Consider the following 57,671-nt stretch of genomic DNA (forward strand, 5'->3'; position numbering starts at 1 on the left):
TTCGTCCGCCAAACGGATGTGAAGGTCCTCGCCGGTTCGCCCGCGAAACTGCGCTCGCTGGTTCCCGAGGTGCAAGCCATTCCGTTCATGGATACGCTGCGCTGGATGCTCGCGGCCTGAAGCGCCTGCAGCTCATGGACGGGCGCTCGCCCGTCCTGCAAATGCCGCCGGCGGCGCAATGACGCGGTCCGCGGCATGTCCCTTCGATGCTTTTCGATTCCTTTCTCGCAACGCCGCGATTTGCCTTTCGGCCCGAGCATCTGACCGCGCGTTAATCTTTTGCATACGCCCCGCCGACCCGGCAAGCATCAACGCCCCTATGCGACTTCGCAAACTGCACCGGAAACCAGACTTGTCAAGCTGTTTCAAGTTGTTAGGGTTCTAGTTTTTGCTCCGCGCGGCTTTATAATCTGGGCTTCATAAGATTGGCGTCCAAGCGCCTGCGTGCCGTGCAAGGCCGCGGGCGCCGCAATAATCGAACACCACAACGCGTGGCGAGCGGCCGGCTCATCAATGCCGGGCCGTCGCTGATATCTGGAAGGGAATTTCATGATCCTGGTTACGGGCGGTGCCGGCTTTATCGGCGCCAATTTCGTGCTCGACTGGCTGAATACGTCGGACGAAGCGGTGCTGAACGTCGATAAGCTGACCTATGCCGGCAATCTCGGCACGCTCAAGTCGCAACAAGGCAATCCGAAGCACGTCTTCGTGCGCGCGGACATTTGCGACCGCGCCGCCATGGACGCGCTCTTCGCCGAACACAAGCCGCGCGCGGTGCTGCACTTTGCCGCGGAAAGCCATGTTGACCGCTCGATCCACGGCCCGGCCGATTTCGTGCAAACCAACGTTGTCGGTACGTTCACGCTGCTCGAAGCCGCGCGAAGCTACTGGAACACGCTAAACGAAGCCGCGAAGGCAGCCTTCCGCTTCCTGCACGTCTCGACCGACGAAGTCTTCGGCTCGCTGTCCGCGACCGATCCGCAGTTCTCCGAAACCACGCCGTACGCGCCCAATAGCCCGTATTCGGCGACCAAGGCGGGCTCGGACCATCTGGTGCGCGCGTACCATCACACGTACGGCCTGCCGGTGCTGACCACGAACTGCTCGAACAACTACGGCCCGTACCAGTTCCCCGAAAAGCTGATCCCGCTGATGATCGCCAACGCGCTCGGCGGCAAGCCGCTGCCGGTATACGGCGACGGTCAGAACGTGCGCGACTGGCTGTATGTCGGCGACCATTGCAGCGCGATTCGCGAAGTGCTCGCGCGCGGCGTGCCGGGCGAAACATACAACGTCGGCGGCTGGAACGAGAAGAAGAACCTCGAGGTCGTGCACACGCTGTGCGATCTGCTCGACACGCTTCGTCCGAAAACGGCCGGTTCGTACCGCGACCAGATCACTTACGTGAAGGATCGTCCGGGCCACGATCGCCGTTACGCAATCGACGCCCGCAAGCTCGAGCGCGAACTCGGCTGGAAGCCCGCGGAGACATTCGAAACGGGTCTGGCAAAAACTGTTCAGTGGTATCTCGACAATCAGGCATGGTCTGACGAAGTCGCTTCGGGCGAGTACCGCAAGTGGGTTGAGACCAACTACGCGCAACGCGCGTAAAGGCACGGTCATGGCGCGCAAAGGCATTATTCTCGCGGGCGGATCCGGCACCCGGCTCTATCCGATCACCCATGTCGTTTCAAAGCAGCTGCTGCCGGTCTACGACAAGCCGATGATCTACTACCCGCTCTCCACGCTGATGGTGGCGGGCATTCGCGACGTGCTGATCATCTCCACGCCGCAGGACACGCCGCGCTTCGAAGCCATGCTCGGCGACGGCAGCCAGTGGGGCATGAACATTCAGTATGCGGTTCAGCCTTCGCCGGACGGCCTCGCGCAAGCGTTCATCATCGGGCGCGAGTTCGTCGGCAACGATCCGTCGGCGCTGATTCTCGGCGACAACATTTTCTACGGTCATGATCTCGCGAAGCAGCTCGAGCGTGCGAACGATCAGGTCGACGGCGCGACCGTGTTCGCCTACCACGTGCACGATCCGGAGCGCTATGGCGTAGTCGAGTTCGACAAGCAGTTCCGCGCATTGTCCATCGAGGAAAAGCCCGCGAAGCCGCGCTCGAATTACGCGGTCACGGGTCTGTATTTCTACGACAAGCAGGTCTGCGACATCGCGGCGGACATCAAGCCGTCGCCGCGCGGCGAACTTGAAATCACCGACGTCAACTCGCGTTACCTCGCCAACGCCGCGCTCAATGTCGAGATCATGGGCCGCGGCTACGCGTGGCTCGACACGGGCACGCATGATTCGCTGATCGAAGCAGCCACGTTCATTGCGACGTTGCAGAAGCGCCAGGGCCTCGTGGTCGCATGTCCCGAGGAAATCGCGTATCGCCAGCAGTGGATCGGCGCCGAGCAGTTGCTCGCGCTCGCCGCGCCGCTCGCGAAGAACGCCTACGGGCAGTATCTGCAAAACATTCTTACGGACCAAGTTGCATGGCCATCCAAGTAACCGCTACGGCGCTGCCCGAAGTCAAGATCATCGAGCCGAAGGTGTTCGGCGATGCGCGCGGCTATTTCTACGAGAGCTTTAATGCCGTGGAATTCGCGGAGCATGTCGAGGCTGGCGTGACGTTCGTGCAGGACAATCATTCGCGTTCCGCGAAAGGCGTGCTGCGCGGCTTGCACTATCAGATTCAACATGCGCAGGGCAAGCTCGTGCGTGTCGTGGAAGGCGAAGTGTTCGACGTCGCCGTGGATATTCGCAAGAGTTCGCCGAACTTCGGCAAGTGGGTTGGCGTGACGTTGTCGATGGAGAACCATCGGCAACTGTGGGTGCCGCCTGGCTTCGCGCATGGTTTCCTTGTGCTGTCGGAGTCCGCGCAGTTCCTCTACAAGACGACCGACTACTGGTTCCCCGAGCATGAGCGCAGCATTCTCTGGAACGATCCCGCCATCGGTATCGAATGGCCTGTTGATTTCGAGCCGCTGCTCGCGGCGAAAGATGCGGCGGCCAAGCGCCTCGCCGACGCTGAGCATTTCTCCTGAGGTCGTATGAGCGCGGGTGATCAACCAACGATCCTTCTGACCGGCGTCAATGGCCAGGTCGGTTTTGAACTGGCGCGCACGCTACAAGGTTTGGGCAAGGTCGTCGCGCTAGAGCGTAGCGCGCTAGATCTCGCCGACCTGGAGCAGGTGCGGCGCGTCGTGCGCGAAGTGAAGCCGGGACTCATCGTAAATCCCGCTGCACACACGGCGGTCGACAAAGCCGAAACCGATATCGACGCAGTCATGCGTCTGAACGCGGAAGCGCCCGGCGTGCTCGCGGAAGAAGCGAAGCGGCTCGGCGCGGCGCTCGTTCACTATTCGACGGACTACGTATTCGACGGCACCAAGGCCGGCGCGTATGTCGAGACCGACGCGGTCAATCCACAAAACGTGTACGGCAAGAGTAAGCTCGCGGGCGAACAGGCGATCGCGCAGTCCGGCTGCGCGCATCTGATTTTCCGCACGAGCTGGGTATATGGGACGCGGGGCAAAAACTTCCTGCTCACCATGCTGCGTCTCGGCGCAGAGCGCGATGAGCTCAGCGTGGTTGCCGACCAGTATGGAGCGCCGACGTGGTCCAACACGATTGCGGCCCTGAGCGCAAACGTACTCGCGCAAGCCGTTGCGCCGAATCAGTCCGACTGGTGGGAAAAGCATTCAGGCGTTTATCACCTGACCGCCTCGGGCAGTACGTCGTGGCACGGTTTCGCTGAAGCTATTTTCGAGTATTCGCAACTCGAGAGGAAGCCCACGGTGAAGCCCATACCTGCTGCGTCGTATCCGACGCCGGCCACACGCCCGAGCAACTCACGGATGTCGAACGACAAGCTCGCTGCCAGCTTTGGCGTACGCGCGCCCGACTGGCGGGACGCTCTGCGCCTATGCATGTCAACGAAGTGAATGGCGAGCCGCCGAAGCCGCGGTCGGGCGCAGTCGTGGTTTTCTACCATCCCGACGCGGCCTGCGTGCAGCGCGCCAACCGCCTCGCGTCCTTCATGCGATGCGTTGTCATCGACAACACGCCGTCAGTCTCTACCGCCCGCGACCTGGGCTTGTCGGATTCGATCGAATACTTGCCGAACGGCGAGAATCTCGGCATTGCCACCGCGATCAATCAGGGTATCGACATACTCATTCGTGAGGATTTCGAAGTCGCGATCCTCTTCGACCAGGACAGCGAACCGCCCGGATCGCTGTTTGTCGAGTTGCCGGCGATCATCGCGCGCGCCAACGCGTCGCAACAACGCGTTGCGCTGGTCGGGCCCGCCTACGACGACCCTCGCTTGCGCGGCGTCGCATCGTTCGTTCGCTTCAAGTGGTGGGCGCTGGAACGCGTATCGCCCACCGGCGATCAGCCGATCGATGTCGACTTTCTGATTACCTCGGGCTCATGTATCAACCTGCGCTGGTGGGCAAGCATTGGTCCGATGGACGACGCGCTGTTTATCGATTTCGTCGATCTCGAATGGTGTGTGCGCGCAAAGCGGAAAGGCTTCCAGGTTCTCGGTGTCCCTTGGGTGCGCATGAGTCACGAGCTCGGCGGTGAGCCGGTCCGCGTGCTCGGGCGCAACTATCCCATGCACAGCCCGTTGCGGCACTACTACCAGTTCCGCAACGTCGTTGCGTTGATCAAGCGCCCGTCGATGCCGATGGCATGGAAAAGCACTGAGCTCATCAAACTCCCGATACGCGTGCTGATTTACTGCTTCTTTCCGCAGCAGCGAAGAGATCACCTTGCGATGGCGTGGCGCGGGGTTCGCGACGGTTGGCACGGGCGGCTTGGTGCGTACCGTCGGCAGTGAATACGCCGCAACGGCCGGCAACGGCCGCTGGTGTGAGCCGCGCCTTCCGGTGTCAATCCAGTATGTGGGTGCGCGGCGGGTCGGCTAGCGTGAACAGCGGCAGTTGCGGGTTCAGCGTCAGGTTCGGGTTGTATGCCGGATCATATTCCAGCTTGCTCGCCCAACGGTTCTGCATCCATCGAACCTCGCTGACGAACCTGTCGCGCTTGTCCGGGTCCATATCCGAACCGCGCGTGGCCGATTCATGGTGGTACAGCTCCGCGTGCGGTGTCCACACATTCCGGTAGCCCGCTTCGCCTACGCGTAAGCAGAAGTCAACGTCGTTGAAGGCGACAGCCAGCTCTTCGTTCAGACCGCCCACTTCGTGGTAGATCGACTTGCGGATCACGAGGCAGGCCGCCGTGACCGCGGACAGGTTCTGCCGCACGACCGCCCGACCGAAATAACCGAACAGCCCGCGTTTCATCTTGTGATGAATATGGCCCGCGACACCGCCAAGGCCGATCATCACGCCGCCGTGCTGCAACGTGTTGTCCGGATACCAGAGCGCCGCGCCGACCGCGCCGTGGCCGGGCTGACAGGCAACGCCGACCATCTCGTTGAGCCAGTCAGGCGAAATCACTTCAATGTCGTTGTTCAGCAGACAAAGATAGTCGCCAGTGGCCATAGCCACCGCGCGATTGTTAAGCGCTGAGTAGTTAAACGGCGAATCGTCGCGGACAACACGAACGTTGCTCTTCTCCGAAATCTGCGCGAAGTAGCTCAGCGTTTCTTCTTTGACGCTGCCATTGTCCACCACGATGATTTCGTAGTTCGGGTAAATGGTTCGCAATAGAACGCTTTCGATGCACTGGCGGAGCAGGTCAACGCCGTCGCGTGTCGGGATGATCAATGACACCTTGGGTGCAGGCTGAGGCACCGCATAGCGGACGTGCAGGATGGCCGGCTCGTCGAAGACCTGTTCGACGGTCGCTTCCGCGCCGATGCGTTTCAGGTGTTCCTGCAGCGCGCGAATGGCGGCCAGCAGCGCATACGGCTTCTCGCTGCCGCTGCCGGCGGTACTGCCGGGCGCGATGCGCCAGTGATAGAGCACGTGAGGAATGTGGACGACTTTGTCATGCCCTGCGATTTCCACGCAGCGCAATGTGAGGTCGTAGTCCTGACTTCCTTCGAAGCCTTTACGAAAGCCGCCTGCTTCGCGAATCAATGCGGTCTCGAATACGCCCAGGTGAGAGAACATGTTCTGCGTCAGGAACAGTTCCGGGTTCCAGTCGCATTTGAAGTACGGCATCGCGCGCTTGCCGTCAGCGGTGAGTTTGTCCTCGTCGCTGTAGAACATTCGAGCGTCGGGGTGCTTGTTGATATAGCGCACCACCGAGAACAACGCGTGAGCCGGCAGGACATCGTCGTGATCGAGCAGCGCGACGTATTCGCCGGTAGCAATCGACAGCGCGCTATTGCTCGCCTCCGAGATATGACCGTTCACCTCCCGGAACACAACCTTGATCCGCTCATCGAGCGCCGCGTATCGGCGCAGAATCTGCGCCGGCTCGGGCCTCGTCGAGGCGTCGTCTGCGATGCACAGTTCCCAGTTCTGATAGACCTGATCCCGCACCGACTGGATCATGGCTTCGAGGAACACCGGGTCGCTGTTATAGGTCGGCACGACGACGGATATCAGCGGCTGACGCGCGAACGTCGCCATGATCGTGTTCGCCTTGTCACGCTCCGCTTCGCCGAACGTGTCGAAGCGATCGATCCACGCGCTGTAGACGGCTTCCGAAGGCGGTCTGTCTGCGAAGCCCGCGCCACTTTGCAAGCGGCGCAGGCGATCGCGTGCGCCGGCTATGCCGCCGCGGCGCAGCGCTTTGGCGTAGTAGCCGAGCGCGCCAGCGTAGCCGCCCTGCGCTTCGGCCTGTCGCTCGATGGTCCCCCAGACAAGACGGAGCGCACGGGCCATCGCCGACACGCGACGCAACGGCGCGGTGATACGCCATGACGGCGAGGTAAGAACGCGTTGCAGTTCGACTTCGAGTCGTACCCGCTCGTTTTCTACTGACGCGTAGTGGGTCAGCTTCTCGAGCGCGAACGCCAGTTTTTCCTCGAGCACTTCGGCGCGTTGGGTTGCTGCGGCGAGTTCCGACTCGTGTGATGCAGCAGGCGCGTTACGTGGAAGCGGAGCGGGCCTGGGGTCGCCGACATTGTGGCCAGACGTCATTTTTTGAAGCGCGAACGAATCGCGTTATTCCATTGGTTCAGGTCATTCAGGCGCGAAGCGAATGTCACGCCTGTTCTACTTCATCTCGAACGAAGAGCGCTATGTTGCTCATCGGCGCGCCGACCAGACCGGTCGTCACGCTCGTTGACTCCGATTTGACGATCAGCGCGTCGTGCACACAATCTTGTACGGCGATTGTGCCGGCAACATGGGCAGCCTCGGTAAGCACCAGCGCTGTAAACGCGTAATCGCCGGGCGGCAGAATCGGCATGTCGAACACGAACTCCGCCTCGAGCGCGGGCGCTTCGCGCAACGCTGCGTTGTCGCCGGTGCTCGTGAGCGAGGTGTCGTCACCGAACAGCGGCTGACCCAGCCGGTCTTTCACGAAGAAGGCGAACACCGGCAACGAGCCGGACTCCGGTCTCTTCCCACGGATGCGCAGCAGCACGCGCTCGCCACCGACCACCCAGCTCACCGGCGATCCCTGTTCGCTGATCAGTTCCACCGACTCGATGAGCGGCGTATCTCTCTGCGTGGGCAGGCTATGTGGGTCGACATCGAGCGCGGTGAGCGTCACGCCCGGCCCGGCCGCGTTCTCAATGAAGCGTTGCCGCTGATCCGCGGTTTGCGCTTGCGCCGGTTGTCGTGTCAGCCCCGCCGGCGCCTTGATGTCCGACCCGCTTTCGCCAAGGTCCTCGGCGCTTGCCCATGACGTGGCTTCGCCTTGCTGCTGGCGGTAGAAAGCTTCGAAGTAACTGGTGCAGACGTGTCTGGCTTCCCCGGTCTCGCGAATCACGCCACGGTCGAGCCAGATCACGCGCGAGCACAGGCTGCGAACCGCAGACGAGTCATGGCTCACGAACAGCACCGTGCCCGTTTGCTGGAACCGGCGCAGGAACCGCATGCATTTTTGCGTGAAGAACGCATCGCCCACGGCGAGCGCTTCGTCGATCACCAGTATGTCGGCGTCGACGTGGGCGATCACCGCGAAGGCAAGCCGCACGAACATGCCGCTGGAATAGGTTTTTACGGGCTGGTCGATAAAGTGGCCGATATCGGCGAACTCGATGATCTGCTCGAGACGCGCGTCGATCTGGTCGCGGCTCAGCCCGTGCAACTGGCCGTTCATGTAGATGTTTTCGCGGCCGGTGTATTCGACGTCGAAGCCGGAGCCGAGCTCCAGCAACGCCGCAATCCTGCCGCGTGTTTCCACCTCGCCGCCGGTGGGCGCCAGTGTTCCGCAGACAATCTGCAGCAAGGTGCTTTTGCCGGAGCCGTTCCGGCCGATAATACCGACCGTTTCTCCGCGGGCGATCTCGAAGTCGACGCCCTTCAGGGCCCAGAAGGTGCGAACGCAGTCCTGGGCGCGTTTGAACAACGCTCGCCGTAGCGGCGGCAACGGCGCCAGGGTGCCGAGCAGGCCGAGGACACTGCGCTTGAGGCGGTCCGAAGGCTGCTCGTACGACTCGAAGCCTTTGGTCAGCGACGCGGCGCGGATGGCAATGTCAGATGACATCCGCAAATCCCCGTCGCGTTTTCTGGAACCATCCGAACCCGAGCCACGCGACGAGAACGGCGATGGCGGTATAGATGCCCCAGCGGCTCCAGTCGATGGAGTGGCCCCACACGAGCACATCGCGGCTTTGCTCGATGGGATACGTCATCGGGTTCAGATAGACAAACGTGCGAAAGCGTTCCGGCAGCGACGAGACCGGAAAAAAGACGGGCGACAGGAACATGAGGGCCGTGATCAGAATGCCTATCGTTTGTCCGATGTCGCGCAGATAGACACCGGTCGCCGCGAGCGTCCAACTGATGCCGAGTATGAACACACACAAAGGCGCGAGCACGACTGGAAGCAGAAACGCTGTCGGCGGCACTGAACCGACGATCAACCATTCCGCCACGAGCAGGATGAACACGCTGACGCAAAGATGGAACATGGCGGAAAGCAGCGTCACGCAAGGGAGAATCTCAAGCGGGAAGACGATTTTCTTGACGAAGTTCGCATGCGACAGGATGAGGGTCGGCGCGCGGCTCACGCACTCGGAGAACAGATTGAACATGATCATCCCGGCGAACAGGACGACGGCGAACTCCCCTTTGGACGCTGTTTCGGTGCCCGCGGCACCGCCGCCCCAACGCGATTTGAAGACCGTACTGAACACGAACGTGTAGATGGTCAACATCAGAAGCGGAGTAAGCAGCGACCACAATATGCCGAGTAACGAACCTTTGTATCGCCCCACTGCATCGCGGCGTGCGAGGTCCAACATGAGGCGCCGATTCTTCACCAGCGATGCAGCGAGGTATCGTGGCGAAACGCTAAAACTGTGCATAAGTCGGTCGTCGATGCTCTACAAAGATGGAGTGAGATACGGCGTCATCCGACAGGCACACGCCCTCGGTTGATGCCTGCTGACGAGAGGCATCCGGCTTGTCGGGCGACGCGGTCGGATCAACCGGCAACGAGTGGCTTGCCGGAGATGAGCTGTATATGGGTGGGTACGCATTATCGCATAGCGGCTGCGCTCGAAACCCCGTGAAGCCGGCCCTCATGTCTCGAAGTGTAAATGCTGTAAATGAATATCGGCGGCGCATTGCCGCAAACCCGCTCGCGCAGGCAGCGACCCTCCGCAGAAGCGCGCGGCCGGCTGTTCGCATGATCACGGAATCATCGGCGACTGTGGTTTTATCATATTGTGAAATGAATGAAACGCGGTAAAATCGTCGGTTACTCAGCACCACTCTGATCAGGCCGTTAAGTCCGCGTCTGCGGCCAGGATGCGTTCGCGCGCCGGAGAGCGATACGAGAGCGGTTAAGGAACAAACCATATGTCGGGAAACTTGGCAGTCGAAGCTTCGGGCATTCGTAAGGGCTTTGCTTCTTACGAGCGCCCAGCCGACCGGCTGAAGAAAAGCATGTTAGGCGTCGCGGCGCGGTTCTCGCCGGGCGCGCTTGCAAAGCGCGCCGCATTGCGCCGTGTCGACGCACTATCCAGTGTGTTCTGGGCGCTGCACGACGTCAGCTTTTCGGTCGCAGCCGGGGAAACCGTGGGGATCATCGGCCGCAACGGTTCAGGCAAAAGTACGTTGCTGCAAATCGTCTGCGGAACGCTTGCGCCGACGGCGGGCGACATCGCTGTGCGCGGTAAAGTCGCCGCGCTGCTCGAACTCGGCTCGGGGTTCGACGTGGAGTACACGGGGCGCGAGAACGTCTACCTGAACGCGCAGCTTTACGGTCTGACTCGCCAGCAAATCGACGAACGGTACGACGATATCGTCGCTTTTGCGGACATTGGCGAGTTCGTCGACCAGCCGGTCAAAACTTATTCGAGCGGCATGTTCGTGCGACTTGCGTTCGCGGTCATTGCGCATGTCGACGCGGACATTCTCGTTATCGACGAGGCGCTTGCTGTCGGCGACGCTTTCTTCAATCAGAAGTGTTTTCGTTTTCTCGACGAATTCAAGAAGCGCGGCACGATCCTTTTCGTGAGCCACGACACTTCGACAATCAAGAAGCTGTGTTCCAAGGTTATCTGGATCGACCGCGGCCATGTGATGGCCCAGGGCGATCCCGAGGAAGTGTGCGCCGCGTATCTCGAAGCCCGATACACCGGTTCTGCGCCCTCGATCACGAGCGGGCGGGTTCCGGTAAAAGCTCGTAGCGTCGCGTCGTGCGACGAGCGGCGCGGGCTCATCAACGCGTCTTCGTTGCGCAACGACATTCAGGTCATGGCCTTCAATCGCCAGTCGCAATCGTTCGGAGCAGGCGGCGCGCATATCGTCGACGTCGCGCTCGTCGACGAAGCGAAACGCCGCCTCGAGTGGGTCGTCGGCGGCGAACCCGTGACCTTGCAGGTATCGGTTCATGTGGGCGAATCGCTTTTTTCCCCGATCGTTGGATTCTTTCTGAAGAACGATCGTGGCCAGGATCTGTTCGGCGAAAACACGTTCGGTACTTTCGCAGACCGCCCTGTGCACTGTGAGGCTAACTCCGTTCTTTGCGCGGAGTTTTCGTTCGTCATGCCGGTCCTGCCCAAGGGCCATTTTTCGATCAATGTTGCAGTGGCGGAAGGCACTCAGTACAACCACGTTCAGCTTCACTGGGTTCATGATGCATTGCCGCTCCAGTCGCACGCCTCACGAGTTCATCACGCGCTTCTCGGCATCCCGATGCTTCATGTCGACGTGAGCGCCGTGCCCTGACGCCGCGACCGTATCAGCAGCGGCGCTTCACGCACGCTTCGCAAGATCGGGCCTTAAAAAAACAACCGACAGTTTCACCAGGCTAAGTCAGCCAGTAGCCCAGGATTTCAAATATGACAACACGAGTTAGAACATTCCGGTTCAAAGGCGCGGAGAGCGGCCATGAATTTACCGGGGAACGCTATCTTCCCGGCGTGGCGGGTCCTATTCAGTACGAACACTACCATCGGTATCTGTTCTCCGCGCCGTTGTGCGAAGGCAAGGAAGTGCTCGATATCGCGTCCGGCGAAGGGTACGGTTCTGCAGTGCTGGCACAGTCGGCGAAATCCGTAGTGGGCGTGGATATCGACGCCCAGGCCGTCGAAAACGCCCGCAAGCGCTATGGCGAGCAACCGAATCTGCGCTACGAGCATGGCAGCGCAACGGCTATTCCGTTGCCCGACGCTTCGGTCGATATCCTGAACTCGTTCGAAACACTCGAGCACTTCCATGAGCACGAGGCGTTCATGCAGGAAGCCCGGCGTGTTCTGCGCCCGAACGGCCTGATGATCATATCGACGCCCAATCGGCCGATTTACTCGCCGCCTGGCGCACCGCCGAATGAATATCATGTGCGCGAGCTCGATCGCGAGGAGTTCGTTCAGTGGCTCAAGACCGGCTTCAAGAACTTCGTGCTTTACGAACAGAAGCCAACGGCAGGTTCAATGCTGTTCCGCGAGGGGCGCAAAGGCGCGCGCGAAGTCACGTACTGGTCCGAGACGGACATAGGCGAATACACGGCGACGGAGAGCATGGTCGACCCGGTTTATTTCGTCGCGATCGCTTCCGATGGTCCGTTGCCCGAGCCGAATGACGACGTTCTCGAAGGGAGCTTTTCGTTCGCGCGCTATGACCACTCGCGCAACGGGCACATCGGCAATCAGGCGGTCGAGATCGCACGCCTGACGACCGAGACGATTGCCCGTGGCGACGAGATCGGACATTTGACCGGCGAGACCGTACGCCTGACCGAGGCAGTGCTCGCGCGAGACGCCGAAATCGGCCGTCTTACGCAGGAAGCAGTGCGGCTGAACGAAGAAATCATTATCCGCAACAACGAAATCGAGCGCCTGAATCAGTTGTTGGCGAGCGCAAATGCGACTGCCAATGCCGCTGCCAATGTGCCGCAGGTTGAGCCGTCCCAGATCTATGAGCAACTGGCCGAATTGACGCGGCAGGTCAAGAACTCGAATGCGGCGTTGCGGGCGCTGCAGACCCAGCAGGCTATCCCGAGCGGCCCATCCGACGAAGCGCTGAGGCTTGAAAACGATAGATTGCGCGCGCAGATCGATGCGCTTGTCCATTCCGCGTCATGGCGTCTTACCGAGCCACTGCGCGGCGTCGTCACGCGTTTGAGGCCCGCGAGGCGCAAACTCGCCCGCGCGCTTGGCCGTGGCAACGCGTTGCCTGCTCATGAAGGCAATTCGCGCGTCGCGTTGCCGGCTGGCCGGCTGCCCGCGATTCCCAAATCGCCGGCCCGCTTTACCCAGGCGGCGCAACCGCGCGCAACCATCTTTGTCCTTGAATCGGGCAACGACGGATCGTTGGCGAAATGTCTGGCCGCACTAAGCGCCCATACCTCTGACGTGCCTTACGCAGTCTCCGTTGTGGGTACAGCCAATACGGAGCTCGCCGGGCAATACGGTGTCGGCTTTCTGGGCGACAGCAACACGTCCCGGTCGCTCGCGGCATTGCGTGACAGCATCGGCCAACTGAGCGGCGAATTCGTCGTGCTGGTTTCGGATCGGCTGGTCGCTCACCCCGGCTGGCTTGCCGCACTCGACGAAGCGTTTGCGCGCTTCCCCGATGCGGCAGCGCTCGGCGCACTGATTCTCAAGGATGCCGATACCGTGGAGACGGCCGGCGCCGCCATTGAAGCCGATGCGCGGCTGCGACCGAACTGCGCGGGGCTGACACCGGACGACCCGGCGGTCAACGCCGTCATGCGCGTGACGTGCGCGGGGCCCGGTTTGATAGCGATGCGCGCGGATGCCTGGCGCGCGATAGCCGGGCACTTCGGCAACGACGACCCGTTTCAGGCAGGGTTGGTCTCCATCGGCTTGTTGTTGTCCACGCTCGGCAAGAACACGTACCTGCAGCCTTTTGCGCGCTTCACCCGGCTGCCGGTCTCGAAGGTCGACCGCGCGGCTTCCAGCGACGCAAACAGCAAATGGGAGGACGCGCACCAGCGGTGGTCGGTTCGTCAGCGATTCGAGAAAGTTTTCGCTGCCGCCGGGGCCGATGGGACCGTGCTGAAGCTTGCAGCAAGGCCGAAGATCGTGATGATCGACGCGTTTGTGCCGAAGCCCGACCAGGACTCCGGGTCCGCCGATCTTTTCTGGTACATGCGGATTTTTCATGCGTTCGGCTATCAGGTCAGCTTCATCGCAGCGTTCGAAGAACAACCGCTCGAAAGTTACGCCGACGCACTGCGCCGTTGGGGCGTGCGGGTTCAATACGCGACCGATCTCGATCATCTGAATCATCTGGTACTCGAAGAGTCGCGAGACGCGCAAGTCGTGCTGGTGCAGCGCGTCGTCGTGGCCCGTCACGTGATCTGCGCGCTTCGCGAACGGCAACTGAGCGCCAAGATCGTATTCGGCACGGTCGATCTGCATTATCTGCGCGAGGAGCGCATTGCCATTCATGAACGCTCGCCCGAAGCGCTCGACTATGCGTTGACGCTGCGCCGCGAGGAACTCCGTGCGATGTCCTTGTCCGACGCGACCATCGTGGTGAGTCGGCTGGAACACGACATCGTCAAGGCCGCGTTGCCGGAAGTGAATGTCCACCGCATTCCGATTCCGCGGATGCCTGTGCGCTCGGCCAGTACATTTGCCGATCGCTCGGGCGTGGTGTTCGTCGGGGGCTTCGCGCATCGGCCGAATATCGATGCGGTCATGTTCCTCGTCAACGAAATCTGGCCGATCGTGCGCCGGAATTTGCCGAGTGCCGAACTGCGCGTTGTCGGCAGCAATGTGACGCCGGAAATCAGTGCGCTCGACAATCCTGCTGCCGGTGTCAAGATCGTCGGTTTCGTTCAGGACCTGGACGAGGTCATGAGCACGGCCCGGCTCTCCGTCGCTCCTTTGCGCTTCGGGGCGGGCATCAAGGGCAAGGTTGTGTCGAGCCTGCTGCATGGCCTGCCTTGCGTACTGAGCAAGATGGCGAGCGAAGGCATGGGCCTCGTCGACGGCGAGCACGTCCTGGAGGGCGAGACTGCCGAAGAGATTGCGGCGGCCATCGTGCGGTTACACGAAGACGCGCAGTTGTGGCAGCGCATTGCCGACGCAGGCTTTCTCGTAGCCGCCGAGGAATATTCCGTGGAGAGCGTCGCTGACAAGTTCTCGGCGTTGCTCGACTCGGTTGGTCTGATCGACAACTCGCGCGTTATCGAGCCTAGCGCGTTCCACATCCACTAACCGATCGTATCGAACGAACTGCCCCGGGCACTTTATGTTGCAATCTATTTTTTCGTTGTTCAGGAAGCGTCCGCCGCGTCGCACGGACGGCAAGCTAGGTGTGCTGATCGAACTCGCATCGTTCGACAAAGGCGGTCTGGAAAAGGTCGTGCTCGACTCGGCGATAGCTTTCGACCGTCAACGCTTCGATGTGACCATCGTGACGCCCGGCAAGGTTGGGCATCTGGGTGCCGTCGCGCGCGATGCGGGCCTGCGAGTGATCGGCTTGCCGGCCGATGACCCGCAGCGCGCCTACGACCGGTTATTGAGCGAGTTGCCAATCGACGTGGCCATGTCGCATTTTTCGAATGCGGGGTATCCGCTTTTTGCGCGGCACAAGATTCCCAACATCACGTTCATCCACAACGTGTATGCCTTTTTCTCGCCGGCGCAGGCCAAGGCGTTCGCGCGCGACGACCGATACGTCGATTGTTATGTCTCAGTGTCGAACAACGCGACACGTTTTGCGGTGCGAAACCTGGGCGTGGATGCGGACAAGATCGTTACCGTCCCGAATGGCCTCATCATTTCCGAACACGAAGCGCGCGAAAAGAAGCCCGTCAAGCTGACGCGCGCAGAACTGGGCCTTGCCGATAGCGATTATGTGTTTGCCAATATCGCGTCGTACAACTTGCACAAGGGCCACTACGTCATGGCGGACGCCATGCGTCATCTGCTCACGCAGCGCCGCGACGTCAAGATACTTTGCGTTGGAAACGTCGTTTATCCGCCGCATGTCGAGGAGCTCCGTGCGTATCTCAAGGAGCATGGTCTGGACCAGCATATTCTGATGCCGGGCTATTTCCCCGATGTCGAAGACGTGCATCGCGTGTCGGACGCTTTCCTGTTGCCCTCGTTTATCGAAGGGTGGAGCATTGCGATGAACGAGGCAATGTTTTACCGCAAGCCGATGATCCTGACCGACACGGGCGCGTCCGCCGAAGTGATCGAGAACAACGATATCGGCATTCTCGTGCCGAACGAGTATGGCGATACGCCGGATCTGAACTCCAGGCTTCTGGACGAGTTGGCTTACGCGCCGCGCAGTTATGCAATCGCACCCGTGCTTGCGGGCGCGATGAACGATATGGCGTCCAATCGCGACGAGTGGCGAGCGCGAGCCGAGGCTGGCCGTCAAAAGATTTACGAGCGTTTCGACTTCTCGAAGATCGTCAAACGGTATGAAGAGATCATCGAAAACGTGGTTCGGCAAAAGAGCCACTAGCAAGGCGAGAGGGCGACATGCTGGGACGTGCAAAAGAGTTTTATCGCTTCATCAGGTGGCGTTTCAAGCCCGCTGTATGTTTTTATCTGGGCAACCATCTGTTCATGAACTACATGCCGTACGGGATTCGGCATTGGTTCCTGAGGCGGTTTTGCCAGGTCAGGATCGGCCGGGATTCGAGTATTGCGATGGGCTGTTTCGTGACCGGTTATCACATCGCGATTGGCGACAATACGGTGATTAATCGTTACACGTATCTCGACGGCCGCGTGCCGCTTACGATCGGCAACAACGTCAATGTGTCGCACTACACGCTGATTCAGACGCTGACGCATGATCCGCAAAACCCCGACTTTGTCTGCTTGTGCAAACCGGTGGTGATCGAAGACCATGTGTGGATCGGCGCGCGCGCTATCATCAGCCCGGGTGTGCGGATCGGCGAAGGTGCGGTGATCGGCGCGGGCTCGGTCGTGACGCGCGACGTCGAGCCGTACACGATCGTTGCAGGCAATCCGGCCCGCTTCATCAAGGAACGCTCGCGCGATTTGCGGTACAGGTCACGCTATTTCCCGTTCTTCGACACCGATATTCAATAGCCGACGGCGCTATCCGTCGGCACCGTCACTTTTTTGCCAGCCGCCATCATGTCGATCTTCAAACCACGCCGGACATCGCCAGTGCGCACGACCCCGACTATTTCGGTCGTCGTGCCGCTGTACAACCACGCGCGCTATATCGAGGCCGCGCTCGACAGCGTGCTGTCGCAGACTTCGCCCGCCGACGAGATCATCCTCATTGACGATGGCTCGAAGGACAATGGTTTCGTCCTTGCGCAGCAGATGCTGGCGAAAGTGCCGCATGCGACCTTGCACAAGCAGGAAAACGCTGGCGCGCACAATACGATCAATCGTGCAATCGGGATCAGCCGCTCGGAATACATTGCGGTGCTGAACTCGGACGACATCTTCGCGCCCACCAAACTGGAGCGAGTGCGGGCCATCGTGCAAGACCGTCCCGGCGTCGGGTTGATCGCGGGCAGACCGGGCATCATGGACGATAACGGCGTGCGGCAGAATGCAGGCGTCGCGATCGACTGGCTGGGCCGCGCCGCGAATTTTCTCGAAGACACAGGGCTGCCGCAGCTCGCGTTGCTCAACGAGAACTTCGTTGCGACCACGTCGAACATGGTGTTTTCGCGTGCGCTATGGGATGCAGCGGGAGGCTTCCAGCCGCTTCGCTATTGCCACGATCTGGATTTCCTGATGTTTGCGTATGCGCAGAGTTCGGTGTTTCTTGATCGCGAGCACGAGCATATCGTTTATCGCGTCCATGAAAGCAACACGATCAAGGAAGACCTCAGCAAGGTGCGGGTCGAAATCGCTGCGGTGATTGCACAGGCGTTATTCGCTTCGGGTCCGCGACTATTCTCGGCTGGGCTGGCCGAACCGGATCTGGCTGCATTCCTGACTTTCTTGCGAAACAAGCAGTTGACTGAACTGCTGTGTTTCTTCCAGACAATCCTGTCTACGTTTCCGACTCGGGCTGCATTTTACGAGTACGCGGGAGATGCCCGAAACGCGGCGGCTTTCCGAGCAGCCGTCATGAACTGAGCGCAGTGGCCCATCAACAGGGTCATTGTTCGCTGATCACCTGGCGCCAAAGTACTATGAATTCGACGGTATCTTCTCATCAGGACAGTGCGTCGCCGACGCAAGGTTCGCTGCCGCTGCAGGCGGTAATTCTGGCCGGAGGCTCGGGCACGCGCTTGTGGCCGTTGTCGCGGGAGCACTTTCCGAAGCAGTTGATCGGGCTTCTCAGCGAAGAGTCGCTTCTTCAATCGACGGCACGCCGCCTCGATGCGGTTCACGCAACGCGGCCGGTTGCCGAAGAAGTGCTCGTCGTGTGCGGCGAAGACCATCGTTTCACTACGGCGGAGCAGCTCCGGCGCGTTGGCCGAAGCGGCGTCATCATTCTGGAGCCGGCGGGCCGCAATACGGCGCCGGCGCTCACCCTTGCAGCGCTCGCGCTGGCGGAAGGCGGCAAGGACGCAATCATGGTGGCCATGCCCGCCGATCACGTCATCGGCGACGTCGCAGCATTCGCCGACGCTGTGGCCAAAGCCGCCGAGTATGCGGCGACGGGGCAGGTGGTCACGATGGGCATCGTCCCTACGCGGCCGGAAACCGGGTACGGCTATATCAAGGTGGGCGAAGCGGTGGGCGAGGGAAGCGGGCATCGCCTTCAGCGTTTCGTCGAGAAACCTGACCTGAGCCTCGCGGAAAGCTACATGCAGTCCGGCGAGTTCTGGTGGAACAGCGGCATTTTCGTCCTTCGGGCGTCGGTCTGGTTGACGCTGGTCGAGCACTATCGTCCGCTTATCGCCGAAGCGTCGCAGCGTGCTTTTGCTGCTTCTGTGACGGACCAGGATTTCCTCCGCGTCGGCAAGCCGGAGTTTATGGCGTGTCCGTCGGAGTCCATCGACTTCGCTGTCATGGAGCATCTCGGCGACGCGGATTCGCCGGCAGAAGCGGTGGTGATTCCGCTGCGCGCGGGTTGGTCGGACGTCGGCTCTTGGGACGCGATCTGGGATCTGTTGCCGAAAGACAATGAAGGAAACGTTGCACGGGGCAGGGCGATGTTCGATGGAGCGGTGAACACCTTCGCCCATTCCGAAGGGCGCCTGATTGCATGTGTGGGCACGGAGAACCTGGTGGTGGTCGAGACGCCCGATGCAATTCTCGTCGCGAAGACCTCGGAAGTGCAGCGCGTCAAGAACATCGTCGCGCGTATCAAGGCGGAGAAAGGGACCGAGGCGGGATATCACCGCAAAGTCTATCGACCGTGGGGCTACTATGACTCGATCGACAGCGGTCGCGGGTTTCAGGTCAAGCGGATCGTGGTCAATCCGGGCGCGCGCCTTTCGCTCCAGATGCATCACCATCGCGCCGAGCACTGGATCGTCGTGAGCGGCACTGCGCTGGTTACGCGCGGCGACGAAACGTTCCTGTTGTCGGAGAACGAGTCGACCTACATTCCGCTCGGGCAAAAACACCGGCTCGAGAATCCTGGCAAGGTGCCGTTGGCCATGATCGAAGTGCAGTCCGGCAGTTATCTGGGCGAAGACGATATTGTGCGGTTCGACGACACGTACGGACGGAGCTGAACGTTAGCGTCGCTGCGCATCAGCAGTCCAGCGACTGCACCAGCATGTCGGTGCAGTCCTCTATCGACGTATTGCCCGTGTCGATCGTCACGTCCGCATGTTCGGGTGCTTCATAGGGACTGTCGATGCCCGTCATGTTCGGCAGCAGTCCATTTCGCGCTTTTCTATACAGGCCCTTTGGATCGCGCTCTTCGCAGACGGTCAGCGAAGCATTCACGTAGACCTCCACGAATCGATCCGCGCCGATAAGTTGACGCGCCATTTCACGCTCCTGCCGGAACGGCGAAATGAATGCCGTCAGCACGATGAGCCCTGCGTCCATCATCAGCTTCGCGACTTCCGCCACGCGCCGGATATTTTCGACGCGGTCCGCCTCTTCGAAGCCAAGGTCCTTGTTCAGGCCCTGACGAACGTTGTCACCGTCGAGGATATACGTGCGCTTGCCTAATGCGTGAAGCCTCACTTCGAGTGCGTTTGCAATCGTCGATTTGCCCGCGCCCGAAAGACCCGTGAACCAGATAACCTTGCCCGGGTGTCCGTTCTGCTGTTCGCGATCTTCACGCGTGATGGTCAATGGTTGGCGGTGCACGTTTTGCGACCGGCGCAAGCTGTGATGAATGATGCCGGCGGCCACCGTATTGCGCGTGAAATTATCGACGAGCAAAAAGCCGCCTAGCGTCGTCGAATTCTCGTAAGGCATGAAAGCAACAGGCTTGCTCGTGGCGATATTGCACACCACGATGTCGTTCATGCCGACATCGCGTGCAGATTCGAGCGCGAACGTGTTAACGTTTATCCGGTGCTTGATCGCGGTGATCGACGCGCCGACCCACTGGCTCGCCAGCTTCAGTTCATATTTGCGGCCTGTCAGGCCGCGTTGATCCTGCATCCAGATGACGGTGGCCCTGAACTGATCGGTGACCTCGAGCGGCTGCGACGCCAGCGTCAGCACATCGCCGCGCGAAACGTCGATCTCACGGTCAACAACGACTGTAATGGCGTCGCCGGCTTGAGCTTCGTCGAGATTGCCGTCGAATGTCACGATGTCGCTGACGCGCGCACATTGTCCCGACGAGGTCACACGTAGTTCGTCTCCACGGCGTACCGCACCGGCGGCCACCGTACCGCAGATGCCGCGAAAGTCCGCGGTCGAACGATTGATCCACTGCACGGGCAGAGCAAAGTCTGCTTGCGGCCGCGCGGTCGCATTGACCGTCTCGAGATAACCCAGCAACGTGGGACCGGTGTACCAGACCGTGCGCGCGGACCTCTGCGTGATGTTGTCGCCGTGGAGCGCGGCGACCGGTATCGCGACGATCTCATCGAAATGCAGCGGCCGGGCGAGGCGCGAGAAGTCCTCCTCGATCTTGTCGAACGTCGCGCGGTCGAAGCCGACGAGATCCATCTTGTTGACGGCCAGCACGACATGGCGAATGCCGAAGAGCGACGCGAGGAACGCATGCCGGCGAGTCTGAGTCTGGATGCCGCGCCGTGCGTCGACCAGCAATATGGCGACCGCGGCCGTCGATGCCGCCGTCGCCATATTGCGCGTGTACTGCTCGTGGCCGGGCGTATCCGCCACGATGAACTTGCGTCGGCGGGTCGCGAAGAAACGGTACGCGACGTCGATGGTGATACCTTGCTCACGCTCGGCGCTCAAGCCGTCCACCAGCAACGCGAAGTCGATGGCATCGCGTTGCGTGCCATACATTCTGGACTCCGCTACGAGTTCGGCGAGCTGATCATCGAACAATTGACGCGAGTCCCACAATAGACGGCCAATCAGCGTACTTTTGCCGTCGTCGACACTGCCACAAGTGATAAAGCGCAACTGGTCGAGTTGCGATTGCTCGGCCAGCCACGCGTCGATATCGCCCGGCCGCTCGACGGTTCGCTGCGGCAAGCCATTAGTCCTGGGATTTCGCGCCATCAGAAATACCCCACTTGTTTCTTCTTTTCCATACTGCCGGGGCTATCGGTGTCGATCTTGCGGCCCTGGCGTTCCGATGTATTTGCATTGACCAGTTCGAGCAGAATGTCGTCGATGGTCTCCGCCTCCGATTCGATCGCACCCGTCAGCGGATAGCAGCCCAGCGTGCGAAAGCGGATCTTGCGAATCTCTATTTGCTCGTCGGGCATGATCTGGCATCGGTCGTCGTTGACCATCATGATCATGTCGGGACGAACGACAACCGGCCTCGGCTGCGCAAAGTACAGAGGCACGACAGGAATGTTTTCCTGGCGGATGTATTGCCAGATATCGAGTTCTGTCCAGTTGGAAAGCGGGAACACGCGAATGCTCTCTCCGGCGTTCTTGCGCGCGTTATAGAGATTCCACAGTTCCGGGCGCTGATTCTTCGGGTCCCAGACATGTGTGGCGGTTCTGAATGAAAACACGCGCTCTTTTGCGCGCGACTTCTCTTCATCGCGACGGGCTCCCCCAATGACTACATCGAATTTGTAGTGATCCAACGCCTGCTTCAGGCCTTCCGTCTTCGTGATTTCCGTATGCCGGGCCGCACCGTGTTCGAACGGATTGATGTTCTTCGTGATGGCTTCCGGATTGATATGCGTGATAAGACGCATACCCGAACGGCGCGCCATGTAGTCCCGGAACAGATACATCTCCTGAAACTTCCAGCGCGTGTCGATGTGCAGTAACGGAAATGGCGGCTGGCTCGGATAGAACGCCTTGCGGGCAAGATGCAGCATCACGCCGCTGTCTTTGCCGACCGAATACATCATGACCGGATTCTGCGCCTCGGCAATGGCCTCGCGCAGTATGTGAATGCTCTCGTTTTCGAGCCGCTTCAGGTGCGGCGAAATAAGACCACGGCTTGCGCCGTCGTCGGCTGGCTCGATCAGAATCGGCGAGTATGCCTGCGGTACGAATTCGATCGATGGGATCGACGGCATATCTCTAAGCAGTCCAACCAGTTGCCCGGAAGCGAGGACGGTCAGGTCGCGGCCCAGATGCTGCTGCAATTGCGCGAGCGCGTGGCGCACCATGCGGGCGTCCGCGTCGCCTGGCAGCGGCACCCAATAGCGTCCGCCCCTTGCGTCGTTTGCATGGAGACAGGGACGTCCGCCCGGCAGCGGAGCTAGCTGCGAGAACAGCAAGAGCCGGCGCTTGCTTCGTGCGCGTTCGATGACCCAGTTCGTCACCAGCGCGATTGCGGGACGCCCTAGCTCGTCGACGAGCGTTTGGGCATTGAGTTCTTGCGGAAGGATCTCGAGGCTATGCAGCCGCCGTTCAGTCGTGCGCTTGCTTTCTGCGCCGAGCAGCGTACTCAGATGCTGGAAGGCGAGCTCCGTCGTCCACACCTTCTCTTCATCGAGACCCAAAAGATCAATGTCGGTCATATGTCGGAGTTTGCAAATTTGAACCTTAGTCTAGCGCTTGCTCGGGTAATTTCCAACGTCCCGCTGGGCTGAATGGCGATAAATGCGAACTGCGTCAAGCATGTCCTAGGACAATTGCAGAACATGCTGCACGACAAGCGGAAAAGGCTTCAAATCCTTGCTATTGATCTCGAATCCTTTTTGTTGCTGCTATTATTGTCACTCGCGCTAAGCGAGTTCTCGCAACTCGCGATGGCGCAAAATCGCTGCGCTTCGGCAAAGGTCATGAAGCCAGCCAACCCAGCGGGGCGCGCGGGCGAGGCCGTGGTCGGTCTGCAGCGTTGGATCTTGCGATCCAGTGTGTCTGCCGATCTCGCGGTTATAGAAGCCGCTTTCCTGTCCTGTCGCCGCCCAACTACACTTCGTTGGTTAAATCACCGCATCTGACCGGTGCATGCGTGCTCGTTGTTCGCATGTGAGCATGCGACCATTACCCGTCGTGAGAGTTCTTTCAAAAAGCATAAGGCGTTCTTCGAATGCAAAAGTTTTCAGTTCATCCGCGCGAGCTAGCGATCAGTCTGTGGCGTAACCGGAGGCTGATCGCATTGTCTGTTCGGCGCGAGGTGCTCGGACGCTACCGGGGTTCGTTTCTCGGCATCTTTTGGTCGTTCTTCAATCCGCTGCTGATGCTGGCCGTCTATACGCTCGTGTTCAGTGGCCTGATGAAGGCCCGGTGGAACGCAGCCAGCGATTCCAAGACGGAATTCGCGCTCGTGCTATTTGCGGGTCTGATGCTATTTAATCTGTTTGCGGAATGCATAAATCGGGCACCCGGTCTCATCCTCGGTAACCCCAATTACGTAAAGAAAGTCGTATTTCCGCTTGAAATACTTCCTTGGGTGAGCCTAGGGTCGGCTCTTTTTCACGGCGGCGTCAGCTTGCTCGTCTGGCTCATCGCCTATTGCATCTTTTTTGGAGCGCCGCACGCAACGGTTGTCTTGCTGCCGCTCGTGCTGATCCCCTTCATTCTCTTCACGATGGGACTGAGTTGGGCGCTGGCATCGCTCGGCGTATTTTTGCGCGACGTTGCGCAGGTCATCGGCATCCTGACAACTGTCTTGATGTTTCTTTCGCCGATCTTCTATCCTGCAACAACGTTGCCTGAAAAATATCGTCCGCTGCTCTATCTCAATCCATTGACGCCCGTAATCGAGTCGGCGCGCGATGTACTGTACTGGGGCAAAGTTCCGAGCTTCGAAATGTTAGGAGTCTACTTGGTGATCAGCGCATTCATCGCCTGGCTGGGTTTCGCCTGGTTCCAGAAGACACGCACGGGATTTGCCGATGTCCTCTGAAATCGCGATCAAGGTCGAGAACCTGAGCAAGCGCTATCAGATCTACGACCAGCCGAGAGATCGGCTCAAGCAATTCGTTTTGCCCCGCGTACGGAGAATGATCGGCGCTGCGCCTGCGCAGTACTTTCATGAATTCTGGGCGCTTCGCGACGTATCGTTCGAAGTGCGGCGCGGCGAGACCGTCGGAATCATTGGGCGTAACGGAAGCGGCAAATCGACCTTGCTGCAGATGATTTGCGGCACCCTCAATCCCACGCATGGGACGCTCGAAACGAAAGGCCGAATCGCTGCGTTGCTCGAACTGGGCTCCGGCTTCAACCCCGACTTCACGGGTCGCGAGAACGTGTTCCTTAACGCGGCAGTGTTGGGCCTCAGTCACCAGGAAGTGGAAGCACGCTTCGACGATATCGTTGCGTTCGCAGATATCGGCCACTTTCTGGATCAGCCGGTCAAAACGTATTCGAGCGGCATGGTGGTCCGGCTCGCATTCGCGGTGCAGGCGATGATCGACCCGGACATTTTTGTCGTCGACGAAGCGCTCGCGGTGGGTGACGAGAAATTCCAGCGCAAATGCTTTGCGCGGCTCGAAGAACTGAAAAGCCGCGGCACGTCGATCCTCTTTGTCTCGCACTCGGCGGCCAGCGTCATCGAGTTGTGCGAACGGTCTCTGCTGCTCGACAGCGGCAGCCGCATCATGTATGCGCCGGCGGCGCAAGCCGTGCGCGCGTATCAGAAGCTGCTTTACGCGCCAAAAGCGGATCACGAATCACTGGTCCGCGAATTTCGCGCGGCGGACAGCAGTGCCGGCGCCGTTAATGGTGCCGCGGGTACCGCGGGTGCCGCAGGTGCCGCGGCAGACATCGTGCTTGCCGCTCAGGACGCAGCGAAGAACGCCGAGTCCACGTTCGATCCAGGACTCGTGCCGGAGACCACCACGGTCTATCCGGCGCAGGGCGCGGAGATTCAATCCATCGCATTTCGCAGCGAAGACGGGCGCGTGGTCAATGTGCTGCAGTCGGGTGAAACGTACTACCTGGAAATGCAGGGTGTGTTCACGCGGGACTTTGCCGGCGTGTTCTTTGGTAGCCATATCCGCAACATCCAGGGAGCGGAGATTACCGGCCAGCGTTATCCCGAAGAGGGCTCGTATGTGCCGGACGCTCGCGCAGGAACGCAATTCAAGGTGAGGTTCGCTTTCAATATGAACCTTATTCAGGGCGCGTATTTCGCTGGTGGCGGCGTGTGGTCGGCGGAGGAGCCGGCATGCGCACATCGAATTGTGGATGCCGTGATGTTCCGGATCACGCCCACCGAAAGGAAAAAGTCGTTCGGTTATGTGGATCTCGCCGCGAGTGAGCCGACGCTCGATCTGAGCGGCTGTGCGATCAATGCGGCGACCCCGACGATGTAATGCATTCGACAACGGATCTGCGCGATCCGCTGGCGCGTATCGAGCGATTGGAAAGGGTGGGAAATGAGTGACGTTGTTGATGGAAAGCTGGCGGCGCAGGAGAAACTGTTCCAGTTCCTGCGCTGGAACAGCTATCGTTCCGAACGGCACAAGCTGTTTTATATCGCCACGCCCAAGGTGGCGTGCACCTCGTTGAAATGGTGGTTCGCGGCGCTGGAAGGCTATGCCGAGTCGCTGTACGACATTAACGATAGCTCCGAATCCGATCCCGAGCTCGTCGTTCACGAATCGCACAAGGTCGCGCCGCACGTCACGGGTCTGGAGAAAGACGCGCTGTATGAAGCGTTGACCTCGAACGAATACTTCCGCTTCGCGGTGGTGCGAAACCCGTATAAGCGCATCTTCTCCGCGTGGCAATCCAAGTTGCTGTTGCAGGAGCCGCTGCAGGTCGGACGCTATACGAAGTTCGAGTTTTTTCATCTGCCGGTCAACTCGAGGCAGGACATTGCGCCCGCGTTCGAAGCGTTTCTCGAACATCTCGCGAGCAACGAGGCACCGTCGTTCTGGGACCATCACTGGATGCCGCAGGCTTCGTTGCTGAGGCCGGACATCATCGAATATTCCCGGATCGCGAAAGTTGAAGACAATGCGCCTTTGAGCGCCGCACTGAAGGAGTGGCTCGGCGGCTACCTGCCTGATCCGTTCGCCGTGCATCGGGCGAACGAGAGCCTCATTCCTTTTCAGCCGGATTTCATCACCGAGCGAAGCGGCGAATTGCTGCGCGCGATGTATGCGGAAGACTTCGATGCATTCGGCTATGACCGAGCGTTGCCAGGGGCCAAGGAGAGCTTCTCCGAAGAGCAGGCCGACGTCGCGCTCAAGGCCGTGCATCTGCTGCGCGCCCGGCACACGCAGCTCGGCGAGCGCTCGGAGCGGTTGGCTGCACTTGCGCAAGCCGTCCGCGAACGTGACACAAGAATCGCAGTGCTTGGAAATGCTGCGTCTGAGCGCGACGCTACACGAGCGCAGCGCGACGCGTTGCAGATGGAGGTTGAGACGTTGCGGGCGCAGCGCGACGCCTTGCAAACCGATCGCGAAGCGGACATCGCCGCCCGCGACGCGGCTGTCGCAGGGCGTGACCAGATAATCGCGAATCTGAATCGCGCCATCGCGGGACGCGATGCGGAGGTTTCCAGGCTCAGTCGGCAAGCGATCCAGAGCAACGCGCAGGTGAACTCGCTGGAACGAACCATCGAGGCACGACAAGCGCGCATTGCGGAGTGCGAGGCGCACATGTGGCATCTCGAGCGCGCGCTCGCGGAACGCGATGCGCAAAATGCCGAAGGTAATCGCCAGATTGCAATGCTTCAGCAAGAAGCTGCGGAGAAAGGCGCGCAACTCGAATCGGAGCGCCAACGGCTCGCCGAAATTTTCGGATCTCACACGTGGCAACTCGCCACGCGCATTCGCAAGGGCGCCACAGCGTACCGCCGTGTATTGGGCCGCTCGCGACCGGACGAAATGCGCAGCGCATCGCCAATCGCGCGTGCGCGCCGCGCGTTGCAGACGCGTCTTGCGATCCGCGCCATTCGCGGCAATAACCTGTTCGACGGCTCGTTTTATCTCGCCAGCAATCCGGACGTGCGCGAGGCCGGGCTTGATCCCGTCAGGCACTATCTGACACATGGCTGGCGCGAGCGACGCGATCCATCGCCCGCCTTCAGCACCGCCCAATATCTGTCCGATAACCCGGACGTCGAGCGCGCGCTCGTCAATCCTCTGTTGCACTATCTGCGCTTTGGAAAGCGCGAAGGGCGCATCGTCCACGCAAGCGCGACGGCGGCATCCGTCGACGTCGCGCATTCGTCGCAAACCGACGTGGCCGCCGTCGACGCTCCTCATCACGAGGCCGCAGACGGCCAGGTGACACCGCAGAGCGACGAACATGCAATCGCGAACAGTGCCCTCGATGCCGAGGTCGACGCCATCAGGCAGTCGGGACTGTTTGACGAGAGCTATTACGTTTCGGTGAATTCGGAGCTCAACCTGAGTCCGGGTGAGGCGATTCGCCACTATTGCGAATCTGGCTGGCGAGAAGGGCGCAATCCGTCGGACGACTTCGACACGCGGTATTACCTCGATACGTATCGCGACATTCGCGAGGCCGGCATCAATCCGTTCTGGCACTACGCCATTGCTGGAGCGAGTGAGGCGCGGCGCGCGGCGCCTGCGGCCAGCAATCTGCATGAGAAAGACATCTGGTTCGGACCTATCGAATCGGACGTCAAGTTGATCGCTTTCTATAAAGCGCCCGACTGGTCTGTCGCGCGCGCCGGCCGTCCAATGTTCAAAGGGCATTTGCAGCCTTTTCTGCCGAGCACGCAGCCAGGATTTTATGATCCGCTGGACAAGGACGTCATGCGCTGGCAGGCGCAGGCGGCGCGACGTCATGGCGTGTACGCGTTCTGTTTCGACCTCGACGCAGACGCCGACGGTTCAGTACCGCCACAGCCGGTAGACAGCTTGCTCGCGACTGAAGACGCGGACATTCGTTTTTGCGTCCAGTTGCACGCAAAGTCCGACGAACAGTCGCGTGCAATCGCCGGCAAGCTCGCGCTTTGTTTCGCCGATCGTCGTTATATCCACATCGACGACAGGCCGGTCGTGCTGATGTCCGTAGCCGGAAACGCGCAGCAGATGGGCGAGTTCATCGCGAGCTTGCGTCAGCATCTTGCGCAACAGGGCGTGAACGCACCGAGGTTCATCGGAGCCTGGTCGGCGGATCACGACGACATGTCGCGCACGGAACTGACCGAGCTCTTCGAAGCGTCGCTGGATCTGTCCGTGGCCGGGGAAATCGGCACCTTCACGCCCCTGTCCAAAGGCGGTATCGATGTCGTTCCCTACAGCGTGGTTGCGGCCAACGGTGTGTCGCGGCTATCGCAAGACCGTACGCCTGACCGTTTCTCTTATCCTGTCGTCACGCTGGCTCGCGATAATTCCGCGGTCCGCGGCGTCGATTCGATCGTCTATTCCCGTTTCCATCCCAAGGCGTACCGGCGGTGGCTGGATGCGGCGATCAGCAATGCGAGAACGTCTCAACCCGCGGATCGGCGCATGGTTTTCATCAACGCGTGGAACGACTGGAACGAGGGCGTCGCGCTGGAGCCGGACCATAGAACGGGCTTTAACCGCCTGAACGAGACGGCGCGTGCGCTGACGGGACACGAGTCGGGCAAGAAGATGCCTAAGGTTTCCGTCATCGTTCCGAACTACCGGCACGAGCAGTTTCTCAGGCGCCGCCTCGACAGCGTGTACGGTCAGACCTATAAGAATATCGAGGTGCTGTTGCTCGACGATTGCTCGCCGGACGAAAGCCGCGCAGTAATGGATGAGTACGCAGCGGCCTATCCGGAAATCAGCCGGACGTTATACAACGACCGAAATTCCGGCGGCGTATTCCGTCAATGGGCCAGAGGGATTCAGGCCGCAACAGGCGATCTCGTCTGGATCGCCGAAAGCGACGATTTCTGTGACGCTTCGTTCCTCGAGACCCTTGTTTCGGCCTTCAACGATGAAGCGGTCATGCTGGCGTATAGCTTCTCGCTATTCGTCGATCGCGATGAAAACCCCATCGACGGTAATTTCGAATGCTACGTAAGCGATCTCGACAACCCGGAAAGGTGGAATAGCAGTTACGTCGAAACGGCGCATAACGAAGTGAGGACGGCGCTCGGCATCAAGAACACCATCCCAAACGCGAGTAGCGTTGTCTTCAGGCGGCCGGTCGACATGCCGCTTCTTAACGACGAGTCGTGGCTGTCCATGCGCGTGGCGGGCGACTGGGTGTTCTATCTCCATCTTTTGCGCGGCGGGAAAATCGCCTTTTGCGCCGATGCAACCAACTTTTTCCGACGCTATCCCGGCAGCACGGCCGACACGACCTATAAACGCGAAGTGTTCTATCGCGAAGTCGGCATGGCGAGTCGTACCGTTGCAGAACTTTACGATGTGCCACTCGAAGTACTCGAACGTTGCCGCAAGGGGTACGAAGACTTCTATTTGCGCGTTGTCGGCGGCGATAGCGAAGAGTTCTTGCGTTGGTACGATTACTTTTCGATATTGCAGGCACGCCAGCGGCGCTTGCCGAACGTCATGGTCACGACCATGGGCTTTAGCCCAGGTGGTGCCGAGATCCTTCCCATCCGCATCGTGAACGAGTTGAAGCGGCAAGGTCATTCCGTGCTGCTCCTCAATACCGGCTTGATGGTGCACGACGACCGCATTCGTGAAATGGTCCGCAACGATGTTCCGGTCGTCGAGGTATCGGACGTGACGGCGACCAGAGAACTTATCCGTGCGTTCGGCATCGAGGCGTTGAACACGCATCAATGGCACTTGCAGAAGTATCCGTCGCAGGTCCCCGACGTTTACGACAGTTTGCGCGTGCACGTCGCGTCGTTGCACGGAATGATCGAGCACGGCGACGCATTCGGCGCGACGGAAGAGCAACTTCGTCTGGCCGACGAGAAAGTCACGACGTGGGTCTACACGGCGGACAAGAACCTGGGGCCGTTTATCGACTGCGGACTGTACGACGAGACTTCGACCCGCTTTGCGAAGATTCCGAACGGAATGATGCCGCCGACCATCGTGCCGGTGAGCCGGTCGAGCATGGGCATACCCGAAGATGCGTTCGTGTTGTGCTGTGTGAGCCGGGCGATTCCTGACAAGGGTTGGGCCGAGACCATCGAGGCCGTGGAGCGGGCCCGTGCACTGTCGAACCGCGACATTCGCCTGATTCTCGTGGGCAACGGTCCTGTGTACGACGAGTATTGCCAAAGCGGAGCGTTCGACTTCGTTCACTTCGCGGGTTTCTCCGAGAACTCCGTGGGCCATTACGCGGCGGCGGACATGGGCATCATGCTGACGAAGTTCAAGTCCGAAAGTTTTCCATTGACGATCGTCGACTGCCTGTTTGCGGGCAGACCCTACATTGCGACGGACGTCGGGGATATCCGCAACATGCTCACCGAAGGCAACGAAGTTGCCGGCGCGGTCATCGAACTCGAAGACTGGGCCGTGCCAGTGGATGCGGTCTCGCAAATCATCGCAGCGTTTGCGTCGGACGAGCAGAAGTACCAGAGAACTCGCGCTCTCGTGCGCGAGGTCGCTAACCGCTACAAGATCGATATGGTGACGGCGAAGTACGTTGAGCTTTTCAAAATGTCGCACGGCAAACGACGGATAGGTTCCGAAGAGCGCCGGTGCGATCTCCTACAACTCAACTGACGGTGGACGAATATGCATAGCCATGCCAGTCGTGAGATTGCAGCCAGCACGAAGCGGTGTCTCGTCTTGGGGGGAGGAGGCTTTATCGGATCGCACTTGACGCGCGCGTTGCTCGAGCACGGTTATTACGTTCGCTGTTTCGAGCGTCCGCACACGGGCGCGCGCTGCGCACAGGCGATTGAGCATCCGAATTTCGAGCTTTTCCAGGGCGATTTCGTTAATCCGCTGGATCTTGCGTGTGCGCTCGAAGGTGTCGACGTCTGCTTTCATCTCGTGTCGACCACGTTGCCGAAATCGTCGAATGCCGACCCTGCGTTCGATGTTGAAACCAACCTGCTCGGCACCGTTCGTCTGCTCACGCAGGCGGTCAAGTCGGGCGTGACCAAAGTGATTTTCGTGTCCTCCGGCGGGACCGTCTATGGCGTGCCGCAAGCGGTGCCCGTCCCCGAAACGCACCCGACGAATCCCGTGTGTTCGTACGGGATAGCCAAACTCGCAATCGAAAAATACCTCGCTTTGTTTCATCAGCAACACGGCCTGGATTACGCGGTATTGCGATTGGCCAATCCTTTTGGCGAAGGTCAGCGCGCGGAGTCGGGGCAAGGGGCCGTCGCCGTCTTCCTCGGCCGCATCCTTCGGGGCGAAACACTCGAAGTCTGGGGCGACGGTTCTGTCATCCGCGATTACATCTACATTGAAGACGTCGTGACTGCGCTGCTGCTCTCGATCGACCTGAAAGGCAGCGAACGCCTGTTCAACATCGGATCGGGTCGCGGACACAGTATCAACGAGGTGCTCGATGTGCTCGAGCGCACGGTGGGCCAGCCTGCTATTCGACGCTATCGGCCGGGCCGGTCGTTCGACGTACCGGCGAGCGTGCTATGCATCGAAAGTGCGCGCCGTTCGCTCGGCTGGTCACCGAAAGTCGATTTCGAGGAAGGTGTTGAACGCTTCGCCGCCTGGATGAAGCGCGAATTGGCGGCGCAGTCGTTGCTGGCAATCGGAGGATATTCTGGCTAGCAGCGCAAGCGGCGACGGGGCATTGAAGCCGGTGTCCGACGTGGCCGACTCCGCCCAGGGCGTCGCGACGACCATTGCGATCATCGGCGGCGGATTCAGTGGCGCGCTGACGGCAGTCGGCCTGCTGCGCGGCGCGCGGGCGAGCACGCTTCGCGTCGTCCTGATCGACAACGGACCGGGTTTTGGGCGGGGGCTCGCTTATCGCACTGCACACCCCGAGCTTCTACTGAACGTGCCGGCCGGCAATATGAGCGCGTTCCCCGATCGGCCCGGAGACTTCGTCGAATACCTGGAGCGTCTCGATGCGCGGTTGAACGCCGGATCGTTCGTGCCGCGCACGGTATATGGCGACTATCTGGAACACACGCTCGCGCAAGCAGAGCGAATGTGTCCCGATGTCCTTACGCGATACCGGGGGCAAGCTGTCGCTTTGCACCTGGAGCAAGAGCCCAGGCGGTATCGGATCGAATTCGAAGACGGGCAGATCCTGCACGCGCAGCGGGTCGTGCTTGCAACGGGGCACTTCGCACCGGATGTGCCGCAGTGCTTCTCCAGCGACGTCGCGCACAGAATCTTGCAGCCTTGGGACTTCGATGCAATCGACGCGTTAAATCCGGCAGCGCCCGTTGCTGTCATGGGCATGGGGCACACCGGCATCGACACTTTGCTGCGCCTCGTGCGGCTCAGCCCCGAGCGCAAGGTGTTCATGTTCTCGCGCCGAGGTCTCGTGCCTCACACGCACCGTCCGAACCCCAGGTTGCCGGTCAAGGTCGGATACCCGGAGCGGTTCGCATCATTACCTCCCACCATCAGGGCTTACGCGAAATCACTGCGCGACTGCGTCGCTCAGCGCGTCGCTCGCGGAGAGGATTGGCGAGACGCGCTGAACGAGTTGCGCCCGCACACATCGACGCTATGGCGCAGTCTCCCGCCTGCGGAGCGCGCGCGCTTCCTCCGCACGCTTTTGCCGTATTGGGACATCCATCGGCACAGACTTGCGCCGGTTATTGGTCAGCGCCTCCAGTATCTGGTGAAGGCCGGGCACGTTGAACGTATCGCCGGAGCGGTTCGCGACGCGTATGAACAGGACGGCATGCTTCATGTCGCGCTGGGCACGCGCCCGTCCGGAGCGCTCCGGCCGCTGACGGTCAGCGCCGTGATCAATTGCACCGGGCCGAACTATGACCTCGGGAAGGTGGGTTCGCCTCTGCTCAGGCAGCTCTTTCATGCGGGCCAGATTCGTCGCGATACGCTCCGCTTGGGGCTCGATGTCGACGATCGATACCGCGTGATCGATGCGAGCGGTCACCCGGCTGACAATCTCTTCTACGTCGGTCCCATGCTTCGGGCCATGTATTGGGAGGCGATTGCCGTGCCCGAATTGCGGCAACACGCGGCAACACTGGCCGATCAGCTCCTGCATGATCTGGCTTCCGCGGTGCGCAGCGGAATCTGACCGGGGCTGCCGTCCGCTCTCTATTTGCCGCGCCGCGCCCCGTCACGAGCTGACGGCTTCTCGCGCTGCCTTGGCCCCTGCCTGGTAATGAGATAATTGCGGGCCCGCCGATTACGAACGTAAAGCCGACTTGCCGGAACCGGCAAGCTTGAGCAAACTTTTGTTCGGCCAAACAACGGCATTTCGACCGACGTGCCCGCCACAAGACACGCAGTTACAACTCATGAAAGCTACAGCAGAGCCGCATTCCGGACTGGAAGGACTGTCCGTGTCGGTGGTGGTCTATCGCCCGAATATCGAACAACTGAACGCCACGCTTGCCGGCCTCGCGGCGGCGAGCGAGAGCTTGCGCGCCGGCCGGCCCGGGGTGCCGGTCAGCCTGTACCTGGTGGACAACGGCGGCCTGCCTGACATGCGGGCCACGCTCACTGAACTGGAACGGCACGGAGTTTCGACGACCGTCATTTCCGGACATGGCAACGTGGGCTACGGCCGCGGCCACAACCTCGCGATCGAACGCAGCGCGAACCGCTATCACCTTGTGCTGAACCCCGACATCGATCTTGCGCCCGACGCATTGTGCAAAGCCTTCGATTTCTTCGACGCCCATGCGCAGGCCGGACTTATCACGCCCTGGATAGGCGATGAGCACGGCCATCAACTATTCCTTTGCCGACGATACCCCACGCTTCTGGATCTATTCGCGCGCGGTTTTCTGCCTGCACGGTTGCGGCGATGGTTCGCGCGGCGCCTCGCACGGTATGAGATGCGCGACATGATCAACGCGCAGGACGTCGTTTGGGACCCGCCTATCGTCAGCGGCTGCTTCATGATGTTTCGCACGAGCGTATTGAAGCAACTGGCGGGCTTCGACGCCCGATACTTCCTTTATTTCGAGGACTACGATCTAAGCCTTCGCGCCCACGACGTCACGCGGGTCGTCTACACGCCCTCGGTCCGGGTTCTGCACCACGGCGGCGGCGCGGCGAACAAAGGCTTCGCTCATATCCGCATGTTCATGGCTTCCGCCTACAAGTTCTTCAATCGCTTCGGATGGAAGTGGCTATGAGTCACGTACTCGTTACTGGCGCCAACGGGTTTGTCGGTCGCGCGCTGTGCCGCGCCTTCTGCGATGCGGGGCACACGGTCACCGGTCTGGTCCGGCGCGGCGGGGGCGTCGAGCCGGGTGTCAGCGAGTGGATCGAGCCGAGCGCGGACTTCGCGGCGCTCGAAGCGCAATGGCCGGCGGCGCTCGCTGCCGATTGTGTCGTCCACCTGGCGGCGCGCGTGCATGTCATGCACGAAGTTTCGGAAGATCCCGAAGCCGCTTTCCATGCGACGAATGTCGACGGCGCGCTGCGCGTCGCGCGCGCAGCGCGGCGACATGGCGTACGGCGTTTCGTCTTTGTCAGCAGTATCAAGGCGATCGCGGAAGCCGACAACGGTCGTCCGCTGACTGAAGACGATGCGCCGGCTCCCGAAGACGCTTACGGCCGCTCGAAACTGGCCGCCGAGCAGGCGCTCGTTCGTTACGGTCGCGAGTCGGGGCTTGAGGTGGTGATCGTGCGTCCGCCGCTCGTCTATGGGCCCGAGGTGCGCGCGAACTTTCTGCGTCTGATGGACGGCATATGGCGCGGCATGCCACTGCCGCTCGGGGCCGTGCGCGGACGACGCAGTCTCGTCTATGTCGAAAATCTCGCCGATGCGCTGATGCGCTCTGCAATCGATCCACGCGCCGCGGGGCAATGCTTCCATGTCGCGGACACCGACGCGCCGACCGTGGCCGAATTGTGCCGCGCGCTGGGCCGTCACTTGGAGAAGCCGGCGCGCCTCGTTCCAATACCTGAGAGCCTGCTGCGTCTCGCAGGCCGGCTGACAGGCCGCTCCGCGCAAATAGATCGGCTCGTCGGCGCATTGCAGGTGGATACCACGCGCATTCAAACCGTGCTGGACTGGCACGCTCCGCATTCCACAGACGAAGGGCTGGCCGCGACCGCCCGCTGGTATCGCCGCACACGAGGAGGCAGCGAGTGCTGAGATACCTTGCCTCGTTACCGGCCTGGTCGGCTGCGGTCCTGATTGGGCTGGGAGCCGCTTGCGCTTGCGCCGCGATCCTTTGGACGTTGCTGCGAACCGGACTTGCCTGGCGTCTCGCCACGGACGTCCCCAATGACCGTTCGCTTCACCACGCGCCCACGCCGCGAGTCGGCGGCTGGGGCATTGTTCCCGTCAGCGTGGCGGCGATGTTGCTGTTAGCGCCGGGGCTCTGGTGCGCGGCCTTGGGCACGGCGTTTCTCGCGGCTGTTTCACAGATCGACGACCGCCGCGGTCTGCCCGCGCGGGTCCGCTTCGCGGCTCACCTGGTGGCTGTCGTCGGCCTGGTCGCGGCGTTCCCGGCCAGCGTACCCTGGTGGGCGCTGGCAGTCCTGGCCTTCCTGATGTTGTGGCTGGTCAACCTCTACAATTTCATGGACGGCGCGGACGGGCTCGCGGGCGGAATGGCCTTGTTCGGCTTCGCCGGCTATGCCGTCGCCGCTCTGCTCAGCGAGCGTCCCTTGCCGGAACTGGCGTGGTCGTCCGTCGCGGTGTCCGGTGCTGCGCTGGGTTTCCTCGTTTTCAACTTTCACCCGGCGCGCATTTTTCTCGGCGACGCAGGATCGATATCGCTGGGCTTTCTCGCCGGGGCCTTCGGTTATTGGGGCTGGCGCGGCGGCGTCTGGCCGGTCTGGTTCCCGGTGATGGTATTCGCGCCTTTCATCGCCGACGCGTCGGTCACGCTCGCTCGCCGCCTGCTGCGCGGAGAAAAATTTTGGGAAGCGCACCGCGAGCACTACTATCAGCGTATGGTGCGTAGTGGGATTGGGCACGCGAGGACAGCCCTCGCATGGTATGCGCTCATGGTCACTGGCATAACGCTTGCTATAATTGCTCTTGGCCGCGCTACCGCTTTTCAGTGGTGTATCGTCGCCGCCTGGGTGATTGTTCTCTTTCTGGCAGGCGTGGTCATCGACATGCGCTGGCGTCATTTCCAATCAACACGGTCAGACAAGTAAGGGATGCCGCTGATGTTACGAAACAAGGCCGCTTGGCTGTCTTTCAGCGCTTTCCTGTTCGATCTTTCCGCAGTTGCCGGATCGTGGCTTATCGCGTATCTCCTTCGCTTTAACGGCTCGATTCCCTACGACTTCCGCGTCGGCGCTCTGCGGTCGCTGCTTTGGGTTCTGCCGGTCTACGGCATGATGTTCCGCATCTTCGGCCTGTATCGCGGCATGTGGGTGTTCGCGAGCCTGCCCGACCTCGTTCGGATTTCGAAAGCCGTGATCGCGGGCGCGCTTGTCGCGATGGTTGTTTCCGTACTGGTGCAGCCCTCGCCGATCGTGCCGCGTTCGGTGCTCGTCGTCTCGCCGCTCTTCCTGTTCCTCGCCATGGGCGGATCGCGGGCGCTTTACCGTGCGACCAAAGAGTTCTACCTGTACGGCGGCCTCGTCGCCCAGGGCAAGCCCGTGGTCGTGCTCGGCGCCGGCAACGCGGGCGCGAGCCTCGCCCGTGAGTTGTCGCGCTCGAGCGAATGGCGTCTCGTTGGACTGCTCGACGACGACGTTTCCAAGCACGGTCGCGAGATCTACGGCTACAAGGTGCTCGGGCCGATCAGCGAATTGCCGCGCATGGCCGAGGAGTTGAAAACCGAGTACGCGATCATCGCCATTCCTTCAGCGTCGGTCGACGTCCAACGCCGCGTCGCAACGCTTTGCGTGCGAGCCGGCGTGCGCGCGCTCGTGTTGCCGGCGTTGACCGCAGTCACGCAAGGCCAGGCCTTCCTGTCGCGCGTCCGCCAGATCGATCTCGAAGACCTGCTTGGCCGCGACCCGGTCATGATCGACACCGACGACGTCGAAGCATTGCTGAAAAATCGCGTCGTCATGGTGACGGGCGCGGGCGGCTCGATCGGCTCCGAACTGTGCCGGCAGATTCTGCGCTTCGGCCCGGTGCAACTGGTCGCGTTCGACGTCTCCGAGTTCTCCATCTATCGGCTGAACGAGGAGCTTTGCGACAAGTATCCGAAGGTGTCGGTGGTGCCGATCATCGGCGACGTGAAGGACTCGCTGCTGCTCGATCAGGTGATGGCGCGCTACAGCCCGCATATCGTTTTCCACGCCGCGGCCTACAAGCATGTCCCGCTGATGGAAGAGGTCAACGCGTGGCAGGCCGTGCGCAACAACGTGCTCGGCACCTATCGCGTGGCGCGTGCGGCGATCCGTCACGACGTCGCGCGCTTCGTGCTGATTTCCACCGACAAGGCCGTCAATCCGACCAACGTGATGGGCGCGAGCAAGCGCCTCGCGGAGATGGTGTGCTCGTCGCTGCAACAGCAGGGCGCGCGGCGCACGCAGTTCGAGACCGTGCGCTTTGGCAATGTGCTCGGCAGCGCGGGCAGCGTGATCCCGAAGTTCCAGGAGCAGATTGCGCGCGGCGGTCCGGTCACGGTCACGCATCCTGAAATCACGCGTTTTTTCATGACGATTCCCGAGGCGTCGCAGCTTGTGTTGCAGGCGTCGAGCATGGGGCGCGGCGGCGAGATTTTCATTCTCGACATGGGCAAGCCGGTGCGCATCGCCGATCTTGCGCATGATCTGATCCGGCTTTATGGCTTCACCGACGAGCAGATTCGCGTGGTGTTCACGGGCCTGCGTCCGGGCGAAAAGCTCTACGAAGAACTGCTTGCCGACGACGAAACCACGACGCGCACGCCGCATCCGAAGCTGCGTATCGCGCGGGCGCGCGAAGTGCCGGACAGCCTGATCGACAACCTGCTGCCGTGGCTGATGCAGCACCGCGTTCCCACCGACGACGAAGTGCGCCGCGATCTGCGCCGCTGGGTTGCGGAATATCAGCCGGCGACGTCGACTGCATTGCGTAGTGTGCCGGTGGCGATCACGCGAGGGTCGTGACGTTCCCGATTGGCGGTGCGGCAGGAGATGAAAAAGGCGCCTTCATGCAGCGCCTTTTTCATTTTATCGCTTCGTCTTCCTCACCACCATCCACCGCGGCGACTTGAACCGCACGATGCTCACATAGAGCCACACATAAGTCGCCGCGAACACCACCACGAAGCAGAACAGATGCAGCGTATGCCGCCAGAACAGCGTAGCCGGCACCACTGCAATCAGACACAGCAGCCACAAATAAGGCGACGTCAGCGAATTGCGCCGCGTGAGTTCGCGTGCGGTGCGCGTACCGACTGCCCAGCGCATCAGCCGCTTATACACGAGCATATGCAGATGCACGCCATCGGGAATGCCGGGCGACATGCCGCGAATAAACTTCTTCCGGTAAATCGAGAAGCACGTCTCGAAGATCGGATACATGAAGAGCAGCACCGGATACCACGCTGACACATCGCGATTGCGCATCACCAGCATGATCGACAGTTCGGCGAGCATGAAGCCGATGAAATATGCGCCGCCGTCGCCGAGAAAAATCAGACCCGCCGGGAAGTTCCAGATGAAGAAGCCGAGCACCGCGCCCATCATCATGAACGATGCCGACAGCACGATCGGGTCGTGCACCTGGAACGCCACGTAGGCGAGCGACGCGAACATCATGAACGCGACCATCGAAGCCAGGCCGTTGAAGCCGTCGATGATATTGATCGCGTTCGCCAGCGCCGCGACCGCGAGCACCGTCACCGCGCACGAAATCACCGCATACGAGAGCAGAAAGTCGAGCGGCGGCACGCTGATGCGCGTCACCGCGATGTCCAGCAGAAAGTACGCGAGCGCGGCGGCGGCCATCGTGCAGATTAGACGCGCGAGCGGCGACACGCGCTTGGTCAGGTCTTCGACGAGACCCGAGCCGAAGGCCGGCATGCCGCACGCAATGAGTCCGAGGATGCCGCCCGACACCGCAGGGTACGCGCCGTGCAATTGCACCGCCGACGCGATCAGCCCGAGCAGAATGCCCGTTCCGCCGATGCGCGGCACCGGACGCACATGGAATTTCTGCACGCCGGCGAGATCGGTGTCCGTCGAAAATTTTTCATGCAGATGCGCATAGCGCACGATCAACAGCGTGATCAGCAGTGAAACGAGAAAGCCGAGCGCAAAACTAAGCATGAAAGTGGGCCTGAGCGAAGACGCCGAATTATACAAACGAAACCTTGCGCGCCCGGAAAAGCGCCGGGCTCGCCGATGCCGCCGACTATCCCAGATAGTGAGGCGAGAATGGCCCGGAAAGCCGCGCCAGTCATGGATTTCACCTATTCAGCGAGGCTTGCCGCGAGCCGTTAAGACTGGATGCGGCGAAGTGCGGACAACGCGGGGCAACACGCACTCGCCGCGGATCGACAAGACCGTTCCGGAGAATCCATGCTAAACAACATCACAATTCGTGGCGGCCTGACGCTGGTAATCAGCGTATTCGTTGCCTTTCTGCTGACGGTGATCGGCGTCGGCTATGGCGCGCTGAAGCTCGCCAACAGCAGCCTCGCCGACACGCAGCGCAGCGCGTCGGCGCTCTCGCATCTGAAGGCAAGCTCGGAGAAGCTCCTGCAGGTGCAACTGGCGCTGGGCTCGTATCAAACGCTCTTTAGCATCGGCAAGCAGACCGACGATCTGCTGCCCGCCGCGCACAAGGTGCTGGTCGAGTCCAACAACGACTTCCGCAATTACATGGCCGGCCCGTTTGCGAGCGACGCCGAGCAGAAGCTCGCGCAGAACGTCGAACAGGCACGCAGCGCGCTCGTCGATAAGGCGATCGAACTCGAGTTCAAGGCGCTCACCGACTTTGACTTCAACACGTTCCGCAACATTCAGGGCGAGACGGCGAACGCGTTTTACGCCACGTATTCGAAGGCCATCGACGCGCTCGAACACGCGCAGATCGAGAATCAGCATCGCCAGGCCGCGACCGCGGAACAACGCTTCCAGATGGCGACGCTGCTGTTCGCCGCGATCGGCGCGCTCGCCATCGCGGTGGGCGTGGCGGCGCGCATCGCGTTGTCGGCGGCGCTGATCAAGCCGGTCAACGCGACCGTCAAGCACTTCGAGCGCATGGCCGCAGGCGATCTGACGGTGGCGATCAAGAGCCAGTCGCGCAATGAAATGGGCCAGTTGCTGAGCGCGTTGACGAAGATGCGCGACGGTCTCGTCGAAACGGTCTCGCAAGTGCGCGGCAGCACCACGGCCATCACGCAGGGCGCAAACGAAATCGCGTCGGGCAACACCGATCTGTCGGCGCGCACCGAGCAGCAGGCCGCGGCGCTTCAGCAGACGGCGGCCAGCATGGAGCAGCTTTCCGCGACGGTGAAGCAGAACGCGGACAACGCGAAGCAGGCCAACCGGCTGGCGCATGGCGCGCTCGATACCGTCACGCGCGGCGGCAAGGTCGTGTCGCGCGTGACCGAAACGATGGACGGCATTACGGAGTCGTCGCGCAAGGTGACGGAGATCATCGGCATGATCGAGGGCATTGCGTTTCAGACCAATATTCTCGCGCTGAACGCGGCCGTCGAAGCGGCGCGCGCCGGCGAGCAGGGGCGCGGATTTGCAGTCGTGGCGTCGGAAGTGCGCAGCCTCGCGCAGCGCTCGGGCGCGGCGGCCAAGGAGATCAAGGAGCTGATCGGCGATTCGGCGGCGCAGGTGGAGCAGGGCGCATCGCTCGTCGCCGAGGCAAGCCGCACGATGCACGAGGCGATGCAGTCGGTGGAGCGCGTGACCGGCATCATGGGAGAGATCGAAGCGGCTGCGCTCGAGCAGAGCGACGGCATCGAGCAGGTCAACAAGGCCGTCTCGCAGATCGACGAGGTCACGCAGCACAACGCGGCGCTCGTCGAGGAGGCCGCGGCGGCGGCGAAATCGCTGGAAGAACAGGCGGCCGTTTTGCGCGACGCGGTGGCGGTGTTTCGCGTGGATGGCGCTCAGTCGGCCGGAGCCGCGGATGGCCGCTCGCTGTCGCGCGACGGCGTGCGCCGTCCCGTATTGCCGGCGCGCGACGCTTCGCCGCTGCAAATGGCTTGACGTCGAATGTCGACTGATGGGCGGGCTTCCGGGAGGGCCCGCCCCGCGCGCGGCTTCTGAAGCCAGCTCAAAGAAAACTAAAGATAAGCCTCAGCCAGCCTGACGACCACCGGCCCGGCGAGCAGCAGCCAGACCGTCGCGCAGATCAGCAGCGACAACGTGACCGCCGCGCTGCCGCAATCCTTGGCCCGCTTTGAAAGCTCGTGCCGCTCCAGCGAAATGCGGTCGATTGCCGCTTCGATACTCGAATTCAGCAACTCGACCAGCAGCACCAGCAGCAGCGACGAAATCAGCAGCACGCGTTCGACCGGCGTGACGGGCAGCAGCAACGCAAACGGCATCAACACCGCGGCGAGCGCGGTTTCCTGACGGAATGCGCTTTCCTCACGCAGGGTCGTAAGGAATCCGTCATAAGAGTGCCGCAGCGCGAACAGTCCGCGCAAGATTCCGCTGCGTTTGGGAGCGACGGGAGACGGCGGCGGATCGTTCGGGCGGCGCATCGATCGGTTCATTCTGGACATCCGCAGAAGCATGCCACACGGGCCTCTGTCTGTGTGGCCGCCGGGTGTTCGCGCTGCTACTGTCTCGCGCACGCGACATCGTGCGGCATCATTTTGAGATTTGCGCTCCAGTTTTCGGCTGCCGTGACGTAAAGCAGTGTGACCTTACCTTCTGTTGTCTTATTATTGCCCCTTCCTTCTATCCCATCAGCATCCCGGCCAGGGAATTGGCTTTGCCACAGCATTGCCAGCAATTGTGCTGCGGGGGCGCGAGAGTCTGATCAGTTCATGAAGCCTGCTGTCTCGTTCTGTGTGTCACTGGTGGCCGGCGCATGCGCGCTCGCAGCGGCTATCTATCCGTCGATGTCGGTGGCCGCGCGTGGCGGCGAGGCGCCGGCGCGCACAACGGTTGCGTCCGCAACCGACGCGTCCTCGGTTTCCGCTGCTGCGTCGGCTGCTTCCGCTGGAATCGCCGGCAAGCTCGCTGCCGCGCCGCTCCTACCTGCGTCTTCCGCCGCCGCAACGAGCGCTGGCGCGCTGCGTTTGCCATTCTCCATGCTCGGCGCCTATCAGACGTTGGCGCTGCGCGGTCTCGACGACACGCGCACGGTCAACGTCGGCGTGCGGCTCGACCGCGTGGTGACGGCCGCGACGCTGCGCGTGCGCTACACGTATTCGCCGTCGCTCGTGTTTCCGATGTCGCACATCAAGGTGTCGGTGAACGGCGAGTCGGTCGCCACGGTGCCGCTGGAGCGCGAGCAGGCGGGGCAGGCCGTCACGCGCGACATCGTGCTCGACCCGCGTTTTTTCACCGATTACAACCAGCTCAACCTGAACCTGATCGCGCACTACACGCTCGATCATTGCGAAGACCCGCAAAACTCCGCGCTGTGGGCCGACATTAGCCCGACGAGCGAACTGATCCTGCAAACGTCGGCGGTCCGTCTGCCGAACGATCTGGCGCTGCTGCCCGCGCCGTTCTTCGACCGCCGCGACGTGTCGCGCCTGCGTTTGCCGTTCCTGTTGCCCGCCAATCCCGACAACGAGACGGTGCGCAGCGCCGGCGTCCTGGCGTCCTGGTTCGGCATGCTGGCCGATTACCGTCAGGCGCGCTTTCCGGTGGTGTCGGGGCTTCCCGCTGACAGCCACGGCGTCGTGATCGGCGTCGCGTCTTCGTTGCCCGCGCAACTGAAGCTGCCCGCGCCGGCCGGCCCGACCTTGATGGTCGTCGACAACCCCGCCGCGCAGGACAAGAAGCTGCTCGTCGTCACGGGCCGCGACGCGGCCGAAGTCGAGCGCGCCGTCGATGCGCTCGTGCTCGGCCGTGCCGCGTTGTCCGGCCCGGCGACGACGGTCGCGCATATCGACATCGGCGAGCCGCGCAAGCCTTACGATGCGCCGCGCTGGGTGCCGGTCGACCGTCCCGTCACGTTCAAGGAACTCGTCGACGACCCGGCGCAACTGCAGGTCAGCGGCAGCAATCCCGATGCGATCCGCGTGAATCTGCGCGTGCCCGCGGACCTGTTTTCGTGGAGCGGCACGGGCGTTCCGCTCGACCTGCATTACCGCTATACCGCGCCGACGGTGGTCAATAATTCCGCGCTGGCCGTCAACATCAACGATCAGCTCGTCAAGTCGCTGCGTCTGCCGAAAGCGAGCGCCGAGGACGGGCAAGGGCGCATGCAGTTGCCGGTGCTCTCGGACCAGCCGAGCCACTCGACCAACTCGATCGACATTCCGGCGTTTCGCGTCGGCAGTTCGAACCAGTTGCAGTTGCGCTTTAACCTCGATTCGCAAAAGACGGGCCTGTGTCAGGGCGTCGCGGCGAATCCGGTGCAGGCCGCAGTCGACCCCGATTCGACGATCGACTTCTCGCATTTCGTCCACTACGCGCAGATGCCGAACCTTGCGTTCTTCGCCAACAGCGGCTTTCCGTTCACGCGCTACGCCGATCTTTCGCAGACGGCGGTGGTGATTCCGCCGCATGCGGGCGCCGAGGAACTCGAAGCATTCCTGACGATGATGGGCCACATGGGCCAGTGGACCGGCTACCCATCGTTGCGCGTGCAAGTGATTCGACCCGCGGCGGTTGCGTCGCTCGCGCAAACGAAGGACATGCTGTTCGTCGGCGGCTCGCCCGGCGTGCTTGCGCAAACGCCTTGGCAAGCGGCGCTGCCGCTGACGCTCGGCGCGCTGCAAGGCGCGGCCGGCGGCGCGGGCGGCTCAGGCGCACCGAGTGGCACCGTGCGCGCGTCGTTCTCGGTCAAGGAGCACTGGCGTAACGGCGCGCCCGTCGCCGGCGGTAGCGCGCAGCTCGAGCAGGACGGCGCGCTCGCCGCGCTGTTCGGCTTCCAGCAGCCGGGCACCAAGGGGCGCAGCGTGGTCGTCATGCAGGCGACGAGCCCGGCGCATCTGACCGACATGCTCGATGTGTTCGAACGCGGGGACAGCGTGTCGCGGCTGCAAGGCGATCTCGCGCTGGTCCGCGACGGACAGATCGACAGCCTGCGCGTCGGCGAAACTTATCTGGTCGGCTACGTGCCGTGGTACGCGCGCATCTGGAGCAGCGCGATCAGGCATCCGGTCGTGCTCGGCTTGCTGGGCGCGTTGGGCGGTCTGCTGCTGGCGATCGGCGCCTTTGTCGCACTCCAGGAGCTTGCGGCGCGCCGCCGGGGTCTCTGATGGTGAAGCGCACAGTTCAGGTTCGCGCGAACGGCGTGCAGTCGTCGTCTGTCGGCGTTGCGCGCGCGGCATGCGCACGCAACGCGCGTCGCGTCGCGTCGGGTGTGTGCGGCGCGGTGCTGGCGTGGCTTGCCGCGGGTGTGGCGCTGGCGCCGGCGAGTGTTGCGGCCGCGGCTTCGGGTGCTTCTTCGGCTGCTTCTTCGGCTGCTAATTCGGCCGCTTCTTCCGCTGCTGCTTCGGCTGGTACTTCGGCTACTTCTTCCGCTGCTACGTCGGCGACCGGCGCAGCCAGCACCGCCGCATGTCCCGCCCAGGCTTTCCGCGCCTTCGACAACGCCGGCGGCGCGCAATCCACCGCACTCGCCGTTTCCGCCGATTGGCCCGCGTGGGAACAGTTCAGGCGCAAGTTCGTCTCACCGGACGGCCGCGTGATCGACGTCGGTTCCGACGACGACCGCACCGTCTCCGAAGGCCAGTCGTACGGACTGTTCTTTGCGCTCGTCGCCAACGACCGCGCGTCGTTCGACCGCCTGTTGCACTGGACCGAGAACAATCTGGCCGAGGGCGATCTCACGGCTCATCTGCCCGCGTGGCTGTGGGGGCGAGGGCAGGACGGCAAATGGGGCGTGCTCGACAGCAACGCGGCGTCCGACGCCGACTTGTGGATCGCCTATGCGCTGCTCGAAGCGGGGCGTGTCTGGAACGAGCGCAGCTACACGGCGCGCGGCGCGGCGCTTGCCAGGCGCGTGCTTGACGAGGAGACCGCGCGCGTGCCGACGCTCGGCCTCACGCTCTTGCCGGGGCCGACGGGTTTTCATCCCGAGGCCGATTTGTGGCGCGTCAATCCGAGCTACGCGCCGGTTCAGGTGCTGCGCGGCCTCGGTAGCGCGCTGGCTTCTGACCGGCGCTGGCAGGCGCTTGTCGATTCGTCGGCGCGCATGCTGGTCGACTCGGCGCCGCAGGGTTTTTCACCCGACTGGTCGCTCTATCGCACGGGCAAGGGCTTTTTGCCCGATCCAGCGACGCATGCCGAGAGCGCGTACAACGCGATTCGCGTGTACTTGTGGATCGGCATGCTCAACGGCAGCGATCCGTTGAAAAGCCGCCTGCTCAATCATTTCACGCCGTTCGCGCGCTATATCGCGGAACACGGAGCGCCGCCCGAGCGCATCGATACGACCGACGCGAAACCCGGAGCGAACGACGGCAACGCGGGCTTTTCGGCTGCGGCGATTCCGTTCCTGATCGCGCGCGGCGAGACGTCGATTGCCGACCGGCAGTCCGCGCGGGTCGACCAGCTCGATGCGCAGACCGCGCCCGGCTATTACACGAGCGTGCTGACGCTGTTCGGCCTCGGCTGGCGCGATGGCCGCTATCGCTTTGCGGCCGATGGGTCGCTCGACTTGCCCTGGAGTTCTGTTTGCCGTCCCGCGAAACGCTAACCGTCGCTGTTCGCGCGCGCTCGCGAATTGCGCGCGCGCTGTGGCTGGCCGGTCTCACGTGCGGCATGCCGCCGCTCGCGCATGCTGTTGCCGCGCAGGAGGCGGCAGCGCAGGCTTCCGGTTCCGCGTCGACGGCGCCGGCGGCGCCGGCCGAGCCGGCACAAGCACGCGCCGCGCGGTCAGCGGGCAAGGGCACGCGCAATGGCGGCGCGGCAGCGGCCAGCGCAACCGTCGCAGCCAGCATGAGTGCCGAGGTCAGCAAGAGCGGCGCAGCCCACGCTCGCGCCAGCGCCGCAGCCCACGCCAGCGCCGATTCCAGCGCCCGCGCCGCAGCGCACGCCAGCGCCAGAGCCGTAGCCGTAGCCAGCGCCGCGGCCAGCGGTAACGCCGCAACCAGCATCACCACCACCGCCACCCCAAGCACCGCAAACCCCACCCCCGCCGCCTCAGCCGCCGATTCCGCCAACATCTCCCGGCTGTACGCAACCGCCCGCCTCTGGAGCGCCAAGCGTCGCGACGACCTCGCCAAGCAGGCAATCGACAAAGCGTTGCTCATCGCGCCGCAATCGCCCGTCCTGCTCGCCGAACTGGTGAGCATCAATTTGCGCCTCGGACAGGCGCAGGCCGCCCAGGCGGCGTTGACGAAGCTGCACCAGGCCGCGCCCGGCAGCAAACTCGCGCAACAGTCGGACGACGAGTTCCGCGTGGCCACGAGCGGCCGCGGTGAACTCGCCACCATCCGGCTGCTCGCGCGCAGCGGTCAGTCCGAAGAAGCCGCGCGGCGCCTCGAGGCGCTGTTCCCGCACGGCGCGCCGTCCGGGCCGCTCGGCGCGGAGTACTACAGCATCGTCGCCGGCACGCCGGACGGCCGGGTGCGTGCGGTCGCCGCGCTGCGCGCGCGGCTCGCCGCCGATCCCGCCGACGCGCAAGCCGCGATGGCGCTCGCCGGCCTGCTCAATCGCAGCAGCGATACGCGGCCCGAGGCCGAGCGCATCGCCCGTTCGCTGGCCACCCGCAACGATGTGGACCACGGCGCGGCGATGGACCTGTGGCATCGCGTGCTGCAGTCGGCGGGGCCCGACCCGGCCTATGTGCAGGGCTTGAGCGCCTACGTCGCGCTCGCGCCGGACGACACCGAGTTCCACGACCGCCTCGCCGTGGTCAAAGACAAAGTCGACGCCCAACGCCGGCTCGAAAGCAATCCCGATTACATCGCGCAGAAGCGCGGCCTCGCGCTGCTCTCGCGCAACGATCTGGCCGCTGCCGATCCGCTGCTGACGCGCGCCGCGCAGGCGCGATCCGATGACGCCGAGGCGGTTGGCGGCCTCGGTCTGCTGCGCATGCGCGAGGGCCGCCAGGACGAGGCGCAAAAGCTCTTTCAGCGCGCCGCGCAACTCGCGCCCGACAATCGCGCGAAGTGGACCGGCCTCGCCCGGACCGCGCAGTTCTGGGCCACGCTCACCCGCGCGCGGCAAGCCGCGGCGGCCGGCCGGCCGGACGAAGCCGCGCGGTTGGCGCGCGAGGCGCTCGCCATGAACGTATCGAATACCGACGCCAAGCTGGTGCTCGCCGACTCGCTGCTTGCGCAAAAAGATTGGGCGAACGCCGAGCCTTTGCTGAAAGAATTGCTGAGCGCCCGCGATCCGAGCCTCGCGACGGTGCGCAGCACCGCGACGCTGTTCGACAACACCGGCCGCGACGAACGCATCGGGCCGCTGCTGGATGCCGTGCAAAACCGCTTCCGCGCGCCGGCGGATCGCGCGGAACTCGCGCAGATTCGCGCGGACAATCTGGTGGCGCAAGCCGAGCGGCTGTCGCAGCAGGGCCTGCGCGCGCAGGCAATCGACCGTTACGAAGCGGCGCTGCGCGCAGCACCGGATTCGCCTTGGACGCGTTTCGCGCTCGCCCGCATCTATCGCGATCTCGGCCTGCCGCAACTCGGCCGCACGGTGATGGACGAAGGGCTCAAGGCTTCCGACTCGCCGGAAATGCATTACGCCGCCGCGCTCTACCGCAATTCCACGGACGACCTGGCCGGCGCGCGCGCGTTGCTCGCGAGCGTACCGGCCGCGAACCAGACCGATGCGATGCGCGCGTTCGGCCGCAATCTGGATGCGCAGCAGGCGCTCGTCACGGCGCGCGCCGCGTATGCCGCGGGCGACGCGCAGGCGGGCAAAGCCGCGCTCGATCAAGCCGCGGCGCTCGGCGCCGACGACGCGAACCTGACCGCGTCGGTGGGCTCGCTCGAAATCGACATGGGCCAGCCGGATCGCGGTCTCGCGCGCCTCGCCGACTGGATGAAGGCGCACCCGCAACAGACCGACGACGACGTCAGGCTGCGCTATGGCGATCTGCTCGGCTCCGCGCATCGCGACGACGAACTCGACGCGTGGCTGCGCGACCTGCGCAACGACGCCGCGTTGACCGCGGCACAGCGCGCGCGGCTGCAGGACCAGTCGGTGCGGCTTGCGCTGCGCCGGACGGACGCCGCGATCGACGCCGGCGACTACCGGCGCGCGGCGGCGGTTCTCGCGGCCGTCGACGAAGAGGGCCAGCGCGATCCGCGCTACACGCTCGAGGTCGCCGATCTGCAGCGCGCGCAGGGCCAATTCGCCGGCGCCCGCGCGACGCTCGAAAAACTGCTCGCCGAGCATCCCGACGATCCCGATGCGCAGCTTGCGTTGGCCCGCGTGCTTCAGGAAAGCGGCAAGCGCCGCGAGGCGCTCGATCTCGTGCACGGCGTTGTCGAGCAAAGCGCGCCCGACGACATCGATACGCGGCTCTCGGCGGCGCGCCGGCTGGCCGCGTTGCGCCGGCCGTATGAAGCACAGACGCTGACCGACGAACTGGCGAGCGCGTTTCCCGACCGCTATGACGTGACTGCGCAGCAGGGGCGCATCAGCGAGGATCTCGGCCGCTACGACGACGCGGCGGCGCTGTATCGCAAGTCCGAGATGCAGGAGCGCAGCGCCGGCGTGAGTCCCGGTCCGAACGGCACGCCGGCGCAAGTGGCGTTGAGCGATCTGGAGCAGCGCCGCGATCCGTCGATTGAAGCGGCGTGGTATCCGGCCTACAAGTCCGGCGACGAGGGCATCTCGAACTATCACGCGCAGCAGGTGCCGATTTATGCGCAGTTGCCGGTCGGTTACGACGGACATGTGTTCGCGCATGTCGACGTCGTCAATCTCGATGCGGGCACGCTGAGCAGCTCCGACTCGAGCCTGCTCGACACGCTCGGCACGCACGCGGCGCTGGCGGACAGCAGCACTGCCGCGGTGGCGAGCTTCCATCAGCATGCGACCGGTGCGGGCGGCGGCATCGGCTACCGGTCGGACAATCTGCGGTTCGATCTCGGCACGACGCCGATCGGCTTCCCCGTGCATTACCTCGTGGGCGGCGTGCGCTACCGCATGGCCGGCGACGACAGCAGCTTCACCGTCAATCTGTCGCGGCGGCCGCAAACCAGCAGTGAACTGTCGTACGCGGGCCTGCGCGATCCGTGGACGGGCGCGGTCTGGGGCGGCGTGCGCCGCGACGGGCTGGATGTGCATTCTTCCGTCGACGTCGGCCGCGTGAACCTGTTCGCCGACGTCGGCGCCGGGATGTTCACCGGCCGCAACGTCGCTTCCAATACCGGCATCACGCTCCGCACGGGAGCGACCGTGCCGGTCTTCGAGCGCGCCGACATGAGAGTCAGCACCGGCGTGGTCGGCAATGCATGGCACTATGCGAACAATCTGCGGTTCTACACTTTCGGCCAGGGCGGCTATTACAGCCCGCAGCGCTATCTGTCGCTCGGTTTCCCGGTCGAATGGCAGGGCCGCCGCGGCGCGTGGCGCTGGGATCTGACGGCGACGGTCGGCGTGTCGAACTCGTATGAGCGCAGTTCGCCGTTCTATCCGAACGGTCTGCCGGCGTCGGCGGCCCTGAACCCGGCGGCGCTGAGCAACAGCAACAACGTGTATGGGGCCAGCTCGACGCGCGGCGTGTCGTTCCTTTACGGCCTGACCGGCGTCGTCGAACACCGTTTCAGTCCGAATCTGGTGGCCGGGCTGCTGTTCGACATCGACCGCTCGCACGATTACGCACCGAGTTCCGCGATGGTCTATGTGCGCTACAACCTGGATGCTCGCAAGCCGGATACGAGCCTGTCGCCGACGCCGACGCGTCTGTATTCGAGCTATTGAGGAGGCACGGCATGCGACCCGCAACGTCAGATCCACGACATTCCGGCCAACGGCCGGGCAACGCGGCTTCGTCGGTGTCGACGCTGCGCGCGCTCGGCGCCGGCTTCAGGCGCCTGGTTGCGCCGAACAAGGCGCCCGACCGGCTCGCGCTCGACGGCCTGCCCGAAAGCTGGGCGACACTGGCGCCCGGCAGCGTGTACCTCGTGTACGGCATCGCGGGCACCCCGGCAGCCGACGCGCTGCTGTTCGAAAGCGCCCGCGACTGCGCCGCGCGCTCGGTCACGCTTGTGCTGTCCGCCACACGCGCCGCGCCGCTCGCGCGCTTGCACGCGAAAGGCGGCGGCGATCTGCCGGCGCGCCTGAACGTCGTGACGCTAAGACCGCGCGAGTCCGCGAGCGACGCCGCCGCGGGCGGCGCGCAGACGGATGCCGCGGCACGGCCGCTGGCGCGTCTCTACGGCGCGCTGCGCGCGCTCAAGCCGTTTGGCTTCAGGCGCGGCAGCGTTTTCTTCGTCGAAGGCGCGGAGCATTGGTTTAGTTGGGACCGTCCCGACGATCTCGCCTACGAAGGCCGCGTGCTCGCCGACTGGTGCGAGACCCGCAACATCACGCTCGTGCTGCTGGCCGGGCGAGCGGCGGCGTCCACGAACGACCTCGCGCTCGATTCCGAGGCGATCGAAGAGCAGCTCGAACAGGAGGCGCGCGATCCCGAGCGCGACGCGTTCCACACCAGTTGCCAGGGCGTCGCGCGATTGCAGCCGACTCACGGCGAACTGTTGTGGCATGTCGATTTCTGGCGCAGCCGCGCGGCGCTCGCCGCGGGCGAAGTGCGTGCGCTGCGCTTCACGAACGCCGGCCGCCTGATGGTCGCGCCCGAGGAAACAGAAGCCTGCCGCCGTGCCGACGCACGCATCGCACGCGACGAAATGCGCGTGATCGCGACGCGCAAAGCCGTCGGCGATGAACCGTGGGTGCCTGCCGAGTGGGAGATCGTCGACGGTTTGCAGGCGGCGCTCAAGGCCAGTCTCGGTGCGCGCGCGGCGAGCGTCGTGCTCGACTACAGCGGCGGCGATCAGCTCGAGACGCTGTGCGAGACCATCCACACGCTGCGCCGGAGGTGCGGGCGCGCGCTGAAGATCGTGCTGGTCGAACGCGGCCAGGTGCTGCGTCATCAGTTCGAGTTGCTCGTGCTGAATCTCGGCGCGAACCTCGTGATCGGACGCGACGTGCCGTTTTCGCGGATGCAGTCGCTGATGCAGTCGTTAAGAGGGCAGCTCAACGCGCGCCCGGTCGCCGCCGATTACCGCGCCGCGCTCGCCGCTGCGCTGAGCGATGCCGTCTGCGGCTATTTGCCCGTGGCGCGTTTCGCGGATCACGTGAGCAACGTGCTCGGGCGTGGCTTGTCGTTGAACCTGCCGCATGTGCTGGTCAAGCTGCTGCTGAAGCCGGAAGTCGCGCATGCGGACGCGCTGCGGCAGTGTCGGCCGGTGCGCAATGGCGATGTATTCACCGCCGACGGCGCATACCTCTATGTGTTCCTGTTCGCCTGCCGGCTGGCTGATGCGCAGGGATCGCTGGCGCGTATTTTTCAGGTGCCGGTCGAGTCGCTCGCGCAAAGCAGGCAACTGATCGCCGGCGAGCAGTTGTTGCCGGAGATCGAGCGGCTGCGCATCGAGGAGCGCCGCGTGCCGAATGTCGACTTTAGCGATCTGTTTGGTACTGTGGCTGTTGCTGTTGCTGTTGCGCAGGATGCATCGCAACGCCCGGTGGAAACCCCGACAGAAAGCCGGCAAGAAACCGCGGCAGAAGCCACGACACCGGGCGTGACTGAACCCATCGCGCAAGCCCCGTCTGCCAGCGCCGTCAACTCACACAGCCTGCCTTCCGACGAAGCCGACCACGCGCCGCAACCCGCCGCCGCCGCCGAACACGCCGCCGCGCAACTCCCACGTCGCCGCCGCGCCGAGCCGGCCGCCATGCCACTGCGCAAGCAGGAGGCCTTATGACATTGTTTTTCCTCATCTGCTTTGGCATCGGCATGATCGGCGGGATTCCGCTGTGGATCGTCTGGCAGCACTTTCGCCGACGTTCCGGCATGCGCGCCACGCGCCGCTTCGATCCCCGGCATGAAGTCCCGTTCGATGCCGCCGCGCTCGTGCTGAAGGGCCGTCTCGTGCCGCAAGCCGTTGCCGCGCCGGCCGCTGAAGAAGAACGCGCGACTGGAGCGTCGTCCGCCTCATGAAAACCATCGCGATTCTTTCCACGTCGGGCGGCGCCGGACGAACCACGCTAACCGCGGCGCTCGCGGTGCTGCTCGCGCGCCGCGGCCGTCCCGTCGTCGCCGTCGATTTCGATCCGCAAAACCTGCTTGGTCCGCACCTCGGGCTCGACGAGTTGCCCGCCGACGGAATCGGCGCGGCCATCGCGAGCGGCGCGCCCTGGCACGCGCATACATGGCGCAATGACGACGGCGTGCTGTTCGTCCCGCACGGCGACGTGCCGCTTTCGAGCCTCGTGTCGATCAGCCAACTGCTCGCCGACGAACCCGCGTGGCTCGCGACCTCGCTCGCGGGCATCGACCTGCCCGCGCAAGGCGTCGTGCTGATCGACACGCCGCGTTATCCGTCGGTGCATGCGGCGCAGGCGCTCTACTGCGCGGATCTGATCGTCTGCGTGACACCGCCCGAGCCCGGTCCGCTCGCGACGCTCGCACGCCATCTGCCGCAATTGCGGGCGGCGCGCAATGAGTCGCTCTTCGTGCTGAACCGCCTGAACCCGGCGCGCGAGATGCAGCGCGACGCGCTCTCCATGCTGTCCGCCGCGCTCGGTCCCGGCGCCGCGCCGGTCATCCGTCTGCATGCCGACGCCGCGCTGCCCGAAGCATTCGCGCGCGGTTCATGGCTTTTCGACGATGCGCCGTATTCGCAGACCTCGCACGACCTGCAAGGACTGGCAAGCGCGGTCGACGAATGGCTCGCGCCGCTCGCCGAGCCATCGCGGGATTCGGAGCCTCGTTGACATGACGACGCCACAGCCAAACCGGTCCTTCGGCGACGCCCGTCCTGCGGCGCGGCCGTTGCGCTCGCGCGCGGGCGACTGGCTCGCGCGCCGTCTCGGCGTGAGCGGCGGCGGCCGGCTCGAATGGTGGGTGCGGCTCTTTTTCCGGCCGCCCGCCGAGGGCCGGCGCGATCTGCCGTTGTGGCTCGCGCGCGTGTCGGTGGCGTTCCTCGCGGCTCGCTTCGATCTCGTGCGTCCCGCGCCGTTGCGCGCCTGGCTGTGGCGCGTGTTCGTGCGGCCGCGGCCGCTGCGGCTCTCCATTGCCCCGAAGATCGGGCGCGGCCTGGTCTGGCTCGGACGCTATGGCGTGCTGCCCATCTACCGCTTATGGCGCGGCGCAGTCGGCGCGCTCGACCGCCAACTGGCGAGACTGCCGTGGCAGCGCTGGGGCACTTCGCTGGAAGCGGGCGCGACGCGCGCGGGCCGCATCCGCTGGCTGATGTTGATGCTGGCGGCGCTCGGCGCCGTGCTGTGGGCGCTGGTCGGCACATCGCCGCTGGCCGGCGTGAACCAGTACGTGTTTTTCGGCCTGACCATCGCGCTCGCTTTGCTGATCCGCCGTCTGCCGGGCCGTCTTCCGGTGCTGCTGCTCGCGTCGTTGTCGTTGCTCGCGATGCTGCGCTACGTCTGGTGGCGCGCAACGCAGACGCTCGACTTTCACGGCCCGAGCGAAGCGATCGTCGGTTACGCGTTGTTCGGCGCCGAGGCGTACACGTGGCTCGTGCTGCTGCTCGGTTTCGTGCAGACGGCCTGGCCGCTCGAACGGAAAGTGTCGCCGCTGCCCGACGACCGTTCGCGCTGGCCGAGCGTCGACGTCTACATTCCGACTTATAACGAGCCGCTCGCGGTCGTGAAACCGACCATTCTCGCGGCGCAGGGTATCGACTGGCCCGAAGACCGCCTGCACATCTATCTGCTCGACGACGGCAAGCGTCCCGAGTTCGAAGCATTCGCGCGCGAGGCGGGCATTCGCTATCTGACGCGCACCGACAATCTGCATGCGAAGGCGGGCAACATCAACCGCGCGCTCGCGAAGACGAACGGCGACTACATCGCCATTTTCGATTGCGATCACGTGCCGAGCCGGTCGTTTCTGCAAACGACGATGGGCACCTTCCTGCGCGATCCGCTGTGCGCGATGGTGCAAACGCCGCATCACTTCTTTTCGCCCGATCCGTTCGAACGCAACCTCAATACCTTCCGCCGCGTGCCGAACGAAGGCGAGCTGTTTTACGGGCTCGTGCAGTCGGGCAACGATCTGTGGAACGCGACGTTCTTCTGCGGCTCGTGCGCCGTCATCAAGCGTGCGCCGCTGGAAGAAGTGGGCGGCGTGGCCGTCGAGACCGTCACCGAAGATGCGCATACGGCGCTCAAGCTGCATCGGCGCGGCTATACGACAGCGTATCTGCCATACGTGCAGGCCGCGGGCCTCGCCACCGAAAGCCTCGCCGGCCATATCAAGCAGCGCACGCGCTGGGCTCGCGGCATGGCGCAGATTTTCCGCATCGACAATCCGTTTTTCGGGCGCGGCCTGAACCTGTTCCAGCGCATCTGCTACGGCAACGCGATGCTGCACTTCTTCTATGGCGTGCCGCGTCTCATCTTCCTGACGATGCCGATGGCGTTCCTGTTCTTCGGCATGTACGTGATCAACGCATCGGCGACGACGATCGCCGGATTCGTGTTGCCGTACATCATGTTGTCGAGCATCGCGAACTCGCGGCTGCAAGGCCGCTATCGACGCTCGTTCTGGGCGGAGGTCTACGAATCGGTGCTCGCGTGGTACATCGCGGTGCCGACCACGCTCGCGTTCTTCAGCCCGAAGCACGGCAAGTTCAACGTGACGGACAAGGGCGGCCGCATGGACGAGGGCTATCTCGACTGGTCCGTGTCGAAGCCCTACATCGTGCTGCTGGTGCTGAACGTGGTGGCGATGCTCGCGGGCGTGTACCGCATCGTGTTCGGTGTCGGCGAGGAGTTCGCCACTGTACTGATGAACGTGTTCTGGACCGCCTACAACCTCGTGATGCTCGGCGCGGCCGTGAGCGTCGCGCGTGAGGCGAAGCAGATTCGCGGCAGCCACCGCGTGCCGATGAGCATGCCGGCCACGCTCTTGCTCAGCGACGGCACCACGGTCGCGTGCATGACGAGCGACTACTCGACGGGCGGCCTCGGGCTTCACGTCGCGCCCGGCCTGCCGCTCGCTGAAGGCGACTGGCTGCAGGTGTGCGTGAGCCGCGGCGACCGGCAGTTTGCCTTTCCGGTCCACGTGGTGCGGGCGGCCGGCCAGCATCTTGGCGTGCAGTTCGACGAGTTGACGCTCGAGCAGGAACGCCAGCTCGTGCAATGCACGTTCGGCCGCGCGGACGCATGGATCGCCGCCGCCGACGAAGCGCGCACCGAGGAAGACGCGCCGTTGCGCGGGCTCGCCGAAGTGGTGCTGATGGGCGCCGAAGGTTATTCGCGCCTGCTGCAAGGCCTGTCGCAGAAACTGCGTGCGGTGTTTGCGCTGGACGAAAGCCGCTATTGAAGCATTGAGCTATTGAACCGTCGGCGCGAGGCGCCGGAATCTGAGGTTGGATCGAATGAGTGTCTGGAACCTGTATTTCCTGCTGAAGCTGTATCTGTTCAGCACAGGCCATCTGCATCCGCTGTGGCTCGCGAACATCGCTTTCGCGCTGGCGCTCGCCGCGACGGGCGCATTGCGCAACCGTCTTCTGCGGGTGTTGCGCGCGGTGATCGCGCTGGCCGTCGGCATCGTGCTGATGTATCACGAAGCCGCGATTCCGCCGTTCGCGCGGCTCGTCGAGGAGTTCGGCAATCTCGAGTCGTTCAGCTTCGGTTACTGGATGGAGCTCGCGCAACGCTTCGTTCCGCCCGCGGCCTTGTTCGCGGCCTGCTGCGCAATAGTCGCTTATGTGGTGGTGAACCGCTGGTTGCGCGTGACGAGCTTCGTCATCATCGCGCTCGTGGCATTGCCGGTCTGGCAGGCGAGCACCAATGCGCTCGCCACGATTCAGGCGGCCGCCACGCTGCGCACGGGTGCGAAGGATGGCGGCGTCGCGCAGCCCGGCGCGCCGCTCGACCATACCGCGGCGCTGGCCGCGTTCCGTGCCGGCGAGTCGCAACGTCAGGTGAGCATGGCCCATCTCACGAGCGATCCGAACCAGCAGTTCGACGTGATCGTGCTGCACGTGTGCTCGCTTTCATGGGATGACCTCGATGTATCGAAGGCGCGTAACAACCCGATGTTGAGCCACTTCGACTATCTGTTCACGAACTTCAGCACCGCGGCAAGTTATAGCGGCCCGGCGGCGATCCGCGTGTTGCGCGCAAGCTGCGGGCAGGAGGCGCATGCCGACCTGTACAAGCCGGCGGCGCAGCAGTGTTATCTGTTCTCGCAACTGGCGCAGGCCGGCTTCGCGCCGCAGACCATCCTGAATCACGACGGACACTTCGACAACTTCCTGCAAATCATCAAGGACAACGTCGGCGTGCCGAATGTGCCGATGATCTCGAGCGCCGACGTGCCCGTTGCGATGCATGCGTTCGACGGCTCAGCGATTCACGACGACTACGGCGTGCTCGCGAAGTGGTTCGCGCAACGGCAACAGACGGCAGGACCGGTCGCGCTGTACTACAACACGATCAGCCTGCACGACGGCAACCAGTTGCCGGGCGTGAGACAGACCAGCATCGAATCGTATCCGGCGCGAGTCAACAAGCTGATGAACGACTTCGACCGGCTCGCCGATCTGATTGCGTCGTCGGGCCGGCGCGCGGTGATCGTGTTCGTGCCGGAGCATGGCGCTGCGCTGCGCGGCGACGCGAACCAAGTGGCGGGCCTGCGCGAGATTCCGACGCCGCGGATCGTGCACGGACCGGTCGGCGTGCGGCTCGTCAATCTTCCTGGCAGCCACGGGCCGACCACGGTCATCGACCAGCCCACGAGTTTTCTGGCGGTGTCGCAACTGCTGTCGAATCTGGTGTCGAACAGTCCGTTCAAGCCGGGCGTGACGCTGTCGCAGTACGCAGCCGATCTGCCGAAAACGGAGATGGTCGGCGAAAACGAAGGCACCGTCACGATGAAGACGGCAACCGGTTACGTGGTGAAAACGCCGGACGGCGTGTGGGTGGACGAGAAGTGAACGAGCCTGAATTGCAGCCGAAGCAGGAGCAGGAACCGAAGCAGCGCAGGTGGTCGGTCAACGACATTGCCGGCCTCGCGCGCTCGCTGCCCGAGATCGATCCGTCGAAATACGTCGACGAGCAGGCCGAGCATGCATATGCGCAGGCGCTGGTGAAGTGGCCGGTGATGGCGCGGCTGATGGGGCTCGTGAAAGAGCCGCGGTAACAGAAGCGCTAAAACAAGCGCTAAAAGAAGCGCGCCGGTCGAGCCGGCGCGCGCAATTACTTCGGTAAGCGAAGCAATTCAAGCATCAATTAAAGCCGTTCGGATTCGCGGACTGCCACCGCCAATGGTCCGCGCACATTCTTTCGATACCGAACTCGGCACGCCAGCCGAGCACCTCCAGCGCCGCGCGCGGATCGGCAAAGCACGACGCCACGTCGCCCGGACGGCGCGCGACGATTTCATACGGCACGGGCCGGCCCGACGCCTTCTCGAATGCCTTCACGACGTCGATCACGCTATAGCCCTGGCCAGTCCCGAGATTGACCACGAAGCTCGCGTCGCGCTTCACGAGTGCATCCAGCGCGGCCAGGTGCCCGCGCGCCAGATCGA

Annotated in this window: 40 protein-coding genes (2 of these 40 only partly in view); 32 read left to right on the plus strand and 8 right to left on the minus strand. The window is 62.9% G+C overall.

Annotation, left to right across the window (positions count from 1 at the left end):
- From P0D87_RS11750 to P0D87_RS11775, 6 genes are all read left to right on the plus strand, one after another.
- A protein-coding gene (locus P0D87_RS11750; protein WP_006048654.1) for a GDP-mannose 4,6-dehydratase crosses the window boundary here: on the plus strand, positions 1–120 show its end. 792 nt of this gene lie to the left of the window's left edge; 120 of the gene's 912 nt are visible here — the last part of the coding sequence; the start codon falls outside the window, past its left edge; it ends in the stop codon at positions 118–120.
- Between the two features lie 429 nt (positions 121–549).
- Positions 550–1,611: a dTDP-glucose 4,6-dehydratase gene (gene rfbB, locus P0D87_RS11755; protein ID WP_053857614.1), complete on the plus strand. Its 1,062-nt coding sequence runs from the start codon at positions 550–552 to the stop codon at positions 1,609–1,611.
- 10 nt (positions 1,612–1,621) lie between these two features.
- Positions 1,622–2,515 carry a glucose-1-phosphate thymidylyltransferase RfbA gene (rfbA, locus tag P0D87_RS11760; protein WP_053857615.1) on the plus strand — a complete coding sequence of 298 codons (894 nt, stop codon included), beginning with the start codon at positions 1,622–1,624 and terminating at the stop codon, positions 2,513–2,515.
- On the plus strand, positions 2,500–3,051 hold the full coding sequence (gene rfbC, locus P0D87_RS11765) for a dTDP-4-dehydrorhamnose 3,5-epimerase (RefSeq protein ID WP_053857616.1): 552 nt from the start codon (positions 2,500–2,502) through the stop codon (positions 3,049–3,051). Before rfbA ends, rfbC begins: the two co-directional genes overlap by 16 nt.
- Positions 3,052–3,057: 6 nt before the next feature.
- Complete coding sequence (gene rfbD / locus P0D87_RS11770) at positions 3,058–3,951, plus strand: dTDP-4-dehydrorhamnose reductase (protein ID WP_053857617.1); 894 nt, start codon at positions 3,058–3,060, stop codon at positions 3,949–3,951.
- Positions 3,933–4,853 carry a glycosyltransferase family 2 protein gene (locus tag P0D87_RS11775; RefSeq protein ID WP_053857618.1) on the plus strand — a complete coding sequence of 307 codons (921 nt, stop codon included), beginning with the start codon at positions 3,933–3,935 and terminating at the stop codon, positions 4,851–4,853. Before rfbD ends, P0D87_RS11775 begins: the two co-directional genes overlap by 19 nt.
- Before the next feature lie 52 nt (positions 4,854–4,905).
- Here P0D87_RS11775 and P0D87_RS11780 read toward each other — a convergent pair whose 3' ends face one another.
- The 3 genes from P0D87_RS11780 to P0D87_RS11790 form a co-directional block, all read right to left on the minus strand.
- Positions 4,906–6,813 carry a glycosyltransferase family 2 protein gene (locus tag P0D87_RS11780; protein ID WP_053858963.1) on the minus strand — a complete coding sequence of 636 codons (1,908 nt, stop codon included), beginning with the start codon at positions 6,811–6,813 and terminating at the stop codon, positions 4,906–4,908.
- Positions 6,814–7,135: 322 nt separating this feature from the next.
- The gene (locus P0D87_RS11785; RefSeq protein WP_053857619.1) at positions 7,136–8,587 is read right to left on the minus strand and encodes an ABC transporter ATP-binding protein; all 1,452 of its coding nucleotides are present in this window, start codon (positions 8,585–8,587) and stop codon (positions 7,136–7,138) included.
- Positions 8,577–9,410, minus strand: coding sequence for an ABC transporter permease (locus P0D87_RS11790; RefSeq protein ID WP_053857620.1), 834 nt, complete (start codon positions 9,408–9,410; stop codon positions 8,577–8,579). The genes P0D87_RS11785 and P0D87_RS11790 overlap by 11 nt, the downstream gene beginning before the upstream one ends.
- Positions 9,411–9,906: 496 nt before the next feature.
- Between P0D87_RS11790 and P0D87_RS11795 the strand changes: the two genes are divergently transcribed.
- The 6 genes from P0D87_RS11795 to P0D87_RS11820 all read left to right on the plus strand — a co-directional run bounded on the left by P0D87_RS11795 (position 9,907) and on the right by P0D87_RS11820 (position 19,168).
- Positions 9,907–11,280 carry an ABC transporter ATP-binding protein gene (locus P0D87_RS11795; RefSeq protein ID WP_053857621.1) on the plus strand — a complete coding sequence of 458 codons (1,374 nt, stop codon included), beginning with the start codon at positions 9,907–9,909 and terminating at the stop codon, positions 11,278–11,280.
- A 113-nt stretch (positions 11,281–11,393) separates the two neighbouring features.
- Positions 11,394–14,741 carry a methyltransferase domain-containing protein gene (locus P0D87_RS11800; RefSeq protein ID WP_053857622.1) on the plus strand — a complete coding sequence of 1,116 codons (3,348 nt, stop codon included), beginning with the start codon at positions 11,394–11,396 and terminating at the stop codon, positions 14,739–14,741.
- Between the two features lie 34 nt (positions 14,742–14,775).
- Positions 14,776–16,005: a glycosyltransferase family 4 protein gene (locus P0D87_RS11805; protein ID WP_053857623.1), complete on the plus strand. Its 1,230-nt coding sequence runs from the start codon at positions 14,776–14,778 to the stop codon at positions 16,003–16,005.
- 17 nt (positions 16,006–16,022) lie between these two features.
- Positions 16,023–16,601, plus strand: a complete 579-nt coding sequence (locus P0D87_RS11810) for an acyltransferase (protein WP_053857624.1) — start codon at positions 16,023–16,025, stop codon at positions 16,599–16,601.
- Positions 16,602–16,649: 48 nt separating this feature from the next.
- The gene (locus P0D87_RS11815; protein ID WP_053857625.1) at positions 16,650–17,615 is read left to right on the plus strand and encodes a glycosyltransferase family 2 protein; all 966 of its coding nucleotides are present in this window, start codon (positions 16,650–16,652) and stop codon (positions 17,613–17,615) included.
- A gap of 56 nt (positions 17,616–17,671) precedes the next feature.
- The gene (locus P0D87_RS11820; protein ID WP_053857626.1) at positions 17,672–19,168 is read left to right on the plus strand and encodes a mannose-1-phosphate guanylyltransferase/mannose-6-phosphate isomerase; all 1,497 of its coding nucleotides are present in this window, start codon (positions 17,672–17,674) and stop codon (positions 19,166–19,168) included.
- Positions 19,169–19,187: 19 nt separating this feature from the next.
- On the opposite strand, the gene cysN is transcribed toward P0D87_RS11820, so the two are convergent.
- Entirely contained in the window at positions 19,188–21,071 is a 1,884-nt protein-coding gene (gene cysN / locus P0D87_RS11825; protein ID WP_321175779.1) for a sulfate adenylyltransferase subunit CysN, read from the minus strand.
- A 26-nt stretch (positions 21,072–21,097) separates the two neighbouring features.
- Positions 21,098–21,994 carry a sulfate adenylyltransferase subunit CysD gene (cysD, locus tag P0D87_RS11830; RefSeq protein ID WP_207909682.1) on the minus strand — a complete coding sequence of 299 codons (897 nt, stop codon included), beginning with the start codon at positions 21,992–21,994 and terminating at the stop codon, positions 21,098–21,100.
- 660 nt (positions 21,995–22,654) lie between these two features.
- Between cysD and P0D87_RS11835 the strand changes: the two genes are divergently transcribed.
- The 10 genes from P0D87_RS11835 to P0D87_RS11880 all read left to right on the plus strand — a co-directional run bounded on the left by P0D87_RS11835 (position 22,655) and on the right by P0D87_RS11880 (position 37,993).
- Positions 22,655–22,957, plus strand: coding sequence for a hypothetical protein (locus tag P0D87_RS11835; RefSeq protein ID WP_149029165.1), 303 nt, complete (start codon positions 22,655–22,657; stop codon positions 22,955–22,957).
- 89 nt (positions 22,958–23,046) lie between these two features.
- Positions 23,047–23,865, plus strand: coding sequence for an ABC transporter permease (locus P0D87_RS11840; protein WP_053857629.1), 819 nt, complete (start codon positions 23,047–23,049; stop codon positions 23,863–23,865).
- On the plus strand, positions 23,855–25,276 hold the full coding sequence (locus P0D87_RS11845) for an ABC transporter ATP-binding protein (protein WP_053857630.1): 1,422 nt from the start codon (positions 23,855–23,857) through the stop codon (positions 25,274–25,276). Before P0D87_RS11840 ends, P0D87_RS11845 begins: the two co-directional genes overlap by 11 nt.
- 63 nt (positions 25,277–25,339) lie before the next feature.
- Positions 25,340–30,568, plus strand: coding sequence for a glycoside hydrolase family 99-like domain-containing protein (locus P0D87_RS11850; protein WP_053857631.1), 5,229 nt, complete (start codon positions 25,340–25,342; stop codon positions 30,566–30,568).
- A gap of 12 nt (positions 30,569–30,580) precedes the next feature.
- Positions 30,581–31,588 (plus strand): NAD-dependent epimerase/dehydratase family protein, encoded by a 1,008-nt coding sequence (locus P0D87_RS11855; protein WP_053857632.1) that lies wholly within the window; start codon positions 30,581–30,583, stop codon positions 31,586–31,588.
- A gap of 31 nt (positions 31,589–31,619) precedes the next feature.
- On the plus strand, positions 31,620–33,044 hold the full coding sequence (locus P0D87_RS11860; RefSeq protein ID WP_053857633.1) for an FAD/NAD(P)-binding protein: 1,425 nt from the start codon (positions 31,620–31,622) through the stop codon (positions 33,042–33,044).
- 223 nt (positions 33,045–33,267) lie between these two features.
- Positions 33,268–34,113: a glycosyltransferase family 2 protein gene (locus tag P0D87_RS11865; protein WP_053857634.1), complete on the plus strand. Its 846-nt coding sequence runs from the start codon at positions 33,268–33,270 to the stop codon at positions 34,111–34,113.
- Positions 34,110–35,081: a UDP-glucose 4-epimerase family protein gene (locus P0D87_RS11870; RefSeq protein ID WP_053857635.1), complete on the plus strand. Its 972-nt coding sequence runs from the start codon at positions 34,110–34,112 to the stop codon at positions 35,079–35,081. Before P0D87_RS11865 ends, P0D87_RS11870 begins: the two co-directional genes overlap by 4 nt.
- The gene (locus P0D87_RS11875) at positions 35,075–36,097 is read left to right on the plus strand and encodes an MraY family glycosyltransferase (RefSeq protein WP_321175780.1); all 1,023 of its coding nucleotides are present in this window, start codon (positions 35,075–35,077) and stop codon (positions 36,095–36,097) included. Before P0D87_RS11870 ends, P0D87_RS11875 begins: the two co-directional genes overlap by 7 nt.
- Before the next feature lie 12 nt (positions 36,098–36,109).
- On the plus strand, positions 36,110–37,993 hold the full coding sequence (locus P0D87_RS11880; RefSeq protein WP_053858966.1) for a polysaccharide biosynthesis protein: 1,884 nt from the start codon (positions 36,110–36,112) through the stop codon (positions 37,991–37,993).
- Positions 37,994–38,056: 63 nt separating this feature from the next.
- Here P0D87_RS11880 and P0D87_RS11885 read toward each other — a convergent pair whose 3' ends face one another.
- On the minus strand, positions 38,057–39,157 hold the full coding sequence (locus tag P0D87_RS11885; protein WP_053857636.1) for an MraY family glycosyltransferase: 1,101 nt from the start codon (positions 39,155–39,157) through the stop codon (positions 38,057–38,059).
- 252 nt (positions 39,158–39,409) lie between these two features.
- Here P0D87_RS11885 and P0D87_RS11890 point away from each other — a divergent pair, with 252 nt between their 5' ends.
- Positions 39,410–41,059: a methyl-accepting chemotaxis protein gene (locus P0D87_RS11890; RefSeq protein ID WP_053857637.1), complete on the plus strand. Its 1,650-nt coding sequence runs from the start codon at positions 39,410–39,412 to the stop codon at positions 41,057–41,059.
- Between the two features lie 77 nt (positions 41,060–41,136).
- Here the strand turns inward: P0D87_RS11890 and P0D87_RS11895 are convergent, their stop codons facing one another.
- Positions 41,137–41,571: a diacylglycerol kinase gene (locus P0D87_RS11895; RefSeq protein ID WP_374709762.1), complete on the minus strand. Its 435-nt coding sequence runs from the start codon at positions 41,569–41,571 to the stop codon at positions 41,137–41,139.
- Positions 41,572–41,847: 276 nt separating this feature from the next.
- Between P0D87_RS11895 and bcsB the strand changes: the two genes are divergently transcribed.
- The 9 genes from bcsB to P0D87_RS11940 are packed head-to-tail and all read left to right on the plus strand — an operon-like array spanning position 41,848 to position 57,281.
- On the plus strand, positions 41,848–44,241 hold the full coding sequence (bcsB, locus tag P0D87_RS11900) for a cellulose biosynthesis cyclic di-GMP-binding regulatory protein BcsB (protein ID WP_053857638.1): 2,394 nt from the start codon (positions 41,848–41,850) through the stop codon (positions 44,239–44,241).
- Positions 44,241–45,683, plus strand: a complete 1,443-nt coding sequence (gene bcsZ, locus P0D87_RS11905) for a cellulose synthase complex periplasmic endoglucanase BcsZ (protein ID WP_053857639.1) — start codon at positions 44,241–44,243, stop codon at positions 45,681–45,683. Before bcsB ends, bcsZ begins: the two co-directional genes overlap by 1 nt.
- Positions 45,662–49,870, plus strand: a complete 4,209-nt coding sequence (locus P0D87_RS11910; protein ID WP_408636827.1) for a cellulose synthase subunit BcsC-related outer membrane protein — start codon at positions 45,662–45,664, stop codon at positions 49,868–49,870. The genes bcsZ and P0D87_RS11910 overlap by 22 nt, the downstream gene beginning before the upstream one ends.
- Positions 49,871–49,881: 11 nt before the next feature.
- Positions 49,882–51,876: a cellulose biosynthesis protein BcsE gene (bcsE, locus tag P0D87_RS11915; RefSeq protein WP_408636828.1), complete on the plus strand. Its 1,995-nt coding sequence runs from the start codon at positions 49,882–49,884 to the stop codon at positions 51,874–51,876.
- Positions 51,873–52,112 carry a hypothetical protein gene (locus P0D87_RS11920; RefSeq protein ID WP_053857642.1) on the plus strand — a complete coding sequence of 80 codons (240 nt, stop codon included), beginning with the start codon at positions 51,873–51,875 and terminating at the stop codon, positions 52,110–52,112. The genes bcsE and P0D87_RS11920 overlap by 4 nt, the downstream gene beginning before the upstream one ends.
- Positions 52,109–52,888, plus strand: a complete 780-nt coding sequence (gene bcsQ / locus P0D87_RS11925) for a cellulose biosynthesis protein BcsQ (RefSeq protein ID WP_053857643.1) — start codon at positions 52,109–52,111, stop codon at positions 52,886–52,888. The genes P0D87_RS11920 and bcsQ overlap by 4 nt, the downstream gene beginning before the upstream one ends.
- A 1-nt stretch (position 52,889) precedes the next feature.
- Complete coding sequence (gene bcsA / locus P0D87_RS11930) at positions 52,890–55,457, plus strand: UDP-forming cellulose synthase catalytic subunit (protein WP_053857644.1); 2,568 nt, start codon at positions 52,890–52,892, stop codon at positions 55,455–55,457.
- 55 nt (positions 55,458–55,512) lie between these two features.
- Positions 55,513–57,075, plus strand: coding sequence for a cellulose biosynthesis protein BcsG (gene bcsG / locus P0D87_RS11935; protein WP_053857645.1), 1,563 nt, complete (start codon positions 55,513–55,515; stop codon positions 57,073–57,075).
- A complete protein-coding gene (locus P0D87_RS11940) occupies positions 57,072–57,281 on the plus strand; it encodes a hypothetical protein (protein ID WP_408636829.1) in 210 nt (69 codons plus the stop codon). Before bcsG ends, P0D87_RS11940 begins: the two co-directional genes overlap by 4 nt.
- 85 nt (positions 57,282–57,366) lie before the next feature.
- Here the strand turns inward: P0D87_RS11940 and galE are convergent, their stop codons facing one another.
- Positions 57,367–57,671: the 3' end of a UDP-glucose 4-epimerase GalE gene (gene galE / locus P0D87_RS11945; RefSeq protein ID WP_029971085.1), read on the minus strand. Its footprint extends 718 nt past the window's final position; the window shows 305 of its 1,023 coding nt (coding positions 719–1,023); its start codon lies beyond the right edge, outside the window; its stop codon occupies positions 57,367–57,369.

The sequence above is a fragment of the Paraburkholderia sp. RL17-368-BIF-A genome, assembly GCF_046054045.1.
Lineage (GTDB): Bacteria > Pseudomonadota > Gammaproteobacteria > Burkholderiales > Burkholderiaceae > Paraburkholderia > Paraburkholderia graminis.

Bases quoted from the DNA above. Each gene is read 5' to 3' on its own strand.
- P0D87_RS11865 (WP_053857634.1), top strand. From the start codon at position 33,268: ATGAAAGCTACAGCAGAGCCGCATTCCGGACTGGAAGGACTGTCCGTG.
- P0D87_RS11880 (WP_053858966.1), top strand. From the start codon at position 36,110: ATGTTACGAAACAAGGCCGCTTGGCTGTCTTTCAGCGCTTTCCTGTTC.
- bcsQ (WP_053857643.1), top strand. From the start codon at position 52,109: ATGAAAACCATCGCGATTCTTTCCACGTCGGGCGGCGCCGGACGAACC.
- rfbD (WP_053857617.1), top strand. From the start codon at position 3,058: ATGAGCGCGGGTGATCAACCAACGATCCTTCTGACCGGCGTCAATGGC.
- P0D87_RS11790 (WP_053857620.1), bottom strand. From the start codon at position 9,410: ATGCACAGTTTTAGCGTTTCGCCACGATACCTCGCTGCATCGCTGGTG.
- P0D87_RS11870 (WP_053857635.1), top strand. From the start codon at position 34,110: ATGAGTCACGTACTCGTTACTGGCGCCAACGGGTTTGTCGGTCGCGCG.
- P0D87_RS11850 (WP_053857631.1), top strand. From the start codon at position 25,340: ATGAGTGACGTTGTTGATGGAAAGCTGGCGGCGCAGGAGAAACTGTTC.
- P0D87_RS11815 (WP_053857625.1), top strand. From the start codon at position 16,650: ATGTCGATCTTCAAACCACGCCGGACATCGCCAGTGCGCACGACCCCG.
- P0D87_RS11920 (WP_053857642.1), top strand. From the start codon at position 51,873: ATGACATTGTTTTTCCTCATCTGCTTTGGCATCGGCATGATCGGCGGG.
- P0D87_RS11800 (WP_053857622.1), top strand. From the start codon at position 11,394: ATGACAACACGAGTTAGAACATTCCGGTTCAAAGGCGCGGAGAGCGGC.
- bcsB (WP_053857638.1), top strand. From the start codon at position 41,848: ATGAAGCCTGCTGTCTCGTTCTGTGTGTCACTGGTGGCCGGCGCATGC.
- P0D87_RS11795 (WP_053857621.1), top strand. From the start codon at position 9,907: ATGTCGGGAAACTTGGCAGTCGAAGCTTCGGGCATTCGTAAGGGCTTT.
- bcsG (WP_053857645.1), top strand. From the start codon at position 55,513: ATGAGTGTCTGGAACCTGTATTTCCTGCTGAAGCTGTATCTGTTCAGC.
- P0D87_RS11820 (WP_053857626.1), top strand. From the start codon at position 17,672: ATGAATTCGACGGTATCTTCTCATCAGGACAGTGCGTCGCCGACGCAA.
- P0D87_RS11805 (WP_053857623.1), top strand. From the start codon at position 14,776: ATGTTGCAATCTATTTTTTCGTTGTTCAGGAAGCGTCCGCCGCGTCGC.
- bcsA (WP_053857644.1), top strand. From the start codon at position 52,890: ATGACGACGCCACAGCCAAACCGGTCCTTCGGCGACGCCCGTCCTGCG.
- P0D87_RS11810 (WP_053857624.1), top strand. From the start codon at position 16,023: ATGCTGGGACGTGCAAAAGAGTTTTATCGCTTCATCAGGTGGCGTTTC.
- rfbA (WP_053857615.1), top strand. From the start codon at position 1,622: ATGGCGCGCAAAGGCATTATTCTCGCGGGCGGATCCGGCACCCGGCTC.
- rfbC (WP_053857616.1), top strand. From the start codon at position 2,500: ATGGCCATCCAAGTAACCGCTACGGCGCTGCCCGAAGTCAAGATCATC.
- P0D87_RS11840 (WP_053857629.1), top strand. From the start codon at position 23,047: ATGCAAAAGTTTTCAGTTCATCCGCGCGAGCTAGCGATCAGTCTGTGG.
- P0D87_RS11780 (WP_053858963.1), bottom strand. From the start codon at position 6,813: ATGGCCCGTGCGCTCCGTCTTGTCTGGGGGACCATCGAGCGACAGGCC.
- P0D87_RS11890 (WP_053857637.1), top strand. From the start codon at position 39,410: ATGCTAAACAACATCACAATTCGTGGCGGCCTGACGCTGGTAATCAGC.
- bcsE (WP_408636828.1), top strand. From the start codon at position 49,882: ATGCGACCCGCAACGTCAGATCCACGACATTCCGGCCAACGGCCGGGC.
- bcsZ (WP_053857639.1), top strand. From the start codon at position 44,241: ATGGTGAAGCGCACAGTTCAGGTTCGCGCGAACGGCGTGCAGTCGTCG.
- P0D87_RS11775 (WP_053857618.1), top strand. From the start codon at position 3,933: ATGCATGTCAACGAAGTGAATGGCGAGCCGCCGAAGCCGCGGTCGGGC.
- P0D87_RS11835 (WP_149029165.1), top strand. From the start codon at position 22,655: ATGCTGCACGACAAGCGGAAAAGGCTTCAAATCCTTGCTATTGATCTC.
- P0D87_RS11845 (WP_053857630.1), top strand. From the start codon at position 23,855: ATGTCCTCTGAAATCGCGATCAAGGTCGAGAACCTGAGCAAGCGCTAT.
- P0D87_RS11895 (WP_374709762.1), bottom strand. From the start codon at position 41,571: ATGAACCGATCGATGCGCCGCCCGAACGATCCGCCGCCGTCTCCCGTC.
- P0D87_RS11855 (WP_053857632.1), top strand. From the start codon at position 30,581: ATGCATAGCCATGCCAGTCGTGAGATTGCAGCCAGCACGAAGCGGTGT.
- P0D87_RS11785 (WP_053857619.1), bottom strand. From the start codon at position 8,587: ATGTCATCTGACATTGCCATCCGCGCCGCGTCGCTGACCAAAGGCTTC.
- rfbB (WP_053857614.1), top strand. From the start codon at position 550: ATGATCCTGGTTACGGGCGGTGCCGGCTTTATCGGCGCCAATTTCGTG.
- P0D87_RS11885 (WP_053857636.1), bottom strand. From the start codon at position 39,157: ATGCTTAGTTTTGCGCTCGGCTTTCTCGTTTCACTGCTGATCACGCTG.